General features: G+C 49.9%; 48 protein-coding genes and 2 tRNA genes (2 of these 50 cut by a window edge). 28 read left to right on the plus strand and 22 right to left on the minus strand.

Annotated elements, in window-relative coordinates; all coding sequences use genetic code 11:
- Both ACTHRY_RS04430 and cysD read right to left on the minus strand, forming a co-directional pair.
- A protein-coding gene (locus ACTHRY_RS04430) for an RBBP9/YdeN family alpha/beta hydrolase (protein ID WP_114926113.1) crosses the window boundary here: on the minus strand, positions 1–108 show its 5' portion. It extends 456 nt beyond the left edge of the window; the window shows 108 of its 564 coding nt (coding positions 1–108); its start codon is at positions 106–108; its stop codon lies beyond the left edge, outside the window.
- A 230-nt stretch (positions 109–338) separates the two neighbouring features.
- Positions 339–1,337 carry a sulfate adenylyltransferase subunit CysD gene (cysD, locus tag ACTHRY_RS04435; RefSeq protein ID WP_432760716.1) on the minus strand — a complete coding sequence of 333 codons (999 nt, stop codon included), beginning with the start codon at positions 1,335–1,337 and terminating at the stop codon, positions 339–341.
- 131 nt (positions 1,338–1,468) lie between these two features.
- Here cysD and trhA point away from each other — a divergent pair, with 131 nt between their 5' ends.
- Positions 1,469–2,095: a PAQR family membrane homeostasis protein TrhA gene (gene trhA / locus ACTHRY_RS04440; protein ID WP_440374076.1), complete on the plus strand. Its 627-nt coding sequence runs from the start codon at positions 1,469–1,471 to the stop codon at positions 2,093–2,095.
- Positions 2,096–2,154: 59 nt separating this feature from the next.
- Here trhA and ACTHRY_RS04445 read toward each other — a convergent pair whose 3' ends face one another.
- Positions 2,155–3,585: an alanine/glycine:cation symporter family protein gene (locus tag ACTHRY_RS04445; protein ID WP_049322742.1), complete on the minus strand. Its 1,431-nt coding sequence runs from the start codon at positions 3,583–3,585 to the stop codon at positions 2,155–2,157.
- A gap of 361 nt (positions 3,586–3,946) precedes the next feature.
- Here ACTHRY_RS04445 and ACTHRY_RS04450 point away from each other — a divergent pair, with 361 nt between their 5' ends.
- A complete protein-coding gene (locus tag ACTHRY_RS04450) occupies positions 3,947–4,675 on the plus strand; it encodes a YebC/PmpR family DNA-binding transcriptional regulator (RefSeq protein ID WP_003745951.1) in 729 nt (242 codons plus the stop codon).
- A gap of 59 nt (positions 4,676–4,734) precedes the next feature.
- Here ACTHRY_RS04450 and ACTHRY_RS04455 read toward each other — a convergent pair whose 3' ends face one another.
- From ACTHRY_RS04455 to tgt, 4 genes are all read right to left on the minus strand, one after another.
- Positions 4,735–5,226 carry a disulfide bond formation protein B gene (locus ACTHRY_RS04455; RefSeq protein WP_049322743.1) on the minus strand — a complete coding sequence of 164 codons (492 nt, stop codon included), beginning with the start codon at positions 5,224–5,226 and terminating at the stop codon, positions 4,735–4,737.
- 202 nt (positions 5,227–5,428) lie between these two features.
- Entirely contained in the window at positions 5,429–5,827 is a 399-nt protein-coding gene (locus ACTHRY_RS04460; RefSeq protein ID WP_003745956.1) for a c-type cytochrome, read from the minus strand.
- A 120-nt stretch (positions 5,828–5,947) separates the two neighbouring features.
- Entirely contained in the window at positions 5,948–6,958 is a 1,011-nt protein-coding gene (gene hemH / locus ACTHRY_RS04465; protein WP_049322744.1) for a ferrochelatase, read from the minus strand.
- 85 nt (positions 6,959–7,043) lie between these two features.
- Entirely contained in the window at positions 7,044–8,159 is a 1,116-nt protein-coding gene (gene tgt, locus ACTHRY_RS04470) for a tRNA guanosine(34) transglycosylase Tgt (RefSeq protein WP_049322745.1), read from the minus strand.
- 237 nt (positions 8,160–8,396) lie between these two features.
- Between tgt and ACTHRY_RS04475 the strand changes: the two genes are divergently transcribed.
- From ACTHRY_RS04475 to accD, 11 genes are all read left to right on the plus strand, one after another.
- Positions 8,397–8,473 (plus strand) — tRNA-Val (locus tag ACTHRY_RS04475).
- 52 nt (positions 8,474–8,525) lie between these two features.
- Entirely contained in the window at positions 8,526–10,439 is a 1,914-nt protein-coding gene (gene thrS / locus ACTHRY_RS04480; protein ID WP_049322757.1) for a threonine--tRNA ligase, read from the plus strand.
- Between the two features lie 17 nt (positions 10,440–10,456).
- On the plus strand, positions 10,457–10,978 hold the full coding sequence (gene infC / locus ACTHRY_RS04485) for a translation initiation factor IF-3 (RefSeq protein ID WP_079453755.1): 522 nt from the start codon (positions 10,457–10,459) through the stop codon (positions 10,976–10,978).
- Positions 10,979–11,134: 156 nt separating this feature from the next.
- Positions 11,135–11,332: a 50S ribosomal protein L35 gene (gene rpmI, locus ACTHRY_RS04490; RefSeq protein WP_003675505.1), complete on the plus strand. Its 198-nt coding sequence runs from the start codon at positions 11,135–11,137 to the stop codon at positions 11,330–11,332.
- A gap of 12 nt (positions 11,333–11,344) precedes the next feature.
- The gene (gene rplT, locus ACTHRY_RS04495; RefSeq protein ID WP_003675502.1) at positions 11,345–11,704 is read left to right on the plus strand and encodes a 50S ribosomal protein L20; all 360 of its coding nucleotides are present in this window, start codon (positions 11,345–11,347) and stop codon (positions 11,702–11,704) included.
- A 248-nt stretch (positions 11,705–11,952) separates the two neighbouring features.
- Complete coding sequence (gene pheS, locus ACTHRY_RS04500) at positions 11,953–12,942, plus strand: phenylalanine--tRNA ligase subunit alpha (RefSeq protein WP_188212369.1); 990 nt, start codon at positions 11,953–11,955, stop codon at positions 12,940–12,942.
- Between the two features lie 104 nt (positions 12,943–13,046).
- On the plus strand, positions 13,047–15,410 hold the full coding sequence (gene pheT / locus ACTHRY_RS04505) for a phenylalanine--tRNA ligase subunit beta (protein WP_440374077.1): 2,364 nt from the start codon (positions 13,047–13,049) through the stop codon (positions 15,408–15,410).
- A 114-nt stretch (positions 15,411–15,524) separates the two neighbouring features.
- Complete coding sequence (locus tag ACTHRY_RS04510) at positions 15,525–15,827, plus strand: integration host factor subunit alpha (RefSeq protein ID WP_003680933.1); 303 nt, start codon at positions 15,525–15,527, stop codon at positions 15,825–15,827.
- Positions 15,811–16,158: a hypothetical protein gene (locus ACTHRY_RS04515; protein WP_049322748.1), complete on the plus strand. Its 348-nt coding sequence runs from the start codon at positions 15,811–15,813 to the stop codon at positions 16,156–16,158. Before ACTHRY_RS04510 ends, ACTHRY_RS04515 begins: the two co-directional genes overlap by 17 nt.
- Positions 16,159–16,463: 305 nt before the next feature.
- Positions 16,464–17,249: a tryptophan synthase subunit alpha gene (gene trpA / locus ACTHRY_RS04520; RefSeq protein WP_049322749.1), complete on the plus strand. Its 786-nt coding sequence runs from the start codon at positions 16,464–16,466 to the stop codon at positions 17,247–17,249.
- Between the two features lie 74 nt (positions 17,250–17,323).
- The gene (gene accD / locus ACTHRY_RS04525) at positions 17,324–18,190 is read left to right on the plus strand and encodes an acetyl-CoA carboxylase, carboxyltransferase subunit beta (RefSeq protein WP_049322750.1); all 867 of its coding nucleotides are present in this window, start codon (positions 17,324–17,326) and stop codon (positions 18,188–18,190) included.
- 59 nt (positions 18,191–18,249) lie between these two features.
- Here accD and ACTHRY_RS04530 read toward each other — a convergent pair whose 3' ends face one another.
- The 6 genes from ACTHRY_RS04530 to ACTHRY_RS04555 form a co-directional block, all read right to left on the minus strand.
- Entirely contained in the window at positions 18,250–18,696 is a 447-nt protein-coding gene (locus tag ACTHRY_RS04530) for a GatB/YqeY domain-containing protein (RefSeq protein ID WP_036490300.1), read from the minus strand.
- Between the two features lie 102 nt (positions 18,697–18,798).
- Positions 18,799–19,011 carry a 30S ribosomal protein S21 gene (gene rpsU, locus ACTHRY_RS04535; RefSeq protein WP_003680926.1) on the minus strand — a complete coding sequence of 71 codons (213 nt, stop codon included), beginning with the start codon at positions 19,009–19,011 and terminating at the stop codon, positions 18,799–18,801.
- A gap of 278 nt (positions 19,012–19,289) precedes the next feature.
- The gene (locus ACTHRY_RS04540; protein WP_049322751.1) at positions 19,290–21,137 is read right to left on the minus strand and encodes a lytic transglycosylase domain-containing protein; all 1,848 of its coding nucleotides are present in this window, start codon (positions 21,135–21,137) and stop codon (positions 19,290–19,292) included.
- Between the two features lie 178 nt (positions 21,138–21,315).
- Positions 21,316–21,783, minus strand: a complete 468-nt coding sequence (locus tag ACTHRY_RS04545) for an FxsA family protein (protein WP_036490296.1) — start codon at positions 21,781–21,783, stop codon at positions 21,316–21,318.
- Positions 21,784–21,951: 168 nt separating this feature from the next.
- Complete coding sequence (locus ACTHRY_RS04550; RefSeq protein ID WP_440374090.1) at positions 21,952–23,469, minus strand: polyamine aminopropyltransferase; 1,518 nt, start codon at positions 23,467–23,469, stop codon at positions 21,952–21,954.
- A 124-nt stretch (positions 23,470–23,593) separates the two neighbouring features.
- Positions 23,594–24,664, minus strand: coding sequence for a porin (locus ACTHRY_RS04555; RefSeq protein ID WP_049323490.1), 1,071 nt, complete (start codon positions 24,662–24,664; stop codon positions 23,594–23,596).
- A gap of 325 nt (positions 24,665–24,989) precedes the next feature.
- Between ACTHRY_RS04555 and ACTHRY_RS04560 the strand changes: the two genes are divergently transcribed.
- From ACTHRY_RS04560 to ACTHRY_RS04580, 5 genes are all read left to right on the plus strand, one after another.
- Positions 24,990–26,609 (plus strand): ABC transporter substrate-binding protein, encoded by a 1,620-nt coding sequence (locus ACTHRY_RS04560; RefSeq protein WP_049323491.1) that lies wholly within the window; start codon positions 24,990–24,992, stop codon positions 26,607–26,609.
- Positions 26,610–26,684: 75 nt separating this feature from the next.
- Complete coding sequence (locus tag ACTHRY_RS04565; protein WP_049323493.1) at positions 26,685–28,481, plus strand: aminopeptidase P family protein; 1,797 nt, start codon at positions 26,685–26,687, stop codon at positions 28,479–28,481.
- Positions 28,482–28,714: 233 nt separating this feature from the next.
- Positions 28,715–29,635 carry an oligopeptide ABC transporter permease OppB gene (gene oppB / locus ACTHRY_RS04570; RefSeq protein ID WP_036472303.1) on the plus strand — a complete coding sequence of 307 codons (921 nt, stop codon included), beginning with the start codon at positions 28,715–28,717 and terminating at the stop codon, positions 29,633–29,635.
- Positions 29,636–29,707: 72 nt separating this feature from the next.
- Complete coding sequence (gene oppC, locus ACTHRY_RS04575) at positions 29,708–30,616, plus strand: oligopeptide ABC transporter permease OppC (RefSeq protein ID WP_003683112.1); 909 nt, start codon at positions 29,708–29,710, stop codon at positions 30,614–30,616.
- 24 nt (positions 30,617–30,640) lie between these two features.
- A complete protein-coding gene (locus ACTHRY_RS04580; protein ID WP_049323495.1) occupies positions 30,641–32,245 on the plus strand; it encodes an ABC transporter ATP-binding protein in 1,605 nt (534 codons plus the stop codon).
- A gap of 85 nt (positions 32,246–32,330) precedes the next feature.
- Here the strand turns inward: ACTHRY_RS04580 and ACTHRY_RS04585 are convergent, their stop codons facing one another.
- The 3 genes from ACTHRY_RS04585 to yaaA all read right to left on the minus strand — a co-directional run bounded on the left by ACTHRY_RS04585 (position 32,331) and on the right by yaaA (position 35,209).
- A complete protein-coding gene (locus tag ACTHRY_RS04585; RefSeq protein WP_049323497.1) occupies positions 32,331–33,608 on the minus strand; it encodes an aminotransferase class V-fold PLP-dependent enzyme in 1,278 nt (425 codons plus the stop codon).
- 651 nt (positions 33,609–34,259) lie between these two features.
- Positions 34,260–34,350, minus strand: a tRNA-Ser gene (locus ACTHRY_RS04590).
- Between the two features lie 79 nt (positions 34,351–34,429).
- Positions 34,430–35,209, minus strand: coding sequence for a peroxide stress protein YaaA (gene yaaA, locus ACTHRY_RS04595; RefSeq protein WP_440374078.1), 780 nt, complete (start codon positions 35,207–35,209; stop codon positions 34,430–34,432).
- A gap of 170 nt (positions 35,210–35,379) precedes the next feature.
- Between yaaA and ACTHRY_RS04600 the strand changes: the two genes are divergently transcribed.
- Both ACTHRY_RS04600 and ACTHRY_RS04605 read left to right on the plus strand, forming a co-directional pair.
- Complete coding sequence (locus tag ACTHRY_RS04600) at positions 35,380–35,769, plus strand: RidA family protein (protein ID WP_049323501.1); 390 nt, start codon at positions 35,380–35,382, stop codon at positions 35,767–35,769.
- 65 nt (positions 35,770–35,834) lie between these two features.
- Positions 35,835–36,665 carry a symmetrical bis(5'-nucleosyl)-tetraphosphatase gene (locus ACTHRY_RS04605; protein WP_049323502.1) on the plus strand — a complete coding sequence of 277 codons (831 nt, stop codon included), beginning with the start codon at positions 35,835–35,837 and terminating at the stop codon, positions 36,663–36,665.
- A 54-nt stretch (positions 36,666–36,719) separates the two neighbouring features.
- Here ACTHRY_RS04605 and ACTHRY_RS04610 read toward each other — a convergent pair whose 3' ends face one another.
- Together ACTHRY_RS04610 and ACTHRY_RS04615 are read right to left on the minus strand one after the other, a co-directional pair.
- Positions 36,720–38,093 carry an FAD-binding oxidoreductase gene (locus tag ACTHRY_RS04610; protein WP_049323504.1) on the minus strand — a complete coding sequence of 458 codons (1,374 nt, stop codon included), beginning with the start codon at positions 38,091–38,093 and terminating at the stop codon, positions 36,720–36,722.
- A gap of 95 nt (positions 38,094–38,188) precedes the next feature.
- A complete protein-coding gene (locus tag ACTHRY_RS04615; RefSeq protein WP_003746007.1) occupies positions 38,189–38,455 on the minus strand; it encodes a hypothetical protein in 267 nt (88 codons plus the stop codon).
- A gap of 508 nt (positions 38,456–38,963) precedes the next feature.
- Here ACTHRY_RS04615 and ACTHRY_RS04620 point away from each other — a divergent pair.
- From ACTHRY_RS04620 to ACTHRY_RS04635, 4 genes are all read left to right on the plus strand, one after another.
- A complete protein-coding gene (locus ACTHRY_RS04620) occupies positions 38,964–39,446 on the plus strand; it encodes an FKBP-type peptidyl-prolyl cis-trans isomerase (RefSeq protein ID WP_003683125.1) in 483 nt (160 codons plus the stop codon).
- A gap of 217 nt (positions 39,447–39,663) precedes the next feature.
- The gene (glgB, locus tag ACTHRY_RS04625; RefSeq protein WP_049359580.1) at positions 39,664–43,950 is read left to right on the plus strand and encodes a 1,4-alpha-glucan branching protein GlgB; all 4,287 of its coding nucleotides are present in this window, start codon (positions 39,664–39,666) and stop codon (positions 43,948–43,950) included.
- A 145-nt stretch (positions 43,951–44,095) separates the two neighbouring features.
- Positions 44,096–46,081, plus strand: a complete 1,986-nt coding sequence (glgX, locus tag ACTHRY_RS04630; RefSeq protein ID WP_049323509.1) for a glycogen debranching protein GlgX — start codon at positions 44,096–44,098, stop codon at positions 46,079–46,081.
- Between the two features lie 313 nt (positions 46,082–46,394).
- A complete protein-coding gene (locus ACTHRY_RS04635; protein ID WP_049323511.1) occupies positions 46,395–48,875 on the plus strand; it encodes a glycogen/starch/alpha-glucan phosphorylase in 2,481 nt (826 codons plus the stop codon).
- A gap of 152 nt (positions 48,876–49,027) precedes the next feature.
- On the opposite strand, the gene ribBA is transcribed toward ACTHRY_RS04635, so the two are convergent.
- Complete coding sequence (ribBA, locus tag ACTHRY_RS04640; protein ID WP_049323513.1) at positions 49,028–50,368, minus strand: bifunctional 3,4-dihydroxy-2-butanone-4-phosphate synthase/GTP cyclohydrolase II; 1,341 nt, start codon at positions 50,366–50,368, stop codon at positions 49,028–49,030.
- Positions 50,369–50,558: 190 nt separating this feature from the next.
- Here ribBA and ACTHRY_RS04645 point away from each other — a divergent pair, with 190 nt between their 5' ends.
- Positions 50,559–51,170 (plus strand): DUF4230 domain-containing protein, encoded by a 612-nt coding sequence (locus tag ACTHRY_RS04645; protein ID WP_079453784.1) that lies wholly within the window; start codon positions 50,559–50,561, stop codon positions 51,168–51,170.
- Positions 51,171–51,235: 65 nt separating this feature from the next.
- Here the strand turns inward: ACTHRY_RS04645 and ACTHRY_RS04650 are convergent, their stop codons facing one another.
- Together ACTHRY_RS04650 and tsaE are read right to left on the minus strand one after the other, a co-directional pair.
- Positions 51,236–52,483 carry an N-acetylmuramoyl-L-alanine amidase gene (locus tag ACTHRY_RS04650; RefSeq protein ID WP_049323515.1) on the minus strand — a complete coding sequence of 416 codons (1,248 nt, stop codon included), beginning with the start codon at positions 52,481–52,483 and terminating at the stop codon, positions 51,236–51,238.
- Positions 52,471–52,941: a tRNA (adenosine(37)-N6)-threonylcarbamoyltransferase complex ATPase subunit type 1 TsaE gene (gene tsaE, locus ACTHRY_RS04655; protein WP_049323517.1), complete on the minus strand. Its 471-nt coding sequence runs from the start codon at positions 52,939–52,941 to the stop codon at positions 52,471–52,473. The genes ACTHRY_RS04650 and tsaE overlap by 13 nt, the downstream gene beginning before the upstream one ends.
- A 171-nt stretch (positions 52,942–53,112) precedes the next feature.
- Here tsaE and pheA point away from each other — a divergent pair, with 171 nt between their 5' ends.
- From pheA to prfH, 3 genes are all read left to right on the plus strand, one after another.
- Positions 53,113–54,201 carry a prephenate dehydratase gene (pheA, locus tag ACTHRY_RS04660; protein WP_049323519.1) on the plus strand — a complete coding sequence of 363 codons (1,089 nt, stop codon included), beginning with the start codon at positions 53,113–53,115 and terminating at the stop codon, positions 54,199–54,201.
- Positions 54,202–54,598: 397 nt separating this feature from the next.
- On the plus strand, positions 54,599–55,732 hold the full coding sequence (locus tag ACTHRY_RS04665; protein ID WP_049323520.1) for an RNA ligase RtcB family protein: 1,134 nt from the start codon (positions 54,599–54,601) through the stop codon (positions 55,730–55,732).
- Positions 55,733–55,734: 2 nt separating this feature from the next.
- Positions 55,735–56,373, plus strand: a complete 639-nt coding sequence (gene prfH, locus ACTHRY_RS04670) for a peptide chain release factor H (RefSeq protein WP_440374079.1) — start codon at positions 55,735–55,737, stop codon at positions 56,371–56,373.
- Between the two features lie 84 nt (positions 56,374–56,457).
- On the opposite strand, the gene ACTHRY_RS04675 is transcribed toward prfH, so the two are convergent.
- Positions 56,458–57,671 carry the 3' portion of an HlyD family type I secretion periplasmic adaptor subunit gene (locus ACTHRY_RS04675; RefSeq protein WP_049323522.1) on the minus strand. The gene runs 16 nt beyond the window's last position, so 1,214 of the gene's 1,230 nt are visible here — the last part of the coding sequence; the start codon falls outside the window, past its right edge; its stop codon occupies positions 56,458–56,460.

Below are 57,671 nucleotides of genomic sequence, written 5' to 3' on the forward strand. Positions count from 1 at the left end.
GGAGATTGCTTGTGCGCCGATACTTTTGATTTGGGCGCAAAGCCAGTCAAACCAGTTGCCGTGCGGATTGCCTTCAAAGCCATGTACGATATAAACGCGTCGATTCATGTTTCTCCTCCTTCAGACGGCCTGAGACTTTTGTCTAAATCTCTGCCTGTAAGCGTTTATTATACCATGTTTGTTTATGTTTTATTGTTTGCCGCTTGGTAAGGATGGTTGATTAAGCTTTTGTTGTTAAATGATATTTGCAAGAATAGTAAAGCAAACAACACGGCAGCAGCGGATGGCGTTGCCGTGTTGTTCGGGTTTGAAATATATGGGCCGTCTGAAAAATCGGCTTAGAAATAGCCTTGTTTTTTGCGCTCTTCCATTGCCGCTTCCGATACGCGGTCGTCCATGCGTGTGGCGCTGCGTTCGGAAAGGGTCGCGGCGGCGGTTTCAGCAATGATGTCTTCCGGCGTGGCGGCGGTGCTGGCAACAGGGCAGGTGCATGAAATATCGCCGACGGTGCGGAAACGGACATCGCGGATTTGGGCAACTTCGCCTTCGCGTTTGGGGGTCAACGGGGTAACGGGAACGAGCAGGCCGTTTCGTTCGACAACTTCGCGTTTGTGGGCGTAATAAATCGGCGGCAGGGCGAGTTTTTCGCGTGCAATGTATTGCCAGATGTCCAATTCCGTCCAGTTGGAAATCGGGAAAACGCGCATGTTTTCGCCTTGGAACAGGCGCGTATTGTAGAGCGACCATAATTCGGGACGTTGGTTTTTGGGATCCCATTGGCCGAACTCGTCGCGGAAAGAGAAGATGCGTTCTTTGGCGCGCGCTTTTTCTTCATCACGGCGCGCGCCGCCCATCAACGCATCAAAGCCTTGTTCTTCGATGGTTTCAACCAGCGTAACGGCTTGGGCGGCGTTGCGAGAATCAGTTTCTCGGCGCAAGACGACGCTGCCTTTGCGGATGGACTCTTCTACGCTGCCGACCACAAGTTGTATGCCGGTACGCGCAACCGTGTCGTCGCGGAACTGAATCACTTCGGGGTAGTTGTGGCCGGTATCGACGTGCAGGAGTTTGAACGGCAGCTTCAGCGGGCGGCCTTCGATTTGGAAGGCTTTGACGGCAAGCGCCAGCAATACGACGGAGTCTTTGCCGCCGGAAAACAGCAAGGCCGGATTTTGGGCATTGGCAATGACTTCGCGGATGATGTAGATGGATTCGGCCTCGAGCCAGTCGAGGTGGTGGTTTTGGATAGACATTTTTTCTCTCTTTGCAACCTTGGCGACAGTCGATACTTTAGTGAGGCCGTCTGAAAAAAGGAAAGAATGGTTTGTTTGTTGCAAAGATGTTTTTGTTATATTGCCCGAGTGTGTTTTCAGACGGCCTTTGCACTTTAACTTATTTTTAACCCGATTTCTCTGACGAAGCGCCTGTCTTGGCGTACACTTTGGTCTTTTATAAATGAGAATGGTTTATGTATCACGGCGAGAGATTTAATGCGTACAGCCATTTGGCCGGTTTCTTATTGGCAGTGGCGGCGTTGGTGCTGATGCTGGTGAAAGCGGTGGAATCGGCGGACGGCTATCGGATTGCCGGTGCACTGACTTACGGAGTCTGCCTGTTGCTTCTGTATTTGGGTTCAACCTTATACCACAGCATTCCGCAGCCGAAAGCCAAGGCGATTTTGCAAAAGGTCGATCATTGTATGATTTATCTTTTGATTGCTGGCAGCTATACGCCGTTTACGCTGATTACCCTTCAGGGCGGTTGGGGCTGGTCGCTTTTCGGCGTGTCGTGGGGGCTGGCTTTGCTGGGCATTGTTCAGGAGCTGACGATTGGGCGCAAAAGCGAGAAGCGGCTACTGTCGATGGTGATTTATGTGTTGATGGGCTGGTTGATTGTAGTGGCGGTATGGCCGCTGATAAAATCGCTTTCGGCGGGCGGATTATTTTGGCTGGTGTTGGGCGGCGTGTTGTATAGCGCGGGGATTTATTGGTTTATCAACGATACGAAAATCCGCCACGGCCACGGTATTTGGCACTTGTTTGTCTTGGCAGGCAGTTTGACGCAATTTATCAGCATTTATTTTTATGTGTTGTAGATTCAGACGGCCTGAAATAAAAAAACCTCTCAGTTTGACTGAGAGGTTTTTGTTTGTCGTCAACCTGGGTTTTTGTCGTGGAATTCGTGGAATTCATAGTTGTAGGTCAACTCTTTGCCGGCTTTGGTTTGTGCCAGATAATCATCGTAAACCGCACGGATTTCCTTACGTAGCAGGAAGAGGGCGATTAAGTTCGGCAAGACCATAAAGCCGTTGAACATATCGGACATACTCCAAACCAAATCCACTTTGCCCAATGTACCCAATACGATGGCCACCAAAACCAGCACGCGGTAGATGCCCAAGTGTTTGCCGCGGAACAGGAAGCGGATATTGGATTCGCCGAAGTAGTACCAGCCGATGATGGTGGTAAAGGCGAAGAAGGTCAGACAGACGGCGAGCAGTTGCGAACCGAAACCAGGGAAGGCTTTATTAAACGCCAGTTGGGTAACCGCCGCGCCAGTTTCGCCAGACAAGTTAGCGTCGGTCAGCAGGATAATCAGCGCGGTTGCCGTGCAGACCATCAGCGTATCGATAAAGATACCGATAAACGCGGCCATACCTTGTTGCACAGGGTGTTTGACGTTGGCGGTCGCATGAGCGTGCGGAGTCGAACCCATACCGGCCTCATTGGAAAACAGGCCGCGTGCCACGCCGAAGCGGACAGCTTCGCGCATACCGATACCGGCCGCACCGCCCAATACTGCTTCAGGATTGAAGGCAGCAACAAAGATACTGTGGAACATCGGGATGATGTGGTCGGAGAATTTGAACAAAATAATTACGGCACACAAGATGTAAATCACCGCCATAAACGGCACGACAAATTGCGCGATACCGGCAATGCGGTTGATGCCGCCGATGATGATCAGGCCGGCGAATACCGCCAAAGCAATGCCGACAGCCATCGGAGGAATATCGAAAGCCAAATTCATGGCCGAAGCGATGGAGTTGGATTGGGTCGCGTTACCGATGAAGCCCAGCGCGATAATCAAGGCAATGGAGAAAAAGCCGGACAGGAAACGTGCCGCGCCCCGGCCGATTTTCGGGGTCAGGCCGTGCGTGATGTAAAACGCAGGGCCGCCGATGTATTTGCCGTGGCTGACCACGCGGTATTTTTGCGCCAAAACGGCTTCTGCAAAAATGGTGGACATGCCCAAAATGGCAGACAGCCACATCCAAAAAATGGCACCCGGGCCGCCGGCGGTAATCGCAGTGGCGACACCGGCAACGTTACCGGTACCGATTTGCGCGGAAATCGCCACAGCAAGCGCTTGAAATTGAGACAGGGATTTGCCTTCGTGGTCTTTGTCTTTTTTGCTGAACAAGCCGCCGAAAACAGATTTGAAACCCGTCCCCAATTTGGTCACTTGCGGCGCGCCCAAGTACAGGGTAAAAAACAGGCCGATACCGATTAAGGCATAAATCAGCAGGTAGTCCCAAAGAACCAGATTGACTGCACCCACCAGAGCAGACAATATTTCTTCCATAATATAACCTTTAAGAAAAACAAATAAAAAGAAAATGATACGGGCAACTACTCCCGTTCATTTTCGCGGTTGGCAACAAGGGCGAGCAGGCCGTTTTGCCGTTTAATACCGGTTAAGTTGTTAACAATCCTGACCGATTTTGTCATCATACCGTAAACCTTCGTGAATTAAAACGGAAAACTGACAAAGGTTTGCCGCAAATATGCATCTTTAAAAAAGATTCTTTGTTTTTCAGACGGCCTGTTTTTGCAAATATTCGGGCCGTCTGAATATTTTGGGTAAAGGCAACTTATGATAAAATGCACGCCTTACAAATAAAGCACATCCCGCCTCAGCGCGTGAAAAAACGAAAGGAATCAATATGGCAGGTCATAGTAAGTGGGCAAATATCCAACACAAAAAAGCCCGACAAGATGCCAAACGCGGCAAAATCTTCACCCGTCTGATTAAAGAAATTACCGTTGCTGCCCGCATGGGCGGCGGCGATCCCGGCGCAAACCCGCGCCTGCGCCTGGCTTTGGAAAAAGCCGCCGAAAACAATATGCCTAAAGACAACGTGCAACGTGCCATCGATAAAGGTACGGGCAATCTGGAAGGCGTGGAATACATCGAGTTGCGTTACGAAGGCTACGGCATCGGCGGCGCGGCTTTGATGGTGGACTGTCTGACCGACAACAAAACCCGTACCGTTGCCGATGTGCGTCACGCGTTCACTAAAAACGGCGGTAACTTGGGTACCGACGGCTGCGTAGCGTTCAACTTCGTTCATCAAGGCTATTTGGTGTTTGAACCGGGCGTTGACGAGGATGCGCTGATGGAAGCAGCTTTGGAAGCCGGTGCGGAAGACGTGATCACCAACGACGACGGTTCCATCGAAGTGATTACCGCGCCGAACGACTGGGCAGGCGTGAAAGCGGCTTTGGAAGCTGCAGGCTACAAATCTGTTGACGGCGACGTTACCATGCGTGCTCAAAACGAAACCGAGTTGAGCGGTGAAGATGCGGTTAAAATGCAAAAACTGATTGATGCATTGGAAGATTTGGACGACGTACAAGACGTTTACACTTCTGCCGTGTTGAATCTGGACTAATGGTTTAAAGAACAAAAGGCCGTCTGAAATTTCAGACGGCCTTTTTATATTGAAACCAATCAGATTTTTCTGGTTTTCAACCAAGCCCAAAGCAGCAGCAATACGACGAAGCTGAAATATAAAACACTCCACACCGGCAGGGCGACGCCGAATAGATAGTCCGGCTCGGCGCAGTTGCCAAAGCCGCGGACGATGGGTTCAAACCAATCGAACAAAGGCCAGTCGCGCAGACGGAAGGTCCAAGGTGCGCCGCAAGAAGGGGCGGTGCCGGGCGGCAGGCTTTGCAACCAAATTTGATAGGCGGCGACACCGGCGCCGTAGACGGCCGGAGCAGCAATCAACAATGCCGAGAGCGAACGGGCAAATTTGGAAGATTGAGAACTGAACGCCGTAACAATGGCCAACAGCCCGACACCCAATACGCACAAGCGTTGCAGGATGCACAATACGCATGGGTTCATGCCCAAAACGTATTGGGAAATAAAGGAGCCGCAGGCGGCAAATATGGAGAGGACGACTAAAAATAAAACAGTCTTGCGGAAAAAGTTCATAAGATAAAACCTTTCAGACGGCCTGGACGCAAAACAGCCGATAAATAATGTTTACTTTAACACAAAACGCATATGCTTTTTTTGGTTTGACGGTTTTTTGCGTATGTTTGTTGATGTTGCGTAACCATATACATAGAAACAAAATGTGTCGTACAGAAAAGGCCGTCTGAAATGTTCAGACGGCCTTTAGGGGAGAGACGTTTTATTTTTTCCCGTGAGATTTTTTGACATCTGCTTCAGTAATCGTACCGCCGCCATTATTAAAGGCGTTCATGATGTAAGTGGCGACGGCGGCAACATCGGCATCATTGATGGCGGTAGAAGGCATGAAGCCGTTGTAAGGTTTGCCGTTCACTTTAATCGGGCCGTTGATGCCCTTGGTCATGCTTTGCAACAGGACTTGCGGTTTTTTGTTGATATAGTCGGACTGGAACAGTGGCGGGAACATGGCGCCACGGCCTTCGCCCTTTTTGCCGTGGCAGGCGGCGCAGTTGGTTTCGTAAATCTTTTGTCCTTTGCTCATCAGCGTGGCATCAGCGGCAAAAGCGGTTGGGAGGCTGAGTGCGGTCAGGAGGAGCAGGATAGGGCGGAGTGCAGTCATGATGTGTTCCTTTTTGAGTAGTGTTTTTGATGGCTACACGCTTGGTTTGCGTTTGAATAACTTGATGATAACGCTAAAGGCCGTCTGAAAGTGGATTTTTCAGACGGCCTTTGGTTTAGGTCAAATCCAGCCTTGCAGATTGGCCCGGCTTAATTGGGCAAGTGCGGTAATCCAGTCGGCGGAATCGTTGAGGCAGGGGATGTAACGGTATTCTTTGCCGCCGGCGGCGTGGAATTGTTCGCGTCCCATAATGGCGATTTCTTCCATGGTTTCGAGGCAGTCGGCCATGAAACCGGGGCAGAAGACGTCGAGTTTGGTCGTGCCTTGTTTCGGAAGTTCATCAAACAGGGCTTGTGTGCTGGGCTTGACCCATTGGGATTTGCCAAACTGGCTTTGGAAAGAAACGATGTATTCTTGTTCGGACAAGCCCAATGCCTGCGCGAGCAGTTTGGCGGTATGGTGGCACTCGTCAGGATAGGGGTCGCCGTCGTCATGATGCTTTTGCGGAATGCCGTGGAAACTCAACATCAGTTTTTCGCCGCGTCCGTTTTGGGCCCAATAGGCTTCAATATGCTGCTTCATGGCTTGAATATAAGCGGCATCGTCGTAATAACGGGAGACGGTGCGGATGCTCATTTGGTTGCGTTGCAGCAATAATTCTTGAAACACTTTGTCCAAAGCCGCGCCGGTGGAAGAGCCGGCATATTGAGGATAAAGCGGGATGACCAGCAATTTGCCCACGCCTTGGGCTTTGAGTTCCGCCAAAACGTCGGCAACGCTCGGGTTGCCGTAAGTCATGGCATGACGGACGATGACATCGGGCAAATGTTTGGCCAGGGCTTCTGCTTGGCGGTGTGTGTAAACCTCAAGCGGCGAACCTTCTTTAAACCAAACTTTCTCATAGGCATGCGCGCTTTTTTTGGGGCGAAAGGTCAATACCAAGCCGCGCAATATCGGTTGCCATAAGAGCTTGGGTAATTCGACAACGCGTTGATCAGACAGAAATTCTTTCAAGTAAGGCTTGACTGCGGCAGCAGTGGGTGCGTCGGGCGTGCCGAGGTTGAGCAGCAGGACGGCGGTACGGTTTTGTGCGGTATAGGCTAGGGCCGGTTCGGTATGGAAACGGGACATGATTGTGCTTTATTAATGAAGAATATTGAGGCCGTCTGAAAAGCAGTTTGACTCAAAACCTGGTTTCAGACGGCCTTTAAAAGGATTAATCCACACCACGGGCGCGGTTTTCATGGAATTGCGCCTGCCAATCGGCAAATTTGCCTTGTTCGATGGCTTCGCGCATTTCTGCCATGATGACTTGGTAGAAGTGTAGATTGTGGATGGTGTTGAGCTGTGCGCCCAAGATTTCGCCGACTCGGTGCAGGTGGTGCAGGTAGGAGCGGCTGAAATTCTGACAGGCGTAGCAGGTGCAGCTTTCATCAATCGGACGCTTGTCGAGTTTGTGTTTGGCGTTTTTGATTTTCAAATCGCCAAAACGGGTAAACAGCCAGCCGTTACGCGCATTGCGGGTGGGCATGACGCAGTCGAACATATCCACGCCGTGTGCCACGCCGTACACCAAGTCTTCAGGCGTGCCGACGCCCATCAAATAATGTGGCTTGTGTTCCGGCAGGATAGGGCCGACGGAGCGCAACATGCGGTACATTTCGGGCTTGGGTTCGCCAACGGACAAGCCGCCGATGGCCAAGCCGGGGAAGTCGAGCTCTTCCAAACCTTTCAGCGATTCTTCGCGCAAATCTTCATACATTGCGCCTTGTACAATGCCAAACAGGGCATTTGGGTTTTTCAGGTCTTCAAAAGCCTTTTTGCTTCGCTCCGCCCAGCGCAGGCTCATTTGCAGCGATTTTTGCGCTTGGCTGTGTGTTGCTTCGCCAGGAGTGCACTCGTCCAACTGCATCACGATGTCGGAATTCAATACGGTTTGGATTTTCATCGACACTTCGGGCGAGAGGAATAGTTTGTCGCCGTTGATCGGGCTTTGGAATGTACAGCCTTCTTCGGTCAGCTTGCGCATGTCGGACAACGAGAATACTTGGAAGCCGCCCGAGTCGGTCAAAATCGGCTTGTCCCAACCGATAAATTCGTGCAGGCCGCCGAATTGTTCGATGACTTCCAAGCCTGGGCGTAGCCACAGATGGTAAGTGTTGCCTAAGATGATTTGTGCTTTGATGTCATGCAGGTTTTGCGGGTTCATCGCTTTGACCGAACCGTAAGTGCCGACCGGCATAAATACAGGCGTTTCGATTTTGCCGTGGTTCAGTTCCAAAGTGCCGCGTCGGGCATGACCATCTTTTTTGTGTAAGGTAAATTTGAGCATAGTAATAATAGATTGGACGTTCGCGTGTGTGCGAAATGAAAGGGCAGATTATAAAGGATTTTTCGTTGGTTGACGGCTGGATTTTATCTTTGTCAAAACAATGCTTCAGACGGCCTGAATAATAGAAGAAATAAAAAATGAGGCATAAATCAAACAAAAATATCCAGGCCGTCTGAAAAGTATTTACAGATGCTTGCAAAAGGGAACACGCTTCGTTACAATAAGCGACTTAGATGAAGGCACATAGCTCAGTTGGTTAGAGCACCACCTTGACATGGTGGGGGTCGTTGGTTCGAGTCCAATTGTGCCTACCAAATTTCCATAACGGCTTTATGCCGTTATTTTTTAATGTTTTGGAGCTTTCTGATGTTGAACATTACCTTGCCGGACGGTTCGGTCCGCCAATATGAATCACCCGTTACCGTGGCGCAAATTGCAGCGTCTATCGGTGCAGGTTTGGCAAAGGCAACGGTAGCGGGCAAGGTTAACGGTAAATTGGTGGATGCTTGCGATCCGATTACCGAAGATGCCCACGTTCAAATCATTACGCCTAAAGACAAAGAAGGTGTGGAAATTATCCGCCACTCCTGTGCGCACTTGGTCGGTCATGCGGTCAAGCAGCTCTACCCTGATGCCAAAATGGTTATCGGCCCGGTCATTGAAGACGGGTTCTATTACGATATTGCAACTGAAAAACCATTTACGCCTGATGATGTAGCCGCCATCGAAGCGCGCATGAAAGAATTGATTGCACAAGACTATGACGTCGTTAAAGTGATGACGCCCCGTGCAGAAACCATCAAAATTTTCCAAGATCGCGGCGAAGAGTACAAATTGCGTCTGATTGAAGACATGCCTGAAGTGGAAGCAATGGGTATGTATCATCATCAAGAATACGTCGATATGTGCCGCGGTCCTCATGTTCCCAATACCCGTTTCTTGAAAAACTTCAAGCTGACCAAACTGGCAGGCGCATACTGGCGCGGCGACAGCAACAATGAAATGCTGCAACGTATTTACGGTACAGCCTGGGCAAGTAAAGACGAATTAAAAGCATATATCCAACGCATCGAGGAAGCGGAAAAACGCGACCACCGTAAGCTGGGTAAACAATTGGATTTGTTCCACCTGCAAGATGAGGCGCCGGGCATGGTGTTCTGGCATCCTAAAGGCTGGGCTTTGTGGCAAGTGATTGAGCAGCACATGCGCAAAGAGCTGAATGCTGCCGGTTATAAAGAGGTGAAAACGCCTCAGATTATGGATAAAACCTTCTGGGAAAAATCCGGCCACTGGGAAAACTATAAAGACAATATGTTCGTGACCAGTTCCGAAAAACGCGAATACGCGGTTAAACCGATGAACTGTCCGGGTCATGTACAAATTTTTAATAACGGCTTGCGCTCATATCGCGATTTGCCAATGCGTTTGGCTGAGTTCGGTTCTTGCCACCGCAATGAACCAAGCGGTGCGTTGCACGGTCTGATGCGTGTTCGCGGTTTTGTGCAAGATGATGCGCATATCTTCTGTGCCGAAGATCAAATCGTTGATGAGGCACGCGCATTCAATGAATTGCTGGTTCGCATTTACAAACAATTCGGCTTCCATGATGTTGCTGTGAAGTTATCCCTCCGCCCTGAGCAACGTGCAGGTTCTGACGAAGTTTGGGATAAGGCCGAACAAGGCCTGCGTGATGCATTGACCGCTTGCGGCGTAGAGTGGGAAGAATTGCCTGGCGAAGGCGCATTCTATGGTCCTAAGATTGAGTACCATGTCAAAGATGCTTTGGGTCGTTCTTGGCAGTGTGGTACCTTGCAGTTGGACTTCGTATTGCCGGAGCGTTTGAATGCAGAATATGTAACCGAAAATAACGACCGTGCGCGTCCTGTAATGTTGCACCGTGCTATTTTGGGTTCTCTGGAGCGCTTCATCGGTATTCTGATTGAAAACCATGCAGGTTCATTCCCATTGTGGCTTGCGCCGGTTCAAATGGTGATTATGAATATCACTGAAAACCAAGCAGATTATTGTCGCGAAGTAGCTGCCAAATTGCAGGCGGCAGGCTTCCGTGTCGAATTGGATTTGCGTAACGAAAAAATCGGTTACAAAATCCGCGACAACAGCCAATACCGTTTCCCTTACCAAATCGTTGTCGGCGATAAAGAGAAACAAGAAAACAAAGTTGCGGTACGCCGCAAAGCAGAAGACTTGGGTTCTTTGAATGTAGATGATTTCATTGCACAATTACAGCAAGAAATCACTGATGCCCTCGTCAATCATTAATTTTTATAGGAGTATTCATCATCGCTCAAGAACGCGAAGCACGAATCAATGGTGAAATTACCGCCAAAGAAGTGCGATTAATCAGTGAGTCAGGCGATCAGCTTGGTGTCGTTTCAGTTCGTGAAGCTCTGGCTATGGCCGAAGAGCAAGATGTCGATTTGGTAGAAATTTCTCCGACTGCCAAACCGCCTGTATGCAAACTGATGGATTACGGTAAATACAAATACCAACAAGCCAAGAAGCGCGACGAAGCCAAGAAAAACCAAAAGCAGGTACAAATCAAGGAAATTAAATTCCGTCCGGGTACAGATGAAGGCGACTATCAAATCAAGATGCGCAACATCAACCGCTTCCTTGCCGATGGTGACAAAGTCAAAGTAACATTGCGTTTCCGCGGTCGTGAAATGGCCCACCAACAATTGGGTGCCCAACTGCTTGAGCGCGTAAAAGAAGATTTGGCAGAAGTAGCGCAAATCGAGTCCTTCCCTAAAATGGAAGGCCGCCAAATGGTGATGATGATTGCGCCTAAGAAAAAATAAAGCTATAATCCAAGGCTTATTTCGATTGCCGCTCGAGATAAGGTTTAATTATAAGGTTTAATTAGCGGCAAAAATCGTGGTATTTTGGGTTTCAAGTGTTTGAAATTTATTTCAAAACCCCCTTATACCTTATCTAATAACGAATGGAGTTTTCCAATGCCTAAAATGAAAACCAAGTCTAGCGCGAAAAAACGCTTTAAAGTACTGGGTAACGGTGGTGTAAAACGCGGTCATGCGTTCAAAAGTCACATCCTGACCAAAAAAACCACTAAAACTAAACGTCAATTGCGCGGCACCGCTATGGTGGATTCACGCGATTTGGCTTCTGTTGCTAAAATGTTGCCCTACGCTTAAGGAGTTTAGAATATGCCACGCGTAAAACGCGGTGTTACCGCTCGTGCTCGTCACCAAAAAGTCTTCGCGTTAGCCAAAGGCTATCGCGGTCGTCGTAAAAACGTTTACCGTGTTGCCAAACAAGCGGTAATGAAAGCCGGTCAATACGCATACCGTGACCGTCGCCAACGCAAACGTCAATTCCGTCAACTGTGGATCGTTCGTATCAACGCAGGTGCCCGTGAAAATGGTCTGTCTTACAGCAAATTCATGAACGGCCTGAAACGCGCTGCTATCGAAATCGACCGCAAAGTATTGGCTGATTTGGCTGTATTCGACAAAGCTGCATTTGCACAATTGGTTGAAAAAGCTAAAGCTGCTTTGGCTGCTTAATTCGATAAGATTATTTAAAAAGGAAGCTTATGCTTCCTTTTTTCTTTTTTGGAAGAAACTCTATGTAGTTGATTTTCTTTCTTTAAACTCTATTTTTTTATACTGATTTGCGATAAAATAGGCCCCTCTTATCAAACGGATTGGCCGCACTAATACAAAAGGCCGTCTGAACAGGTTTGCAATCAAACCCAACAGACGGCTTTGTTGTTTCAGACGGCCTGCCATCAACAAACAGACGATAAACTACTATGGAAAATGTAAACCGTATCGTTGCAGAAGGTATTGCCGCTATTGAAGCCGCGCAAGACTTCAATGCCTTAGAACAAATTAAAGCACGCTATCTTGGTAAAACCGGCGAATTGACCGGACTTTTGAAAACTTTGGGTCAAATGTCTCCTGAAGAGCGTAAAACCATAGGCGCGCACATCAACGAATGCAAAAATCAGTTTCAGACGGCCTTTAATGCCAAACGCGATGCTCTGAATGAAGCCAAGCTGCAAGCCCAATTGGCTGCAGAAGCCTTGGATATTACTTTGCCGGGCCGTGCGCAAGAATCTGGCGGTTTGCATCCGGTTACTTTGACTTTGCAACGTGTGGTTGAGCTGTTTCATGGTATGGGTTTTGAAGTGGCGGACGGCCCTGAAATCGAAGACGATTTCCATAATTTCCAAGCCTTGAATATTCCTGCAAATCACCCAGCGCGCGCGATGCAAGATACCTTCTACGTTGAAAACGGCGACGTTTTGCGTACACACACTTCGCCTATTCAAATCCGCTATATGCTCGACAAAAAAGAGCCGCCTATCCGAATTATTGCTCCCGGCCGCGTTTACCGTGTGGACAGTGATGCCACTCACTCGCCTATGTTCCATCAAGCCGAAGGTTTGTGGGTAGAAGAGGGTGTCACTTTTGCCGACTTAAAAGCAGTGTTCACTGACTTTATCCGTCGCTTCTTTGAACGCGATGACCTGCAAGTGCGTTTCCGTCCGTCTTTCTTCCCGTTTACCGAGCCTTCTGCCGAAATCGACATCATGGGCGAAAACGGCAAATGGTTGGAAGTAGGCGGTTGCGGTATGGTACATCCTAACGTATTGAAAAACGTCAATATCGACCCTGAAAAATATACCGGTTTCGCTTTCGGTATCGGTCTCGACCGCTTTGCCATGTTGCGCTACAACGTCAATGACCTGCGCTTGTTCTTCGATAACGATTTGAACTTCTTGAAGCAGTTTAAATAAATTTCAGATGGTCTTTTGATAGGCCGTCTGAAAAAGTGAATAGATATTACTGATTTCGTCTGATAAAAATTTGTTTCAGACGGCCTGATAGTAGAGAAAATAATATGCAATTTCCTTATTCATGGCTGAAAACCCAAGCCAATCCTGATCTTTCTGCCGATAAACTGGAACATCTTTTGACCATGGCCGGTTTGGAAGTGGAAGAAATCGATACTGCCGCCCCTGCTTTCAGTGGCGTGGTTGTTGCCGAAGTAAAATCCGTTGAGAAACATCCTGATGCAGACCGTTTGAACGTTACCCAAGTTGATGTCGGTACGGGCGAGTTGGTTCAGATTGTTTGTGGTGCGCCGAATGTCAAGCCGGGCATTAAAGTGCCGTGTTCGTTGCCGGGTGCCGTTTTGCCGGGCAATTTCAAAATTAAGCCGACTAAAATGCGCGGCGTACCATCAAACGGTATGCTGTGTTCGACCAATGAATTGGGTTTGCCTGATGATGGTGTAGACGGTCTGCATATTCTGCCCGAAGATGCGCCCGTCGGTACCAATATCCGCGAATACTTGGATTTGGACGATACGCTGTTTACGCTGAAAATTACGCCTAACCGCGCTGATTGCTTGAGTGTTAAAGGTATTGCGCGTGAAGTTTCTGCGTTGACGCAATGTGCGTTTACGCCTGTCGAAATTCAGACGGCCTCTATCGGCAGTAAGAAAAAACAGGCTGTCCGTATTGACGCACCGGAAGACTGCGGCCGTTTTATCAGCCGCGTTATTGAAAATGTCAATGCGAAAGCGGCTACTCCCGATTGGATGAAACAACGTTTGGAACGCAGCGGTATCCGCAGCATTTCCGCATTAGTGGACATTGGTAACTATGTCATGCTGGAAATTGGTCAGCCGATGCATGTTTTCGATGCCGATAAGCTGTCGGGCAGTTTGATTGTCCGCCGTGCTCAAAATGGTGAGACTTTGGTGTGCCTGAATGAGAAGACGGTTACTTTGGCTGACAATACACTGGTGGTCGCTGATGAAAAAGGTGTGTTGAGCTTGGCCGGTCTGATGGGCGGCGAAGCAAGTGCGGTTTCTGATGAGACGCAAAATATTGTATTGGAAGCTGCTTGGTTTGCTCCTGAGATTATTGCCGGTAAATCCCGTCAATACGGTTTTGGTTCGGATTCTTCTTTCCGCTTTGAACGCGGTGTGGATTACCGCTTGCAAGCTGATGCCATTGAGCGTGCTACCGAATTGGTGTTGCAGATTTGCGGTGGCGCGGCCGGTGAAATGGTTGAGGCACAAGGCAAATTGCCTGAGGCAAAACAGGTCGAATTGCGTTTGGGCCGTCTGAAAACGGTATTGGGCGTTGAAATTTCTGCCGAGCAAGTCGAAATTATCTTGCAACACTTGGGTTTGCAGCCTGAGAAAACCGTAGAAGGCTTCCGTGTCACTTCTCCTAGCTTCCGTTTCGATATTGAAATTGAAGCCGATTTGATTGAAGAAATCGGCCGTGTTTACGGTTATGAAAATATTCCTGACGACTATACTTCAGGCCGTCTGAAAATGTTGGCATTGCCTGAAACCAAACGCCCGCGTTTTGCGGTTTATAATGAAATGGCGGCACGCGGTTACCGCGAAGTGGTCAGCTATGCGTTTGTGGATGAGCAATGGGAGCAAGACTTTGCTGCCAATACCCATCCTATCCGCCTGCAAAATCCGTTGGCGGCGCAGTATGCCGTCATGCGTTCTACGCTTATTGGCGGTTTGGTGGAAGTTTTGCAAAACAATTTGAACCGTAAGCAAAACCGTGTACGCGTATTTGAAATTGCTCGCGTGTTCAGCAAAGATTCGGCTGATCAATTTGTTCAAAACGAAAGTATCGGCGGTTTGTGGTATGGCTCCGTGTTGCCTGAGCAATGGGGCGAGAAAACACGCAACGTAGATTTTTACGATATGAAAGCCGATGTTGAGAGCCTCTTGAAAAACAAAGAAGTATCCTTTGTTAAGACCGAACATCCTGCATTGCATCCTGGTCGTGCCGCCAATATCGTTTCAGACGGCCAAATAGTTGGTTTTGTTGGCGAGTTGCATCCGAAATGGCTGCAAAAATATGATTTGCCACAAGCGCCGCTGGTATTTGAAATTGATATGGATGCGGTATTGGGTCGTGAGAAAACCCGTTATCAGCCCGTATCCAAATTCCAACCTGCACGCCGAGATTTGGCATTTGTAATGCCTGAAGCTGTGACGCATGATGATTTGTTAAATGCCCTAAAAGCGGCGGCGAACAAGCTGGTTCAAGAAATCAGCGTGTTTGACGTTTACCGCGGTACGGGCGTGCCTGAAGGCATGAAGAGCGTTGCCGTCAAAATCATTTTGCAAGATATGGAAAACACGCTGACAGATGAAGTCATCGAGCCTTTGGTTGCGAAAATGATTAAAGCGGCAGCCGAAAAAGACGCACAGCTTCGCGCTTAAAATAAGATAAAAGTTGTCGCCAAAAATTGCCAATAATATTTAATTTTTTGGTGAGGACTTGATTTTTAAAAGAATTTTGGTAATAATTGCACCAGTTTGAATGAAGGTAAACACATGACACTAACTAAAGCAGAATTGGCTGATATTTTGGTCGACAAAGTCAGCAACGTCACCAAGAATGATGCCAAAGAAATCGTCGAGCTCTTTTTTGAAGAAATCCGCAGCACTTTGGCGCGTGGTGAAGAAATTAAAATTTCCGGTTTCGGTAATTTTCAATTGCGCGACAAACCTCAACGCCCTGGCCGTAACCCTAAAACAGGCGAAGAAGTGCCGATTACCGCACGCCGTGTGGTAACTTTCCATGCCAGCCAAAAACTCAAAGGCATGGTGGAGCATTACTATGACAAACAACAATAATCCGGTTATTCCTGCCAAGCGTTATTTTACGTTGGATGAAATGTGCCAATTGTTGCAAATCAGCCCGGCTCAGTTTGCTCAATGGCAACATGAAAATAATGTTGTGATTGGATACGGTGGCGATCGATATACGCGCTCAGATGTAGTTAAGTTGTTGAAACTGAAAGATACGTTTGAACCGTATATCGATACATTCAGCCGTGGCGCTTTGGATGCAAACGGTAATCCTGCCGCTAATGCGGAAGAAGTCCGTCATGGTCTGGTGCAGATTTTGTCTGATTTGGAGCGTCATCTAGGTTCTGAACAACAAAACCACCATGTCAAGCCGTAATCGATAAGGAAATTGTGATCAAAAGTGCGAAGGCATACAAAGATTTGCATGATTGATTATTGTAAAGGCTGTTTGAATTGTTTTCAGACGGCCTTTATTGTTTTATATTGCTTTCAAAATATCAGAATCTTGATTGCAAATGATTCTATGAAATAGCCGTAAATGTTATACTTAGCCTCTTGTTTGCCGATTGGGAAAAGTGGCCATTTGTTTTTGCGGCAGACTAAGTTTTTTACAATAAATGTAACGGCAGAATAGATTAGGCTGTCGGACAACATTCAAATCGATGAAATGGATAGCAGAAAATGAGCAGAATCCAACAAACTTTCTCAGCACTCAATGGCGCAAAAGCACTTATTCCTTATATTACGGTGGGTGATCCCAACCTTGAGACGACCCTGGCATTGATGCACAGCCTGGTGGCTAACGGTGCCGATATTTTGGAATTGGGTGTGCCGTTTTCTGACCCGATGGCGGATGGTCCGACCATTCAGCGTGCGGCCGAAAGGGCGTTGGCAAATCATGTTTCTTTGCACGACGTGTTGGAAACAGTACGTTTGTTCCGTCAAACCAATGATAAAACGCCGATTGTGTTAATGGGCTATTTGAACCCAGTACATAAAATGGGTTATCAAGCGTTTGCACAAGCGGCTGCCGACGCGGGCGTAGATGGCGTGTTGACTGTGGATTCCCCGGTAGAAACCATTACCCCGCTACATGACTCGTTGAAAGCACAAGGTATTGATTGTATTTTCCTTATTGCGCCGACAACAACTGAAGAGCGTATTCAAACGATTGCCAAAGTAGCTGGTGGTTTTGTGTATTATGTATCGCTCAAAGGTGTAACCGGTGCGGCAAGTTTGGATACTGAAGAAGTTTCGCGTAAAATAGAGCTTTTGCGCAAATATATTAATATTCCGATCGGTGTCGGCTTCGGCATTAATAATGCGGAGAGTGCGCGTAAAATTGGCGCGGTAGCGGATGCCGTTATTGTCGGCAGCCGTATCGTCAAAGAGATTGAAAGCCACGCAGGTAGCGAGGCTGAAGCGGTAGGCGTGTTGGTTAAAGAGTTGAAAGACGCGATTCGCTAAATTTTTTATTCCATTGTTTCAGACGGCCTTACATTCAATAGGCCGTCTGAATTCTGAATTCCAAGGAGTCATTCATGAGCTGGCTAGATAAAATTCTTCCTCCGAAAATTAAAAACCGAAGCAGTTCGTCCAGCGTCCCTGAAGGCCTGTGGCACAAATGTCCGTCTTGTTCGGCAACGGTTTATTCAACCGAGTTGAAGCAAAACAGCGAAGTCTGCCCGAAATGTAATCATCACAATCCGCTTTCTGCGCGCGAACGTTTGAATCTGCTTTTGGATGAAGAAGGCCGTGAAGAGATTGCAGCCAATATTAAACCGACCGACCCGCTGAAATTCAAAGACAGTAAAAAATATCCCGACCGCCTCGCGGCTGCGCGTAAAGCAACCGGCGAAGACGATGCATTGGTTGTTATGAGAGGCACCATGAACGGCCTGCCTGTCGTTGTGGCTGCATTTGAATTCCGTTTTATCGGCGGCTCTATGGGCTCGGTTGTGGGCGAGCGTTTCGTTCAGGGGGTACGCCGTGCCGTTGCAGATAATTGTTCGTTTATTTGCGTGGCAGCTTCCGGTGGTGCGCGTATGCAGGAAGGGGTCAACTCTTTGATGCAGATGACGAAGACCAGCGCGGCTTTGCATTTGCTGACTGAAAAACGTCTGCCGTTTATTTCCGTATTGACCGACCCGACCATGGGCGGCGTGTCTGCCAGCTTTGCTTTCTTGGGTGATGTGGTTTTGGCAGAACCTAATGCGCTGATTGGTTTTGCCGGTCCGCGCGTTATCGAGCAGACTGTACGCGAAACCTTGCCGGAAGGTTTCCAACGTGCAGAATTTTTGTTGGAGAAGGGCGCAATCGACCAAATCGTCGATCGCCGTTCCATGAAAAAACGTATCAGCGATTTGATTACCTTGTTGCGTCATGAGGACAAAGTAACCGCTGCTTGATGGGCATAATAAAAAAGGCCGTCTGAAAATCATTTTTCAGACGGCCTTTTGTTTGACGATTAGGCAGTCAATGCGGCTTTCAAAACCTTGTTAACTTCACCCATGTCGGCTTTGCCGGCCAGACGGGTTTTCAATACACCCATGACTTTGCCCATATCGGCCATGCCTGATGCACCGGTTTCTGCAACAGCTGCTTCCACGGCAGTTTTGATTTCTTCTGCGGACATCATTTGCGGCAGGTAGCGGTTGAGGATTTCGATTTCCGCGTTTTCTTTGTCAGCCAAATCTTGGCGGCCGGCTTCAGTATAGATTTTGGCGCTGTCTTTGCGCTGTTTCACCATTTTGGTCAGAATGGAGATGACTTTGGCGTCATCGGCCTCGGTGCGCTCGTCTACTTCAAATTGTTTGATGGCGGCATTAATCAGGCGGATGGTGCTTAAAGATACTTGGTCTTTGGCACGCATGGCGGTTTTCATGTCTTCGGTTAATTGTGTTTTTAGGCTCATAATGTTCTCACTTTATATCAATAAAAAGATGCCGTCTGAAAAACAAAACACACCGCAAAGCTGCCCTTGCGGTGTGTCGTTTATCACAGGGCAGGCCTGTAATTAGTACATTTTAGGAGGCAGTTGTTGGCTGCGCAGACGTTTTTGCAGACGTTTTGCTGCAGCAGCTTTTTTGCGTTTGCGTTCGGTAGTTGGTTTTTCGTACGCTTCACGGGCGCGCAGTTCGGTCAACAGACCGGTTTTTTCTACGGCACGTTTGAAACGACGCATGGCAACTTCAAATGGTTCATTCTCTTTAACACGAATAGCTGGCATTTTATTTCCTTTAAATTTTGTTCAATCAAACCGTTTTTAAGAAATAGGGGACGGTTTGTCATAATGGGGTAGTTGTTGTATCGCTGGTTTGCCGAGGGCAGGGCGGGATACGCGCCGTGATGTAAACATCACCTCCTAACAAGTCGGCTTTTGCCGTGCAAGTGACCTTTTCGGTCCGAAATAATCGGGCGATTATCTTATAAACCCGATAGTCTGTCAAGATTGCAGGCCGTCTGAACGTTTGATTCTGTCTCACTTTTCAGACGGCGTATCGGGTATTAATAACGGCCGGGAACTGTACCCATACGTTGTTTCAACGAAGTTTGCGGTTCGTTGAACAATGACGCGTAATAAGTCGCATTGGTCATGACTTTTTTCACGTAATCGCGGGTTTCGGTGAATGGGATGGTCTCGGCGTAAATCGCGCCTTCCAAAGGCGAAGAAGCCTGCCAGTTGCGGGCGCGGCCTGGGCCGGCATTGTAGCCTGCGGTGGCCATTACTTCGTTATTTTGCAGGCGGCGTTTGGCATCTGCCATGTACCAAGTACCCATGCGGATGTTGCCGTCCATGGTGTAGAGTTCGCTGCTGCTCATGCCGATTTTGCCGGCGATTTCGCGGGCGGTCGCAGGCATGACCTGCATCAGGCCTTGTGCGCCGACGCTGGATTGTGCGCCCATGACAAAGCGGCTTTCTTGGCGAATCAAACCGTAAACCCAAGCGGGATCGATGCCTGCTTGCGAGGCGTAGCGGACGGTCAGGTCTTTAAACGGAGAGATATAGCGCAGTTTGTAGTTGAGCTTGTGGTCGGTACGGTCTGCGCTGTTGATTGCCATGTCATAGAACTGGTTGTCAAAAGCGACTTGTGCGGCAGTCAGCAGGTTGTCTTCGTTGAAGTCGCGGGTGGCAAAACGCCATTCTGCCTGTGCCTGACGGCGCATTTTGGAGTCGCCGTTGCTTTGGCTGTTTTTAAACAAAACCAATGCGCGTTTGATGGCGCCGTCTTCGCTCATGCGACGGACATCTTTGGCATCGGCATCGGCAACGTTGTTGCGCGTATTGATGCGGCGGCCCAGCTCTTCACCTGCCAATACAGCGTAGAAATTGCGGCCGGAAGCGGCGGCTTTTTCATACATTTCTTTGGCTTGGCCGCTTTTGCCTTGTGCCGCAAAGCTGCGGCCCAGCCAATATTGCCATGTCGGGTCTTTTTGCAGTTTTTCAGGCATATGTTGAATCACGCTTGCCAATTCGTCCCAACGTTGCAGGCGCAAAGCGGCGCGTGCGTACCATTCCAATTGCTCGTCGGTCAGTTGCTTGCGGTCGGAAACGCGGCCGTAGTAGCTCAAAGCAGTCGGCATGTTTTGGCTTTGTGCATGGTAGTGGCCTAATACGCCCCATGCGAAGCTGCGTTGTTCGCGGCTGAGGCCGGATTCCATGTCGGACAGGGTAGCGGCGGCAGAAGCGGATTTGCGTGCATCTTTGCCGATTACGCTCAACAGGCTGTATTCGGTCGCACCTTGCGCACCACCTTCAAACGGGCTGCCCAATGCGGCGGCGAGGTTGCGTGCATCCGTGGTTTGGCTGTTGCTCAACAAGCCGCGCACGCGACGCCATGCGTCGTTGGTGTTCAGACGGCCTGAAGCTGCCGCGCTTTCAACCAAGCGGGTACAACCTGCAGGCAGTTTACCGGTCACGCGAACCAGCTCGGCGGCTTTGCTGTAATTTCCGCTGCTCAAATCGGCATAACATTGCACTTCTTGTGCGACGCCGGCGGCATTCAATTTGCTGAATTCTTGACGGAACAAATCCCACTGGCCGCGCGCGCCCAAGGTTTTCAGCCATTCGTTGCGGACGTTTTCAGCCATTGCGCTGTCGCTGGCTTGGGATAAAAATTGTTGTACCCAAGCATCGTCACCGCGTTTGGCGGCATCGATGGCGCTTTGGTATTGGCTGTAATCGGACAGGACTTTGGATTCGCTGTCGGCGCGGCGTGAAGGAATAGAAGTGGATTTAGGCTGAACGACGCTTTCGGTTTTCGAAGCAGTCGGTGTGTTTTGGGTGGCGCACGCCGATAAAACAGCGGCGGTAATCAAGCTGAGGGAGAGAGGGAAAAGACGTTGAACGTTCATTGGATACCGTGTCGTTTTTAGAATCAAAATAGCTGCTTATTTTAAATGATTTATGCGGAATAACCGAATTACAAACCGATATTTACATTTTCAAAGCCCGGAAATGACTAAGGCCGTCTGAAATATGAAACACTTTTGAGGTATTCCTAATTCAGACGGCCTGTTATGAAGGAAGTCGTCAATCGGGTTTGTGCTCGATATAGTCTTGCGGTTTATCGGCTTTGCCGGTGCGCGTAACCGTGTATTCGCCTTCGATAATGTCTTCATCATCTTTGGCTGGGCCGTAAGTCTGACGGCTTTGGAAAGACTGTGCAGAAGAAACGGGCGTATTGCCTTTAAACGGAATCAGTAAGAGCAGGGCGACGGCGGTTGAAATAAAACCGGGGCTGAGCAGGAAAACCGCGGCGGCGGTATAGCGAATCGGCCACAGCATTTGATAGAGGGAAATGTTTTGGCCGCTGCGGACGGCTGCACCTGCGAGCAAAAGGCCGGAAATGCCGGTATGGCGCAGCATAAAGATACCGCTGATAAAGCTGACGGCCATCACAAACAGCGTCCAGCCGCCGCCTATCCAGTCGGCAACCCAGACGATGGACATGATTTCCAAAAAGATTAAAACCAAAAAACCGATTCCAAAATACTGCATAAGTGTTTGTTCCTTCATTCAACGGATAGTGTCGATTGTGTTTTATCTAGATAAAGATAAACCTTATTTTTTCAAGCAAATGCTGTGTGAAAAAGGGTAAACGGGCGATGAGGCCGTCTAAACGGAGATAAAAACGAAGACAGATGTTTCAGACGGCCTTTAGATATTCTATCGCATCACATTGTTCCAATCGCTTTCAAAATAACTGACGAGAATTTGGTTGTTCAAATAATTTGCTTCAACCTTGCGCCTTGCCATATCGGGCGGAAAACGGAACATTTCGGCGGCGGTTTGGGCGTTCAGATAACGCGTGGGGACGTCGAATTTTTGCGGGACGGGGAATTGCTTATCAAATCCTGCCAGCACAAATCCCCATTCGCCAAAGGAGGGGACGTAGACATGATAGGGCGCGGTGTTCAACTTGGCCGCTTCGAGGGTGGCAACGACCGACCAGTAGGCATTGGGTGCGAAATAAGGCGAAGTCGATTGCACAACAATCTTGCCCTGCGGCTCAAGATGGCGGGCAACGAGGCGGTACATGGGGACGGAGTAGAGTTTGCCCAGCGAGAAATTGGAGGGATCAGGCAGGTCGATGATGATGACGTCGAATTTTTCAGACGACCTTTCCAGCCATTTGGCGGCATCGTCATTGACGACGTGCATTTTGGGATGGGACAGCGAACCTTGATTGAGCGCGCTTAAGGTGGCGGAGGTTTTAAAAGTAGCAGTCATGTCGGGGTCGAGATCGACCAAAGTAACATTTCTGACCTGCGGATATTTCAAGACTTCGCGTGCCGCCAAGCCGTCGCCGCCGCCGAGAATCAGGACGCGTTCGGCATTGGGAACCATCTGCATGGCGGGCAGAACGAGTGCTTCGTGGTAACGGGCTTCGTCACGTGAGGAGAATTGCAGGTTGCCGTTGATGTAGAGGCGGGTGTCGTCTTTCCAGCGGGTCACGACGAGCCGCTGGTAGGGCGAGTGGCTTTGATAAACGACGGGATCGCCAAAATAGCTTTGTTCGGCTTTGAAGGAAATGCGGTCGGCGTAGGCGAAGATGATGGCGAGGATGGACAAGACAATCAGCGCACGCAGGCGGATGGCGCGGTAGCGGGGCAGTTCGGCTTTAAACACGCGCGCGGTCAGATAGGCGACGGCGGCGTTGAAAATGCCGAACAAGAGGGCGGAACGCGCCATGCCGAGTTTGGGGGCGAGCAGGAGCGGAAATAATAACGAGACGGCAAGTGCGCCCAAGTAGTCGAAGGTCAATACTTTGGAAACGAGTTCTTTAAATTCCGCCCCTTTTTGGTTTAACACGCGCATAACCAACGGGATTTCCATGCCGACAACCGCACCGACAATCAGCACAAAAGCGTAGAGCAGGGTGCGGAAAGGGGCAGCGGATAAACCGAAGGCCACAAATAATGCGAGCGCGGAAATGCCGCCGATGACGCCGACCAGAAGTTCGATTTCGATAAAGCGGTGCAATACGTCTTTATCTTTGATGTATTGGGTCAGGTGCGCGCCTATGCCCATCGAGAAAAGATAAAGTCCGATGACGGAGGAAAACTGCAAAATACTGTCACCCAAAAGATAGCTTGCAAGCGCGGCGATGATGAGCTCGTAAGCGAGGCCGCAGCTGGCGACGATGAAAACAGAGATAATGAGGGTGCGGTGGGCATTCATGATGACGTTTTTGTGGCTTGAGTGTGGGCAATGTAATGATTTTTAAGGTGGGCTGCAAGTTTATTTATAGGATGTAGAAAAGGCCGTCTGAACGAATTGTTTCAGACGGCCTTTAATCTGTCAGGCATTAATAGCGGTGTTTGAATACCATGCCCACTGCGTAAGAAGATTTTTTCGGCAAATCTTCGTCGTATTTCGGATTGACACTTTCTTTCAACCAGCCGGCGCCGAGTGTGGCGGTCGTCCGTTTGGAGAAGCTGTAATCGGTGCTGACGGCGACGTGTTTGTAGTTTTCGCCGATGGAGCTTTTACCGTAGGCAAAGCCGATTTGAGGTTTGAAATTACCGATTTTATATGAACCCGACACCATAAATTCTTTGGTGTTGTTGATTTCTTTGTCGTAAGAACCGGCTACGTTGCCTGCCGCATCTTTCCATACGCCCCAGCAGCTGAAGCCGTCGCAAGTGTTTTTGGCGTATTGGAACGCGGCATCAACGGAGATTTTGTCTTTGCTGTATCCGGCCATGAAAGCGTGGGCTTGGAAGTCTTTGGTTTCGGTTGGGGAGTCGTTGGGTGCGTATTCGGCAGCGTAGTGCGCGTTAAAGCCGTTGTTGGGGTGGTAGTAGTCCACGCCCCAGCCGAAGACCCAGTCGCCGTCACGTTTTTTGTCCGGATTCCAGTCGTTGTTGTTGCGCGCGGCATTGGAACCTGGGGAGACGTTGAATTTGAATTGGAAACCGTTTTTCCAAGGCGATTCATAAGCCATGGAAACGCGGCGTTGGCCGAAACGGGAAATTTTGCCGAATTCCAAAATCGGGCTGTTGGTGTCGAAAGGGTTCAGATAGATGCTGTTCATAGGGGTACTGATGTAACCCATTTTGACGGTGCCGAGGTTTTTGTAACTGTTGAGCGCAACGTATGAGTCGGCAGTACCCCAGCCGCCCCAGCGGTCGGAATCGAAGTAAATAAAGGAGCCAAGTTGCCATTTCAACCATAAGTCGTTGTTGAGCGGTACTTCATCGGAGAGATAAAGACTGGAACTTTTATCGGAAATGGTTGTAGAGGTTACACCGGTTTTATTGTTGTGTTCGACCTCGGTCATGATGTAGATGGTACCGCTCATTTTAGGTTCGGCGTGGGCGAAGCTTATGGAAGAGCCGATGAGGGTAGTGGCAACAAAACAAGATAACTTGTTCATTTTGTTCTCCTTTTATGTCTTTTTCTTAATTGGGGACGGGAAATTCGGATAATCTTATTTGACAAATTATAAAAAATCAATACATTTGTAACTTATCGTAGGATAAATTGAAAAATAGTTTTCAGTTACGTATTTTTGTGTTAATTTGCCGACAATCTTGGACGACTGCTTTTATTTCGATGGTATAGGTAGTTTTAAACACTATTTTTATATCTGAAAATAGAGGATTCAACTGGGTTTAAAAACCTCAAATATTTGTAGTTAAGTGTAGTTTGAATAATCAGGCCGTCTGAAAAAGAAGAATACCCAAAAGAAGGAATGAAATATGGCCGGAAAAACCTATCCGCTGTTGGCTGCATCATTGGCTGCCGTATTTGCGTTGTCGGCGTGCAGCCGCGATGTCAAACCCGCCCCTGAGTTTAAGCGTACGGATTATGAGCGCGTGGTGGTCAGCAACGGCGTTGAGCCGGGCACGCTGGACCCACAGATGAGCGGCGATATGGCGGCCGGTGCGATTATCCGCCAGCTGATGGATGGTTTGGTCGGTACGGATGCCGAAGGCAAAACCATTCCTGCTTTGGCGGAAAGATGGGAAAGCAAAGGCGAGCGTGTCTGGACTTTCCATCTGCGTGATGCCAAATGGAGCAATGGCGATCCGATTACCGCCGAGGATTTTGTGTACAGCTTCCGCCGTCTTGCCGATCCGGCCACGGGTGCACCTTTCGGCAGCTATTTGGTCGATGCCCAAGTGGAAAATGCGGAAGATATATTAAACGGCAAAGCCAAGCCTGAGACATTGGGTGTTAAGGCGTTGGACGCAAAAACCCTGCAATTTACGCTGATTGCGCCCGTACCTTATTTCCCCGATATGCTGATTCAGCAATTCACGTTTCCGGTGCACCGCGCCACTGTCGAAAAATACGGCAACAAGTGGACGCAACCCGGTCATTATGTTTCCAGTGGCGCTTATCTGTTAAAGGATTGGAAAGTCAACAGCCACATCAATATGGAACGCAATCCTAATTATTACGATAAAGACAAAGTGGCTATTCCGAAGGCGGTTTTCCTGTCAGGCAGCGGCGAGTACAACCGTTATCGCGCCAATGAAATTGATGTAACTTACGGCATTCCCAGCGATCAGGTTAAAGTGGCGGATATTGAGTTTCCGGGACAAGTGAAACGTACGACTTCTTTGTGCAGCTGGTATTTGGAGCCGAACCACGAAGCGGCGCCGTTTAATGATCCGCGCGTCCGCAAGGCGCTCAATATGCTGACGCGCCGCGACATCGTCGTCAAAGTGGGCGGCCGTGGCGATACGCCTGCGTTCCAGTTAACACCGCCGCAAATGCAGGGCGTGATTCCTGTTTATCCGGAGTGGAAAGAGTGGACGCCTGAAAAACGCATCGAAACCGCACGCAAACTGTTGAACGAAGCAGGCTACAACGATGACCATCCGCTTGAGTTCGATATTTTGTACAGCACCAGCGAAGCATCTAAAAAACAAATCACTGCCGTGCAGTCGGTGTGGAAGGCCGCCATTCCGTTTATCCGTCCGACTTTGTCCAATGAGGAATGGAAAACGTATTTGGATACGCGCGCGCAAGGTAATTTCAAGGTTTCGTTCAGCGGCTGGTGTTCCGATTTCAACGATCCGGCAGGTATGCTCAATATCTTGAAATCCAACAACTCAAACAATGCATTCCGCTACAAAAGCGCGGCGTTTGACGCATTTATGAACAATACGCTGAAAGATGGCGTCAGCAAGGAAGCGCGCAGCCAGCTCTATGCCGATGCGGAGAAGCAGCTTCAAGAAGACGCTGCGCTGATTCCGCTGTATCATCAGGTTGAAGTGCGTATGGTCAAACCTGATATTATCGGCTATTCCGACAAAGACCCTTTGCGGAACTACACGGTCAAGAGCTGGTCGTTCGCACCGAAAAAATAGATTGATGATAGACAGCACAAATTTTCAGACGGCCTTGATGACAGGGGCCGTCTGAAACAATAGGAGACATAACACATGAAATCTGTACAACAACGTTTGTCCGCTTTACGCGAAGCCATGAAAAAACATGGTGTGGACGCGTTTGTCATTCCTTCCGCCGATCCGCACCTTTCCGAATACCTGCCCGAGCATTGGCAGGCACGCCGCGATTTTTCCGGCTTTACCGGTTCGGCCGGCACTTTGGTGGTGACCGCCGATAAAGCAGGCGTGTGGACGGACAGCCGCTATTGGGAACAGGCCGGCCAACAGCTTGCGCCAAACGGCATCGAGCTGCAAAAAATGGGCGTTGATGCGCCTTATACCGAGTGGTTGGCACAAAATCTGCCCGAGGGTGCAGTGGTCGGTGCGCCTGCCGATATGTTCGCACTCAGCGGCGAGCGCGGTTTGAAACAGGCACTTGCCGCCAAAAACATCCGCCTCGAATATCCTGAAACCTTGTTGGACGAAGTGTGGGACGATCGTCCTGCATTGCCGACTCCGGAAATCTACGTTCACCATCCCGACTATGTTTCCGAAACTGCGGCCGAAAAACTGGCCCGCATCCGTGCGGCCATGAAAGAGCAGGACGCAGATGCACATTTGGTTTCTTCTTTAGACGACATCGCTTGGATTACCAATCTGCGTGGCGATGATGTGCCGTTCAACCCCGTGTTCTTGTCCCATTTGTTTATCAGCCAAGACAAAGCCGTATTGTTTACCGATGCAGGCCGTCTGAAAGCCGAATCTGCCGAAGCTTTAAAAGCGGCAGGTTTTGAAGTATTGCCTTATGCGCAAGCGGCAGACTATTTGGCAGGCGTTAAGGGCGCATTGCTGATTGATCCGAACAAAACTGCTGTCGGTACTTTGCGCCGCCTGCCTGAAGACGTTCGTTTGATTGAAGCCATCCACCCAAGCACATTCTTCAAATCAGTCAAATCCGATGCCGACATCGCCCATATCCGCAATACCATGGCGGAAGACGGCGCGGCATTGTGCGGCTTCTTTGCCGAGTTTGAACAAATCTTGGCAGACGGCGGCGAATTGAGCGAGCTGGACATCGACGGCATGCTCTACAAACACCGTAGCCAACGTCCCGGCTTTATTTCGCCAAGTTTCGACACCATCGCCGGCTACAATGCCAATGCCGCCTTGCCTCATTACAGCGCAACACCGGAAAACAACAGCAAAATCAAAGGCGACGGTATGCTGCTGATTGACTCCGGCGGCCAATACTGGGGTGGTACGACCGACATCACGCGCGTGGTGCCTGTCGGCAATCCGAGTGCGGCCATGAAGCGCGATTACACTTTGGTGCTGAAAGCGCATATTTCTCTGGCGGAAACCATTTTCCCTGAAAACATCAAAGGCCCGATGATTGATGCTATCTGCCGCAAATCGCTCTGGCAGGCGCAATGCGATTACGGTCACGGTACAGGCCATGGCGTTGGCTATTTCCTCAATGTGCATGAAGGTCCGCAAAGCATTGCCGTTGCCGCCGTGCCGCAACCGCATCACGCGATGAAGTCAGGCATGCTGACTTCCAACGAGCCGGGTCTTTACCGTCCGGGCAAATGGGGCATCCGTATTGAAAGCCTGGTCATCAACCGTCCGGTTGAAAACCCAGAGGAAACCGAGTTCGGCAAATTCCTGTATTTCGAAACCGTTACCCTCTGCCCAATCGATACGCGCCTGATCGATACCAAACTGATGACCGGCAGCGAAATCGAATGGCTGAATCAATATCACGCCGAAGTGCGCCGCCGTCTTGAGCCTTTGACAGAAGGCGCGGCTAAAGCATGGCTGATTGAACGCACCGAACCTTTGGCGCGTTAACGTGAAAGGCCGTCTGAAACGGCGGATACAAAGTTTCAGACGGCCTTATAACAACAATTATCTAAAAACTAAAAAAACCTTACCCGACTCCGAATAAAAACAATAACCCGGTCGGAATAGAGAGAGAAACCGGCGCGGCGACGTTACAGATGCCTGCTGCCATTCATTCGATTTCCGCTTCAGGTCAGCTTTGTTTTCACGAGTCCGGTATGTTCAGACAGGACAGCCTGATTATGTTGAAATTCATCATCAAACGGATATGTGCTTCCATCCCGACCATGCTGGTGTTGATTACCGTATCGTTTTTTCTGATGCGGCTCGCACCGGGCAGCCCGTTCACGGGCGAACGCAATTTGCCGCCTGCGGTCATGGCCAACATCGAAGCGAAATATCACCTCAATGATCCGATGTACCTCCAATATTTCCACTACCTCAAGCAGTTGGCGCAGGGGGATTTGGGGCCGTCGTTCAAATATAAAGATTTCAGCGTTAATGAGTTGCTTGCCCAATCCCTGCCGGTATCGGCAGAACTTGGCTTCTATGCCTTTTTAATCGCCGCCATCTTCGGCATGTTTATCGGCATTATCGCCGCCTTAAAACAAAACAGCTGGCTGGATTATTCGCTGATGAGCGGCGCGATGACCGGTATCGTCGTTCCCAGTTTTGTGATGGCGCCGGTATTGGTGCTGGTGTTTGCCGTCAGACTGCAATGGCTGCCTGCGGGCGGCTGGAACGATGGTGCACTGATGAACTTGATTTTGCCCGTTGTTACTTTGTCCATTGGTTATGTGTCCAGTATCGCGCGGATTACGCGCGGCGCGATGATTGAAGTGTTGAACAGTCCCTTTATCCGCACGGCACGCGCCAAAGGCCTGCCCATGAGCCGCATCATTCTGCGCCATGCGCTGCGTCCCGCCATGCTGCCGATTGTTTCTTTCTTAGGTCCGGCATTTGTCGGCATCATTACCGGCTCCATTGTGATTGAAAACGTGTTCGGTATTCCCGGCGTCGGACAATTGTTTGTCAACGGCGCGCTCAACCGCGACTACGGCATGATTTTGGGTTTGACGATTTTGGTCGGCATTATGACCATTTTGTTCAACGCCATCCTCGATATTCTGTATGCCATTATTGACCCGAAAATCCGTTATTAATCCCATTTGCGCAAAGGCCGTCTGAAACGTTCAGACGGCCTGAAGAAAGAATAAAAAGCGAGAGAGAACATTATGTTATTCAAAAAGAAGCAGACTCAGGCCCTCGCAGAGGCAGCAGAATACGCCCAAGTACACGGCAAAAGCCTGTGGAGCGACGCATGGCGGCGGTTTAAACAAAACAAAGCGGCGGTGTACAGCATTATCATCCTGTTGCTGATCAGCATTTTTGTGATTGTGGCGCCATGGATTGTCCGCTACACCTACGACTTCACCGACTGGGACAATATGCAGATTCCGCCGTCCTTTTCTACCCATCACTATCTGGGTACAGATTTGCTCGGCCGCGATTTGCTGTCGCGCGCGGCAACCGGCGGACGTATTTCCTTGCTGGTCGGTGTGGCCGGCGCATTGGTGGCCGTTGTCATCGGTACGCTTTACGGCGCGATTGCCGGCTTTATCGGCGGTAAGCTCGATTCGCTGATGATGCGCTTTTTGGAAATTTTGAACGCGTTTCCATTTATGTTTTTCGTGATTCTGCTGACTACATTCTTCGGTCGCAACCTGCTTTTGATTTTTGCCGCCGTGGGTTTGGTGTCTTGGTTGGACGTGGCGCGTATCGTGCGCGGTCAAACCTTGAGCTTGAAGCATAAAGAGTTTGTCGAAGCGGCGCGTGTGAGCGGCGTGGCAAAACGTAAAATCGTAACGCGCCACATTATTCCGAATGTTTTGGGCGTGGTGATGGTGTATGCCTCATTGTTGGTACCGGGCATGATTATGTTTGAATCCTTCTTGAGCTTCTTGGGCTTGGGTGTGCAAGAGCCTATGACCAGTTGGGGTTCGATGCTGCAAGAAGGCGCGATTTCGATGGAAGCCGCACCATGGCAGCTGCTCGTACCGAGTTTCTTCCTGGTAACCACTTTGTTCTGTTTCAACTTTATCGGCGACGGCCTGCGCGATGCGCTTGATCCGAAAGACCGCTAAACCACAACCAAAAGGATAATCAAAATGACAAAACAGTTACTGGTTGTAGAAAATCTGGACATCAATTTCGAACTGCATGAGAAAACCGTGCACGCCGTGCGTAATGTCAGCTTTAAAGTGGCAGAGGGCGAAACATTGGCTTTGGTTGGCGAATCCGGTTCGGGCAAGTCGGTAACGTCCATGTCCATCATGCGTCTGCTGCCTGAAAAATTTGCCCGATACAGCAAAGATTCGCGTATTACGTTTGACGGCATTTCCATTTTGGACGCCGATGAGAAAACCTTACGCGATTTGCGCGGCAACCGCATCAGCGTGATTTTCCAAGAGCCGATGACTTCCCTCAATCCGTTTATGCGTATCGGTACGCAGCTGATTGAAGCGGCGCGGGTACACAATAAAAAGCTCGGCAAAAAAGAGGCAGGACAAAAAGCATTGGCATTGTTGCAACGGGTTGGCATCAAAGAAGCCAAACGCCGCATGAAGCAGTATCCGCACGAGTTTTCCGGCGGTCAGCTGCAACGCATCATGATTGCTATGGCGCTCATCAATGAACCCGACCTGCTGATTGCCGACGAGCCGACCACCGCTTTGGATGTAACCATTCAAGCCGAGATTCTCGATTTGCTCCACGACTTGCAACAGCAAATGGGCATGGCGATTATCTTCATTACCCACGATTTGGGTTTGGCGGAACACTATTCCAAAACCGTCTGCGTCATGCGCAACGGCGAAATTGTCGAGCGCGGCAAAATCAAAGAAGTATTTGCCCATCCGAAACACGAATATACTGCCGAACTCATCAATGCCATTCCCAAAGGCATGAAAGAGCCGGAAGAAAACAATGCCGGTGTGTTAATCGAAGCCGATAATGTCCATGTTTCTTTCGTATTGAAGCAAAACTTTTTCGGCAAACCGCTCAAAACTTTTGACGCCGTCAAAGGCATCAGCCTCAAAATTAAAAAAGGTGAAACATTGGGCGTCGTCGGCGAGTCCGGTTCCGGCAAATCCACGCTGGGCAAAGCCGTCATGCAGATGCTGCCTTATACCGGCAATATTTCCTTTGAAGGCAAAGACCTGAAAAACTATACCGCCGAAGAAGCACGCCGTCTGAAATCGCAACGGCAAATTGTGTTCCAAGATCCGTTCGGTTCGCTTTCCCCGCGTCTGACCGTTGGTGAAATTATCGGCGAAGGTTTGACGGTTCATCATCCTGAAATGACCAAAAAAGAACGCATCCTACGCGTTTTGGAAGTCATGAAGGAAGTGTCCCTGCCGCTTGACGCGCTCAACCGTTATCCGCACGAATTCTCCGGCGGCCAGCGTCAACGTATCGCTATTGCACGCGCCGTTATCCTGCGCCCGAAATTCATCCTTTTGGACGAGCCAACCTCTGCGCTTGACCGCTCCGTACAATCCAAAGTGGTCGAACTTTTGCGCGATTTGCAGAAGAAATACGGCCTGACTTATATGTTCATCAGTCATGATTTGTCTGTCGTGCGCGCTGTCAGCGATAATGTGATTGTGATGAAGCAGGGCGAAATGGTTGAGTACGGCAGCGCGGATCAGATTTTCCACCATCCGCAAAACGATTACACCAAACGTTTGATTAACGCCGCATTTGATTTGTAGAAAAGGAAAAAGGCCGTCTGAAAAGAAGTTTTCAGACGGCCTTTTTAAGCGGAGACTTTTTCCATCTAATTAGCGCTGCTATTGCTTATGCCTGTGCGGCATCCAATGCCTGCGCCAAGTCGACAAGCAAATCGTCGATATGCTCGATACCCACGCTCAGACGTACCATGTCGGGACTGACGCCCGCTGCGGCGAGTTCTGCATCGTCAAGCTGACGGTGGGTCGTTGTAGCAGGATGGGTAGCCAGCGATTTGGCATCGCCGATATTCACCAAGCGCAGGAAGAGTTGCAGGGCATCAATGAACTTCGCTCCGGCTTTACGACCGCCTTTAATACCAAAACTCAGCAAACCTGAGGCTTTTCCGCCGTAGTCGCGGTCAATCAAGGCTTTATACGGACTGTCGGGCAGGGCGGGATAGTTCACCCATTCGACCTGCGGATGTTTATTTAAGAATTCGGCTACTTTTAGGGCATTTTCGCAATGACGCTCCATACGCAGGGCGAGGGTTTCCAAACCTTGAAGCAGTAAAAATGCGCTGTGCGGAGACAGGGCGGCACCGGTATTACGCAATGGAACGACGCGGGCGCGGGCGATATAGGCCGCCGCACCAAAATGTTCGCAGTAGTTTACACCGTGGTAAGACGGATCAGGCTGATTGAAGTTTTTTTCAAAACGCGGATTGCCTGCCCATTGGAATTTACCGCCGTCGATAATGGCACCGCCAATCGTTGTGCCGTGGCCGCCGATGTATTTGGTCAGGGATTGGATAACGATGTCGGCGCCGTGTTCGATGGGTCGGAACAGCGTGGGCGTAGCGACGGTATTATCTACCATTAAAGGCAGCCCTTGAGCGTGCGCGGCTTGGGCAAATGCTGGAATATCGACGACATTGATGGCGGGATTACCGATAGATTCGCAATACACCAGCTTGGTGCGGCTGTCGGTATTGGCGGCGATTTCTTCGGGCTTGGCCGGATCGATAAAGCGTACTTCTATGCCTTGGCGCGGCAGGCTGTGGGCAAAGAAATTGTATGTGCCTCCGTAGAGGGTTTTGGTTGCAATGATGTTGTCGCCTGCTTCAACCAAAGTTTGAACGGCATAGGTAATTGCCGCCATACCGCTGGCGACAGCCAATGCGGCGATACCTCCTTCCAAACGGGCAACGCGTTCTTCCAAAACGGCAGTGGTCGGATTCATGATACGGGTGTAGATATTGCCCGCTACATCAAGGTTGAACAAGTCTGCGCCGTGTTGCGTGTTGTCGAAAGTGTAGGAAGTGGTTTGGTAAATGGGGACAGCAGCGGATTTGGTAGTCGGTTCGGATTGATAGCCTGCATGCAGTGCAATGGTTTCCCGTTTCATTTAAATATCCTTGTAGCAATTAAATAATGATAAATAGAGGCCAGCAGATTCAGATTTGAAGGGCAAACTTTCCATAACGGAAAAGTTTGGATGCAGCAACATACGGTCTCTCCTATAAGAAAGATTACCATGAGCGACACGCAACTGACCCAAGAAGAACGATACCACATTCAAGACCTGTCCTGCCACCACACCATCATCGAATGACACTCCATCTAAACACTGCTTACCGCAATCTTCTCCAAGATAACAGCAACGGCGGTACGCTGTGGCAACAGCTCAGAATATGCAGCAAATCCTACTGTAAACGATACGGTAGTACATAGACTTGAGGCAAAATGCACGATCGCGTCGGCATAGAAAACGCCCCTCTATTGTCGAGCAAAAATTCTGTATTGGTGATGGGTAGGCCGATACCATTGACGGCAAAGATCAGAAAAGCGGATACCTTTGCAAAAATCCCCCAAATTCCTAAATGTCTGGGTAGGACTTTAGGGATTTGGGGGAATTTTAAAGGTATTAGGCCGTCTGAAACTGCGTTATAGAAAGTTTCAGACGGCCTTTACGGTATTCTTTGGATTTGAAAATAAAAAAAGACTTGAATCATCAAGTCTCGCATTTCATTTTCACTAGATAAAAAAATATCAAGAATGGCGGAAGCGGTGAGATTCGAACTCACGGAGGGCTATCAACCCTCGACGGTTTTCAAGACCGTTGCATTAAACCGCTCTGCCACGCTTCCATTCTTGAAGCCGTAATATTAATGGAACTTACGGCCCTTGCCAAGAGGTATTTTAGAAAAAATATCTAGTATTCTGTTTTTATTTAGATTGTTTTTCACGCATGAATACCCATTCGGCTTCGTTTGAAGCTGCTTCATTGAATGAATAGCCTTCGTAGTCAAAATTTTTCAGCATTTCAGGATCGGTAATGCCGTGTTCTGCCGCGTAGCGCACCATCAAACCGCGCGCACGTTTGGCGTAGAAGCTGATGATTTTGTATTTGCCGTTTTTCTCGTCTTTGAAAATCGGCGTAATCAGGCGTGCGTTGAGTTTTTTGGTGTTGACGGATTTGAAATATTCTTGTGAGGCGAGGTTGATTAAAACGTCGCTGTCGGCCTGCTTCAGCGTTTGGTTGAGCAGGTCGGTAATTTTATCGCCCCAAAATTCGTAGAGATTTTTGCCGCGCGAGTTGGCAAAGGCCGTACCCATTTCCAAGCGGTAGGGCTGCATCAAGTCGAGCGGGCGCAGTACGCCGTATAAGCCGGAGAGCAGGCGGACGTGTTGTTGCAGGTAGTCGATTTGTTCCGGTTTGAGCGTATCGGCGGCGATGCCTTCATAGACGTCGCCGTTGAACATAAATACGGCCTGTTTAGCGTTTTCAGGGGTAAACGGCGTGTGCCATACGGCATTGCGTTCAGCATTGAGCAGGGCGATTTTGTCGGAAACATGCATCAGCCTGGCGATTTGTTGAGGGGCAAGCTGGCGCAACTCCTGCATCAGGATTTCTGCTTCGGACAGAAGGTCGGGCTGGGTAAAGCTGCTGACGGGTGAGGGGGCTTTTTCGTTGAGGTTTTTGGCTGGGGATAAGACAAAAAACATAATAATTTCGGCTTTGAAATGAATAATGTGTGGGATTGTAGGTTTAAAATCGGGGAAGAACAAGACGGGATAAACGCATTAATTGAATGCTTTTATTGAAACGTATTTCTGTTGAAAGTAAAATTCGAAGCTTCCACCTGATTCTGACATTTCTACTTGAGGAGAATATCATGTCTAAAACCATTATCCATACCGACAAAGCCCCTGCCGCGATTGGTGCATACAGCCAAGCAGTCCGCGCAGGTGATACGGTTTATATGAGCGGTCAGATTCCTTTGGATCCGGCTACGATGACTGTGGTCGGCGATGGCGACTTCCGCGCCGAAGCAGTGCAAGTATTTAAAAACCTGCAAGCCGTAGCCGAAGCGGCCGGCGGTTCGCTGCAAGATATCGTCAAACTCAATGCTTATTTGACTGATTTGGCCAACTTTGCCGCATTCAATGAAGTGATGGCTGAATTTATCGAACAACCTTTCCCTGCACGTGCGGCAGTTGGCGTGGCCAGCCTGCCTAAAGGCGTTCAGGTTGAAGCAGAGGCAGTATTGGTTTTAAATGCATAATTGATGTTTTCAGACGGCCTGGGCTTGAGGTCGTCTGAAAATAATAACAACGGAAAACAATAATAATGGCACATTACGCAATCGGAGACATTCAAGGCTGTTTTGACGAGCTGACTTTGTTGCTTGCCAAAATCGGCTTTAATCATGGTACGGATACCCTTTGGCTGGTCGGCGATATTGTCAATCGCGGCCCGAAGTCCTTGGAAACCCTGAAATTTGCCAAAGAGCATGACAGCAGTGTGCAAATGGTTTTGGGTAATCATGATTTACATCTTTTGGCAGTCGGTTGCGGTGAAGGAACGCTCAAGCGCAGTGATACGGTTGAGCCGATTTTGACCCATCCCGATAGTCATGCCATGCTTGACTGGCTGCGTCATCAACCGCTTTTGGTGCGCGGCGATAGACATGTGATGGTGCATGCCGGTATTTTGCCGCAATGGTCGGTTGATAAGGCTGAAAGTCTTGCCCGTGAAGCTGAGGATGAGTTGCAAGGTAAAAAATACAGGAAATTTTTTGGCAAAATGTACGGCAACAAGCCGACCGAGTGGACGGACGATTTGACAGGCTACGAGCGCCTGCGGATGATTGTTAATGTCTTTACGCGTATGCGTGCGCTGACGTACAAAGGCGAATTGGATTACGAATATAAATCCACTTTGAAGAAGATGCCGCTTTACCTGCGCCCTTGGTTTAAAGCGCCTGATAGGCAGAATTTGGATTATATTACCGTGTTCGGGCATTGGTCGTCGTTGGGCTACGTTAACACAGACCAAGTGATTGCTTTGGATACCGGCGCGTTGTGGGGCGGAGAGCTGACAGCGGTCAATTTGGATACCAATGAAGTGATACAGGTACCGTCATTAGGCGGATTGGACTGGAAAACAGCATTAAAATAGTTTGGATAAGATAAAAGGCCGTCTGAAATGTTTCAGACGGCCTTTTTGTCTGTGTTAATCCAAAGAAGGCAGGAGTTTGCCCGGATTCATGATGCCGTAAGGGTCAAACTGATTTTTGATGGCATGCATCAGAGCAAGTTCGGCCTGTGTGCGCACTCGGGGCAGCCAATGTTTTTTGATGATGCCTACGCCATGTTCGGCAGCAATCGTACCGTGGCAGGCAAGGATGTTTTCATAAACAATGATATTGACGGCATCTTCGTATTGGTAGGCATCGTTGCTTAATACATTGGGCAGGAATGTATTGTAATGCAGGCTGCCGTCGCCTAAATGTCCGAAGCAGACAATTTGTATGCCGGGGAAACGGGTTTCCAAGGCAGGCGCGCATTGGCGGACAAAAGCGGCCACTTGGGCGATAGGGACGGCGATGTCGTGTTTGATGCTGGTGCCGAGTTTGCGTTGGGAAGCGGAAATATTTTCACGCAAGGTCCACAAATCGGAGCGTTCCTGCTCGGATTGCGCCAAGATGCTGTTTTCCCATCCGTTTTGATAGAGAAATTCGGCAAGCTTTTCATCCAAACCTGCGTCGGGAACGGAGTCTGCAAGTTCAATCAAAATATGCCATTCCGCATCGGCAGGCTTTTTGAGTTGGCTGAATTCCGAAGATAAATCGAGGGCAAAGCGGCTGATCAGCTCGAAACTGGTCAAGCGTTCGGCAAAATGGCCTTGCACAGCGGTCAAAAGCGAGACGGCGGATTCAATATCATCTAGGCCTACCCATGCAGTCGCTTTGGTTTTGGGCTGGGCAAAGAGTTTGAGTGTGGCGGCGGTAATGATGCCTAATGTTCCTTCGCTGCCGATAAAAAGATGGCGCAAGTCGTAGCCGGTCGTGTTTTTGTGCAGGGGCTGAAGATGGGAAACCAGTTCGCCGTTGGGTAAAACGACTTCCAGACCCAATACCAAATCACGCATGCTGCCGTAACGCAAGACATTCAAACCGCCGGCATTGCAGGCGATATTGCCGCCGATTTGGCAAGAGCCTTCGCTGGCAAGGCTGAGCGGAAACAGTCGTCCGGCTTCGGCTGCCGCTTTTTGGGCATTTTGCAAAATTACGCCGGCCTCAACCGTCATGCTGTTGTCGGCAAGGTTGATATCGCGGATGCGGTTGAGCTTGGAGAGGTTGAGCAGTACACCTTCGTTGGTTACCGTCGCGCCGCATAATCCGGTATTGCCGCCTTGCGGGGTGACGCGGATGCGGTTTTCAAAACAGAAACGCATGATTTTCTGCACGCTTTCGACAGAGTTCGGCTGTAAGACAATATCTGGCGAAGAAACAAAACGGCGGCGTTGGTCGTTTAACAAGGCCGGAGTGGCTTCGATGATTTCAGAGGCGGAAAGAAACTCAGCAAAACGGTCGTGAAGGTGCATGGCAGTCAGGCGGAAAAGTTGGGAAGGGGAGTGAGAGGAATGTAAAAAAGCAGGATACGCAATGGTATCCTGCTTTTTTTATATTCAAAAGAATATTATTTAGCAGCTTCAGAAGCGGCAGAAGCAGCGGCATCAGTAGCAGAAGCAGCAGCTTCAGTAGCAGAAGCAGCGGCTTCAGTAGCAGAAGCAGCAGCTTCGGTAGCGGCAGAAGCTGCGGCATCAGCAGTAGAAGCAGCAGCTTCAGTAGCAGAAGCAGCGGCTTCAGAAGCAGCAGAAGCGGCAGTTTCAGCAGCTTTATCAGCACCGCCACAAGCGGCCAAAGCTAAAGACAACAAAGCAGCAGCGAACAGAGATTTTTTCATTTTTAAGAACCTTTTTTAAATCGATTTAAACTAAAAATAGCCGTCAGACGGCCTATACAGTAGAAATTCATTGCTGAATTTTTCAATATTATGCCCCACGGGATAGGTCAATGCAACGTTGCGTAAACGTTTGCCGGCTAAAATCAATACGAAAATAGTGAAAATAATGTAAATCATATTGGCGCGTGAAAAATCATCTAAAAATATTCATTATTGATGAAGATTTTAAAAATATATTGTATTCAATGGGTTGTGTATTTTTATTCGTTATTGGTTTTAAGGGTTTGGAATGTTTTTGCTTTGGGGAAGTTTTTTGTAATTTAATCACTTTGTGTTGTGAAAAAGCAACTTCTGCGTATTGAAATCATTTGATTTTGCTTTTTTATATAGGCTTTTATCTTTTTGTGGTATTTGCACGAGGTATTTATTAAAGCAAGCCGATTGTTTGGTTGCGGCTGTGATAGAATAACCGTAGCGTAACTTTTAAATATTGATTAAGGACGGCATGATGTCTATTGTTAAAAATTCCGTAGTTTCCCTGCATTATGAAATGTACGATGCCAACAACCAGCTGTTGGACAAAACCGAAGAGCCGATTGCTTACCTGCATGGCGGTTATGACGGTATTTTCCCTTTGGTGGAAGAAGCGTTGCACGGCAAAAATGTAGGCGATACCGTCGAAGTGGCTTTGTCGCCCGATGATGCTTTCGGCGAACAAGATCCTGAGTTGGTGCGTATTGAAGATGTCAGCGTGTTCCCTGTTGAAGTCGAAGTTGGCATGATGTTTGAAGCCGATGATCCGGAAACCGGCGATGTATTGATTTATCGTGTAACCGATGTTGCCGACGGCAAAGCCGTGGTGGACGGCAACCATCCTTTGGCCGGTATGAAAGTATTGTTCAAAGCGACTGTTGAGGGCGTGCGCGATGCGACCGAGGAAGAAATTGCCCACGGTCACGTACACGGTCCGCACGGTCATCACCATCACTAATCAGGCTTAACGCATGATAAAGGCCGTCTGAAAGGGAATGAAATCCTCCTTTTCAGACGGCCTTTAAGTTTTTACAAGACAGATAAATAGGAAATTTTGGCTCAGGTCAAATCAAGCGGGGAAATATGGGGTTTGTTTGAGACTACAATGAATTACATATCACGGTGCGGCAGAATCTGTATTAAGATTCAGATATTGGTAAAACAGGCAGAATGCAATGAGTGAAACATTGGAGCAGCAGGCGGTACAGGCCGGTATTGATTTAGGTTATCACGACATCAACGGCACTTATCATGTGACCAAAACGGAAGTTTTGGAATCGATTGTCGCTGTTTTGGATAAAAGCAAACCGGATTCAGACGACCTTTATTTGAATACGATGGTTGCGCATGAAAATGGCGAAGAATCTTTACAGATGCCGTCTGAATTTCATGGCGCGGAAGCGGTCTTATTGATTGATGAAGCAAATAAATGTCAGACCTTGACTGTGTATCCGGGCGACAACGATACGCTTTGGATTAAGCTGCCCCAACTGGCTTGCGGTTATTACACCTTGTCGGCCGAGACCGGCGGCAAAAGTTGCTTTGTGCGCCTGATTGTTGCGCCTGAATCGGTTTATCAGCCTAAACTGCTTGCCAATGGTGGACGGATGAATGGTTTGACCATGCATTTGTACAGCCTGCGTTCTGAGCGTAACTGGGGCATAGGCGACTTTACCGATTTGTTGAACCTGATGAAATATGCGGCGGAGAAAAAGCTGGATTTTGTCGGTATCAACCCTTTGCATGCTTTGTTTACCAGCAAGCCCGCCTTTGCCAGCCCGTATAGCCCTTCTTCGCGCGAATGGCTCAATCCGATTTATTTGGATGTTGAGAAAGTCGGTGCGTTTACTTATAACGAACAACTGAAAAACTGGCTGGCGCAACCGAAAATCCGTCAGCGCATCGCTGCTTTGCGTATCACGGAAACGGTGACTTATACAGCGGTTTGGGCGTGCAAGCGTGATGCGCTGCACATGGCGTTTAACGCGTTTGAACAAGATACCTGCGAAGCCGCGGAAAATGAACGCGCTGCATTTGAAGCATTTGTTACGAACAAAGGCAAGGCTTTGCAGGGCTTCGGTTTGTTTGAGGCTTTGGACCAGTATTACAGCCGTCCCGGACAAGTGGGTTGGCAGTCATGGCCGTCTGAATTTCATCAACCTGATAGCGAAGCAGTAGAAAAATTTGCGCGTAGTCATGAGCGTGAAATCCGTTTTTATATGTGGCTGCAATGGCTTTGTGCGGAGCAGTTGCGCGAAATCAACCAAGCCGCTGCCGAATACGGTGTCAAACTCGGTATTTACGGCGATTTGGCAGTCGGCGTGGCGCGCGGCAGCGCGGATACTTGGTTAAACCGCCAAGATTATTGTATGGACTTGTCAGTCGGCGCGCCGCCCGATCCTTTGGGGCCGACGGGGCAGAATTGGGATTTGCCGCCGCTTAATCCGTTGATGTTGAAGCATACGGGCTATGAAAAATTTGCCCATCTGTTGCGCGAAAACATGCGTCTGTATGGCGTATTGCGGATCGACCATGTGATGGCATTGTGTCGTTTGTGGTGGGTGTTAAACGGTAAAACAGCGGATTTCGGCGCGTATGTGCATTACGATGCCGAAGTGATGTTTGCTATTTTGGCGTTGGAAAGCCGGCGCAACCGCTGCGTCATTATCGGCGAGGATTTGGGGACGGTACCTGACGAAGCCCGCCATCTGCTCAACCGCTATCAGGTGTTCTCTTACAAAGTAATGTATTTCAGCAAGGGCTGGAACGGTTTCCAATTGCCGGAAGAATACCCCGAGCAGGCGATTACGGTCATCAGCACCCACGATGTTGCGCCGCTGGCAGGCTATTGGACAGGCAAAGATTTGGATACGATGTTTAAGCTCGGTACTCTGCCTGATGCAGCCGCTTTTCAGACGGCCTTGGATGAGCGCGAACACGATAAAGCCGATTTGCTGGATAAATTGAAAGAAACCGGCTGTCTGGGTGCAGACGTACAAATGCCGGCAAAAGCCGATGAAACCTTGCTGGCGGCTTTGCACAAATACGGCGCATTGAGCCGCAGCAAGCTTTACGCCGTACAGCTGGAAAACCTGCTGGGCGTCATTGACAATCTGAATGTCCCGGGTGTAACCGAAGGCTATCCGAACTGGGCGCAAAAAATGCCGGTTTCTTTGGAAGATTTCCTACAACACCGCCTCATGGGCGGCCAACTTGCCATTATTGACGAGGTACGCATGAAAACAAACAGCCAAATCAAGACTTATCATGAACTTGACCAAATCGAGCGCGATACGGTCGAAAGCCTGTTTCTTGCCACCCATAGCGATGTGTTCGCTTATCTGGGACGACACCGCCTTGCAGAGGGCGATGAAGTAGTACGCGTTTTGATTCCCGGCGCAGTAAGCGTGGATATCGTGAACCGCCGCAGCGGCGAACTCATCGTGCCGTCTGAAAAAATTGATGAACGCGGTTTCTTTGTGGCCGTCTTGCCCGATGATGCGCCCGATTACGCTTTGAGTATCCGTTATACCGAAGATTCCGAGCCTGTGATTGAAGAAGACCCTTATCATTTCAGCTCTGCGTTGCAAGACATGGATTCCTGGCTGTTGGCCGAAGGCAAACACCTGCGTCCTTATGAGACTTTAGGCGCGCATTTTGCCGAGTTGGACGGCGTGAAGGGCGTACGTTTTGCCGTCTGGGCGCCCAATGCGCAACGCGTTTCCGTTATCGGCGAGTTCAACAACTGGGACGGCCGCCGCCATGTGATGCGTTTCCACCGCGACAACGGCATTTGGGATATCTTCATCCCTGCAGTCAAACTCAATGCCCTATACAAATTTGAAATCCGTGATGCCAACGGTAATGTACGTGAAAAAGCCGACCCGTATGCTTTCGGTGCAGAACTGCGCCCGACCACGGCATCTATCGTGCGCGGTTTGCCTGACGAAGTGGAAGAACCGGCCTTCCGCGCCCGCGCCAATGCCGTTGATGCGCCGATCAGTATTTATGAAGTACATTTGGGTTCGTGGAAGCGCAATCCGGAAAACAATTACTGGCTGACTTACGAAGAGCTGGCCAAAGAGCTGGTGGCATACGTCAAAGACATGGGCTTTACCCATATCGAGTTTCTGCCTGTTTCCGAATATCCGTTTGACGGCTCATGGGGCTATCAGGCAACCGGTTTGTATGCGCCGACCAGCCGTTTCGGTTCGCCGGAAGAATTGCGCGCATTGATTAAAGCCGCGCACGACGAGGGCATCAGCGTTATCCTCGACTGGGTGGTCGGCCACTTCCCGACCGATGATCACGGCCTGGCCAAGTTTGACGGCACCGCGCTGTACGAACACGCCGATCCGCGCGAAGGCTACCACCAAGACTGGAACACCCTGATTTACAACTTCGGCAGAAATGAAGTGAAAAACTTCCTGCAAGGCAATGCCCTGTATTGGATAGAACGTTTCGGCTTCGACGGTATCCGCGTTGACGCGGTTGCTTCGATGATTTACCGCAACTACTCGCGTAAAGACGGCGAGTGGATTCCGAACCAATACGGCGGCCATGAAAACCTTGAAGCCATCGCTTTCCTGCGCGATACCAACACCATGTTGAAAGAAGAAGTTCCGGCTGCGACCGAAATTGCCGAAGAATCTACTTCATTTGCCAATGTGACCCGCCAAGAAGGTTTGAACTTCAGCTTCAAATGGAATATGGGCTGGATGAATGATACTTTGCGTTACATGATGGAAGACCCTATCAACCGCAAATATCACCACAACAAAATGACTTTCGGCATGATGTACCAGTACAGCGAAAACTTCGTCCTGCCGCTTTCACACGATGAAGTCGTACACGGCAAACGCTCGCTGCTCGGACGTATGCCCGGCGACTGCTGGCAACAATTTGCCAACCTGCGCGCCTACTACGGCTTTATGTACGGCTTCCCCGGCAAAAAACTTTTGTTCATGGGCAGCGAGTTTGCGCAAGGCCGCGAGTGGAACTACAACGAAGGACTGGATTGGTTCCTGTTGGAGCAAGAGGGCGGCTGGCACAAAGGCGTACAAGACTTTGTGCGCGAATTGAACCATGTCTATAAAGACACCGCGCCGCTTTACCAATTAGACCAATGGCCGGAAGGCTTCGAATGGCTGGTTGCCGATGATGGCAACAATTCCGTTTTCGTCTTCGAACGCCGCGACCGCGAAGGCAACCGCGTTATCGTCATCAGCAACTTCACGCCAGTAGTACGCGAAGGCTACCGCTTCGGCGTGAATTCTGCCGGCGAATACCGCGAAATCCTCAATTCAGACGACCTGCATTACAAAGGCAGCGGCGTTTCTGCCGGCGCAACGGTGGAGACAGAAGAAGTTTGGTCGCATGGCAAACCAAATTCCCTGTCTGTGACCGTGCCGCCGTTGGCAACCGTTTACCTGTATCAGGCGGCAGTCAAAGAAGAAGCGTAAATCAACTTTGAGGGTGGGCATCATGCTTGCCTAAACAGCTGAAAATTAAAAGATAGTGATATCAATATGACTCAAGGCCGTCTGAAAGATTTTCAGACGGCCTTATATTGGACACGAAACCAAATACATACCAAGGAATCATTCTATGACTGCCAAATCATGGCATATCGAGGAAGGCAAGCCTTATCCCATGGGCGCGACCCTGACAAGCAAGGGCGCGAATTTTACTTTGTTTTCCATCAATGCCGAAAAGGTCGAATTGTGTCTGTTTGATAAAGATAAAGAAACCCGTTTGGAGATGCCTTCGCGGCGCGGTTCGGTATTTTACGGATTTGTGCCGGACGTTAAGGCAGGGCAGCGATACGGTTTCCGCGTGTATGGACGTGAAAACGCAGAATACGGCTCATGTTTCAATCCCAACAAATTGCTGATTGACCCGTATTCCAAAAAAATTGACGGCAAACCAAGCTACCGTAACGCCGAAGAAATGGCATGGTTCAGGCCGGAAGATGAACGCGACAATGCCGCCGTTGCGCCGAAAAGCGTCGCGGTCGGACGCAGCCGATTTAATTGGGCCAAAGATTGCCATCCGGAAATACCGTGGGGCAAAACCGTTATTTATGAAGCCCATGTCAAAGGGTTGACCAAGCAATTCCCCGATTTGAAGTACGCAGGCACTTATAAAGCCTTGTGCGATAAACGGGTTTTGGCCTATTTGCAAGAATTGGGGGTAACGACGGTCGAGCTGCTGCCGATTCATTATCATTTGGATGAATACCATCTTCAGCAGATGGGCTTGAGCAATTATTGGGGCTACAACACTTATTCCCATTTTGCCGTCGAGCCGTCTTATGCCGATAATCCCGAACGTGCGGCGGCGGAGTTTAAACAAGCGGTCAAAGCCCTGCATCAGGCAGGTTTGGAAGTGATTTTGGATGTCGTGTACAACCACACGGCAGAGCAGGACGACAAAGGCCCGATGCTGTGTCAGCGCGGTATCGACAACACCTTATGGTATTGGCACACCCCTTACGGCAATTATGAAAACTGGTCGGGTTGCGGCAATACGCTCAATATTGTCCGGCGCGACGTTACCCGTTGGGCGGCAGACAGCCTGCGCTATTGGGCGGAAGAGTTTCATGTCGACGGCTTCCGTTTCGATTTGGGAACCGTATTGGGACGCGAACCCGATTTCCAATCGTACGGCCGTTTTTTCCAAGTCCTGTATCAAGACCCGGTTTTGGCCGGTTTGAAGCTGATTGTCGAAGCATGGGACATCGGCGAGGGCGGTTATCACTTGGGCAATTTCCCGCAACCTTTTGCCGAATGGAACGGCCGTTTCCGCGATGATATGCGCGCGTTTTGGTCATGGGAAAGCGGCAATTTGGGCGCATTTGCCGAACGCTTGGCCGGGTCGTCCGATATTTTCAACCACAGCGGCCGCCACCCGTCCGCCAGCATCAACTTCATTACCGCACACGACGGCTTCACTTTGCGCGATTTGGTCAGCTACAACGAAAAACACAACGAAGCCAACGGCGAAAACAACCGCGACGGGCATAATGAAAACATCAGCTACAACCACGGCGTAGAAGGCGAAACCGATGATGAAGAGGTTTTGCAAAATCGTGAATACACCTCCAAAGCGTTGCTTGCCTCCTTATTTTTATCCAACGGTACGCCCATGCTTTTGGCGGGCGATGAGTTCGGCAACAGTCAGCAAGGCAACAACAACAGCTACTGCCAAGATAATCCGATTACATGGTTGAATTGGCAAAATGAGCCTCATGAGTTGCAAAATTACACTCAAGCGCTGATACGCGTCCGCAGCCAAATCAAGCTGCTGACAGATGATTGCTGGTGGGAAAAAGAGCGTGTGCAATGGTTCAATGCGGACGGTAGCCAGATGACCGAATATTGTTGGCACAACAGAGGCAGCAAGGCGATTCAGGTTGTTTTGGACGATGAATGGCTGCTGTTGGTCAATGCCAAACGTAGTCGTCAGTTATTTAACCTGCCTCAAGGCAACTGGGAAATTTCTTGCGTACCATCTGAGAAATTTAATTACGAAGAGGCTGGAAAATGTGTTGTCGAACACATGGGGATTTGGGTTTTACATAAAACGAATTAAAGAAAAACCAAGCTGTTATTGTATTAACTCTTTGATATTTCGTCTGTATCCGTTGAGCCGAAGCTTGCATGGCATAAATGGAAATGCCGATGAGATGATGAGTAGTTTAATTTGTAATTAAATGTTTTATAAGGAAAAAATAATACGGAGTTGAATCTTTCAGTTATAATCCGTATCAAACCTGAAACAAACCTACCTATAAATTTTTCAGACGGCATTTATACTCCTTCAGGCCGTCTGAAAACTGAATGACGTTGTTTCTATAAACCATCAGGCGCGTTGTCCAAGTGCCTCAAATTAAAGAAAGGCTTCCATGGCTAAGCAAAAACTCCCCATCTCCGGCTACGATTACGTTATGCCCAAACCGGATGCAGAAACCATCCGCAAGTCCATTGTTTACAAGTTGATTTTCATCTTGGGCGTCGATCCTAAAGAAGCAACTTCACACCAATGGCTCAACGCCGCCATGTTGGCCGCACGCGACCTGATTGCCGAGGATTTCCTCAAAACACGCCGCGCTCACATCGACAACAGCAAACGCATGGTTTATTACCTGTCTATGGAATTCCTGCTCGGCCGTGCGTTTGTCAATGCGCTGATTAACGAAGGCGTTTATGCCGAGTTTGAAGAAGCCTTCAAGCAACTGGGCAAAGAATTTGCCGATGTCTGCGAACAAGAAGAAGATCCGGGTTTGGGTAACGGCGGTTTGGGCCGTCTGGCCGCCTGCTTCCTTGACTCTTTGGCAACCCTGCGCATTCCTGCCATGGGCTACGGCATCCGTTACCAATACGGTATGTTCAAACAAGAAATCGTGGACGGCCAACAAGTCGAAAAACCCGATTTGTGGCTCGACCAAGATTTGGCATGGCAGTTTGCCCGTCCGAACAAACAATATTCCGTCCGTTTCGGCGGCCAAGTATTGAACTTGGGCAACAAAAAAGAATGGCAGCCGAGCGAAGAAATTTCCGCTTGGGCATACGATGAAATTATTCCGGGCTATGGCGGCGAATGTGCCAACCCATTACGCTTGTGGACTGCGCACGCAGGCAACCTGTTCGACCTTGCCGACTTCAACCGAGGCGACTATGCCTCTGCTGTTCGCGCACAAAACAGCGACGAAAACATCTCACGCGTCCTCTATCCGAACGACTCTACCGATTCCGGCCGCGAATTGCGCCTGAAGCAAGAATACTTCTTGGTTTCTGCTTCCGTTCAAGATATTGTTGCACGCCACAAATGCCGTTTCCCAAGCATCCGCACGTTGGCGGACGAAGTCGCCATCCACTTGAACGATACTCATCCGGTGCTTGCCATTCCAGAATTGATGCGCATCCTGATTGACGAAGAGGGCATCGAATGGACTGAAGCATGGAATATGTGCTGTAAGATTTTCTCTTACACCAACCACACATTGATGAGCGAAGCCTTGGAAACCTGGCAGGTTGACCTGATGGGCCGTCTGCTGCCGCGCCATTTGGACATCATCTTTGAAATCAACGCCTACTTCCTCAATGCCTTACGTGCCATCGGCAACTTCGACGACGACTTTGTCCGCCGCGTATCCATCATTGACGAAACCCACGGCCGTCGCGTCCGCATGGCATGGCTTGCCGTGATCGGTTCGCACAAAGTCAACGGCGTGGCCAAAATCCACTCCGATTTGATGACCACATCCATCTTCGCCGACTTTGCCAAAGTATTCCCGGAACGCTTTACCAACGTAACCAACGGCGTAACACCGCGCCGCTGGATCAACATCGCCAACCCGGGCCTGACCAAATTCTTGGACAAACATCTGGGAAACGAAGACTGGCGCCTGCATTTGGACAATCTGACCAAGCTCAACGACAAAGTGGACGATGCCTCCGTACAGGCAGAGTTCGGCGCAGTGAAAAAAGCCGCCAAAGAGCGCCTTGCCAAATACATCGAAACCGAGCTGGGCATCAAGGTCAATACCGATGCACTTTTCGACATCCAAATCAAACGTATCCACGAGTACAAACGTCAAGCGTTGAACGTGATGCACATCGTCGACCGCTACAACAAAATCCTGGAAAACCCGGATTTCGATTGGCAGCCACGCGTGTTCATCTTTGCCGGTAAAGCCGCTTCAGCTTATTACATGGCGAAGAAAATCATCCGACTGATTAACGACGTTGCCAAAGTCATCAACAACGACACCCGTATCCGCGACCTGATTAAAGTTGTGTTCATCCCGAACTACAGCGTCAGCCTTGCCCAAATCATCATCCCTGCCGCCGATTTGCACGAACAAATCTCACTGGCAGGTACTGAGGCATCCGGCACCAGCAACATGAAATTCGCCCTCAACGGCGCGCTCTGCATGGGTACGCTGGACGGCGCGAACGTCGAAATTTTGGAAAAAGTCGGCGCGGACAACTGCTTTATCTTCGGTAACACCGTAGAACAAGTCGAAGAACTCCGCCGCAACGGTTACGACCCATTGAGCTATATCGAGCGAGACAGCGACCTGCGCCGCGTCGTCAACCAAATCAGCCAAGGCACTTTCTCTCCGGAAGAGCCAAACCGCTACAACGACGTGTTGCAACCATACGGCGACTTCTATCAACTGATGGCCGATTTCCGCAGCTATATCGACACGCAATACAAAGCGGACGAACACTACCGCAACGTATCCGCATGGCGCAAATCAGCCTTGATCAACATCGCCAACATGGGCTTCTTCTCATCCGACCGCTCTATCGCCGACTACTGCCGCGATATTTGGTACATCAAACCATTGAGCGAAAAAGAACTGCCCGGCAAAAATTAAGCGTTAAGCAGATAGCGAAAGCCGATACATCGGAAAGGTGTATCGGCTTTTTTATATTCGCTGTTTTGAATTGGATAACAAACTTAAAAGGCCGTCTGAAACCTTTCAGACGGCCTTTTGTTTCATTTGCTTTGAGTATCAATCAAGCAAGATTATTTTTCAGCTTCTTCAAAGCCGACAACTTCGAGGCCGAAGCCGGTGAGGCCGGTGAAGGATGACGGCTGGCCGAGGACGCGCAGTTTTTTGACGTTGAGGCCGGCGAGGATTTGTGCGCCTATGCCGTAGCTTTTGCTGTCCCATTTGTAGGCTTGGTTGGCACCTTTGGGCAGGGTGCGGTCGAGCAGGGTGGCGCCGTCTTCGGTGCGGTGCAGGAGGATGACGACGCCGCTTTCGGCTTGTTGGATGCGCTCAAGGGCTTTGGGCAGCGACCATGAGTGGCGCGGGTTGGTTTGGATAAAGTCCATGACGCTGAAGGGTTCGTGGACGCGGACGAGGGTTTCTTCTTCGGCGGAAGGTGTGCCTTTGACAAGGGCGAGGTGGGTTTCGCCGGAGAGTTTGTCGACGTAAACGTGTTGTTGGAACTCGCCCCACGGGGTTTGTACGGGCGCGTTGCCCATGTCTTCAAGCAGGCTTTCGGTGCGGCTGCGGTATTCGATGAGGTCGGCAATGGTGCCGATTTTAAGGTTGTGTTCTTCGGCGAATTTCATCAATTCTGGCATACGCGCCATGGTGCCGTCGTCGTTGATGATTTCGCAGATGACGGCGGCGGGAATCAGGCCGTTCATTTGTGCCAGATCGACACCGGCTTCGGTGTGTCCGGCGCGAACGAGTACGCCGCCTTTTTGGGCGCGCAGTGGGAAGATGTGGCCGGGTTGGACGATGTCTTCGGGTTTGGCGGATGGGGAAACGGCGGTTTGAATGGTCAGGGCGCGGTCGGCGGCGGAAATGCCGGTGGTGATGCCGTGGGCGGCTTCGATGGAGACGGTAAAGTTGGTGCCGTATTGTGCGCCGTTTTTCTGGGTCATCATGGGCAGGCCGAGTTTTTCGACCATTTCGCCGTCCATCGGCAGGCAGACCAGGCCGCGTGCGTTTTTGATCATGAAGTTGATGGCTTCGGGGGTAACGAATTGGGCGGCCATCAGCAAGTCGCCTTCGTTTTCGCGGTCTTCGGCATCGGTAATGATGACCATTTTGCCGGCTTTGATGTCTGCTAGGATTTCGGGGATGGTGGAGATGTGGGACATGGTATTTCTTTCTTGGCTGATGGTGGGGGTGTGGCGGTCTTGATGGTCTTGATCCAGCCACATGTCGGGCATATTGGCTGCCTGCTCGATTTTTCGGGCTTTTTTCTCGCCGAAAGATTTGTTTTTCAGCAGGGCGGACAGCTCGCCTTGGTTGATGGCGATGGCTTGGGCAAACTTGGTTTGCTGGCCGTTGTGGTGTTGGGTTATCCATTGCCGCAGGTTGTGGCGACGCAGGTCGGTGGTATTCATGATGGGATGAAGTTGAATTGTGTGTAATGGATTGTAGTCTTGTCTTTACCAAAAGGCAAACTTTGTTTGCAGGGATTTTTTTATTACTTTTTGGTAATGAAATTTATTGTTTCAGACGGCCTGAATATGGCTTGAAATTGATGGTTTTGGGAGAATATGGGGAATGTTTTGATGATTATTTTAACGGGGGATGTTTGAAATGAAAATGTTTGGGCGCGGATTGGCCGTGCTGGTGTTGTGTGCGCTGACGGCTGCGGGTGGCTGGTTTTATGCCCTGCATGGTCAGAACGAAGAACATCAGGTTTTGTCCCGTGAGGGGGTTTTGATGCAGATTAAGCAGATGAACCGCTTGGAAAGTACGGCGTTTTATATCGATACGATTATCCGTACGGAGAAAAAAGGGGACTGGCGCAGGCTGTGGCAGGATTCGCAAAGCGGTATTTTTATTGTGCGCGGTAAGGTGTTGGCCGGTTTGGACTTGGACAAATTAGGCGCGGACAATGTCAATATTGTGGATGACAAAGTCTTAATCAGCCTGCCGGCGGTGGAAATTTTGAGCGTGGATTTGGAAAATATCGAAGTGTACGATATTCAGACCGGATCGTTTAATTTGCTGCCTATGGATAAGTCGGTATTTAAGACGGTGCAGGAAGAGGCGAGACGGCAGGTGTTGCAAAGCGCGTGTAAGGCTGAGATTTTGGAACATGCCAACCGTCAGGTGCAAATGCAGTTGGAAAACTTGTTTGCATTGACGCAGACGAAGGTATCCGTCTATCCGGCTGCGGTAGGGAAGTGCGGTTAAATAGATTGCTTGCAAAGATAAGGCCGTCTGAAAAATTTTCAGACGGCCTTTGTTTCATCAAGCCATTATCCGCGTCGTAAAACGGCAGTATTGATGTATTTTTGAATACCGATGGCAATGGCTTGGGCGCATTGTTGGCGGAATGATTCGCTGCTGAGCAGCCGCTCTTCGGTAGGGTTGGAGAGGAAGGCGGTTTCCACCAAAATGGACGGAACATCCGGCGCGCGGAGGACGGCGAAGTTGGCCTCGTCAACGCGGCCTTTGTGCAACTGGTTGAGCTTGCCTAATTCGGTCAAGACGGAATGGCCGAGCTTGCGGCTGTCGCGCAGGGTTGCGGTTTGGGTCATGTCTAAAATGGCGTTGTCGACATTGGGGTTGCCGCTGGTTTGTACGCCACCGATGGCATCGGCGTTGTTTTGGGTTTGGGCAAGGAATTTTGCCGCCGAGCTGGTCGCGCCTTTGGTATTGAGCATATACACGCCGGTACCGCGAGCGGACGGGCTGGTAAAGGCATCGGCGTGGATGGACACGAATACGTCGGCATTGCGTGCACGGCCTTTGGCAACGCGTACGCCCAATGGGATAAAGATGTCTTCGTTGCGCGTCATGAATACGTTGTAACCCAAGGCTTCGAGGCGTTTTTTGGTTTCGCGGGCGATGGAGAGTACGACGTTTTTCTCTTTGAGGCCGCTCGGGCCGATTGCGCCGGGGTCTTCGCCGCCATGCCCGGGGTCGATCATAATCACAGGACGGCGGTTGCCGCCGCTGCCGCGATTGCTTTTAGGGGCAGGGGTGTCGTATGCGATATTGGTATTCGGACGTTGTTTGGGGATATTGCCGTTGAGCAAGGCCATCATCGGGTCGTTGGCATCTGCGCCGTGCGGATAGAGGTCGATAACCAGACGGTTTTTGAAGTTGCCGACGGGTGCTAGTGCGAAGACTTGCGGATGGGTGCTTTGCTTGAGGTCGATGACGATACGCACGGTGCTGGGCGTATTTTGACCGGCGCGAATGCTGCGGATAAAAGGGTCGTTAGACAGCACTTTGCTGGAAATGCCTTGCAGGACGCTGTTGATTTCCGCACCTTGAATATCCACGACCAACCGGCTGGGGTTGTCCAACATAAAATGTTGGTATTTCATCGAGTGGTTGCTCTCAAGGGTAACGCGTGTGTAGGCGTTTGCCGGCCAAATGCGGACGGCAAGGAATTGCGCAGGAGAGGCCGGTTTGGCCAATGCGGCACCAACGGGCGTGAGGGTGAGAAATAGTCCTGTGCCTTGACGGAGAATGTGTCTTCTAGTTAATTTGACCATGATTCTAAACTTTTTCGGCCTTGGTTTGTGTGGGCGGAAAAGGTGCAGGTTCTGCCCTTATCGGTGTACGTCAATGTAATGGTAATGTCTGCCGGAGGCGTGAATTCCCCGCCTTGCTGCGGCCATTCGATGAGGCAGACGCTGTCGGGCGCAAACAATTCGTCCAAACCGGCATCTTCCCATTCCTCGGGCATGGTAAAGCGGTAGAGATCGAAATGGTGGAGGGTGAATGTATCCAGCGGATAAGATTCGACAATGGTGTAAGTCGGGCTTTTGACTGCGCCCGTATGCCCCAGTCCGCGCAAAATCCCGCGTGTCAGCGTGGTTTTGCCTGCACCCAGCCCGCCTTCAAGATAGATGGTCAGCGGAGTGGAGAGTTGCTTGCTCCATTCTTCACCCAGTTGCAGGGTTGCTTCTTCATCGGGCAGAAAACGGGTGTACAGTCCGTTTGAGTGCATGGAATAGGCCTTGTCGTTCAAAAGGCTTAATTATGATGGAATTGGCGGCGTTTGCAAACCTGATAGACGATAAAGTTAGATAAAGATAGTGTTGAGGCCGTCTGAAAACGGAATTCAGACGGCCTTTAATGTTAAAATGAAAATATCCCTCACAAAATTGCGAGACAGCTTATGCCTTTATCCATAGACGAACAATTGTTGCCGCACCGCAATGCCATCGACAGCATCGATGCGGAAATTCTCCGTTTGCTCAACGAGCGCGCCGGTCATGCGCATGCTATCGGCGAATTGAAAGGGACAGGCGCGGTGTACCGTCCTGAACGGGAAGTGGCCGTTTTGCGCCGGATTCAGGATTTGAACCGCGGCCCTTTGCCGGATGAATCGGTCACCCGGCTGTTTCGCGAGATTATGAGTGAATGTTTGGCGGTAGAGCGTCCGCTGACGATTGCCTATTTGGGCCCGAAGGGAACATTTACCCAGCAAGCTGCCATCAAACATTTCGGCCACGCCGCACACACCATGGCGTGTACCACCATCGACAACTGCTTCAAACAAGTTGAAACGCGTCAAGCCGATTATTTGGTGGCGCCGGTAGAAAATTCGACCGAAGGCTCAGTGGGGCGCACTTTGGACTTGTTGGCAGTAACTGCGTTGAAAGCCTGCGGCGAAGTGGTTGTCCGCATTCATCACAACCTGCTGCGTAAAGACAGCCACGAAATTGGCGGCATTACCAAAGTTTTCGCTCATGCCCAAGCCTTGGCGCAATGTAACGACTGGCTCGGCCGCAACCTGCCCAATGCGGAACGTATCGCAGTAGCCAGCAATGCAGAAGCAGCGCGTCTGGTTGCCGAATCTGACAGCCCGAATGTGGCCGCCATTGCCGGACGTATTGCCGCGGAAATTTATCAGTTGAGCTTTGCCGCCGAGTGTATCGAAGACGAACCGAACAACACCACGCGCTTCTTGGTGATGGGTCATCAAGAAACCGGCCGCAGCGGCAACGATAAAACCTCTTTGGTCGTCTCCGCACCCAACCGTGCCGGTGCCGTTACTTCTTTGCTGCAACCTTTCACCGAGTTGGGCATTTCCATGACCAAATTTGAAAGCCGTCCAAGCAAATCGGTTTTGTGGGAATACCTGTTCTTCATTGATATCGAAGGCCATCAAAGCGATGAAAATGTCCAAAAAGCCTTGCAGCTTTTGGGCGAACGCGCTTCCTTCGTGAAAGTTGTCGGCTCTTATCCAACCGTTGTTTTGTAAGGATTATTGGGTATCAAAGGCCGTCTGAAAAGTTTTCAGACGGCCTAAATTATGTTCTCAATAGTTGCCATTTATGCAACATTATTGGCAGATTGATGTCAGTAAGTTTGTATGATTGGAAATGAACCCTCTATAATCCGAACGTTTTTAATATTTTCATGCAAAGAAAGGAGCAAGCCATGACACGCAATACTTCAATCTGCTCAATTACATTCTTTGCAGCCCAAGCGTCGGTCTGACTTTCGGATAACGCTTTTCGCATTCCATGTCGCCCGCTTCGGGCTGCTTTCCTTACGATTATCGGCTAGAAACCAGGCCGTCTGAACATTTCGCAGACGGTAGATATTTATTGTCAGCCGTTGACGGTTTCTATCCGTTTTAAAGAAAGCATAAACACATGGGCAATTATCCCCATCATATTCAAATTATTGCCGATTCAAATACATGGATTGAAGGCAACGCTGTCGTACAGCTCGAAACCACCGCCCGATTACCGCATATGTTGCGCGTTGCCGGAATGCCGGATTTACACGCAGGGCGCGGTTATCCGGTTGGCGCGGCATTTTTCAGCGACCGTCATTTTTATCCTGCCCTGATTGGGAACGATATCGGTTGCGGCATGGCGTTTTGGCAGACCGATTTACGCGCAGCCAAACTCAAACCGGCCAAACTCGCCAAACAGCTCGGTAACATCGATACGCCACTAGACAAAGACGAACAGGTCGATTTATTAGGCGACGCTGTCGATATGCGCCAATTTTCAGACGGCCTTGCCGTGGGTACGATTGGCGGCGGCAACCATTTTGCCGAGTTGCAAACCGTTGACACCGTTTATCGCGCAGATCTGCTTCCGCCCGATTTTGATGAAAACCATCTGCAACTGTTGGTGCATAGCGGTTCGCGCGGATTGGGCCAGCAGATTTTGCAACGTCATATTGCTGCCTTTGGACATCAAGGTTTGGCGGAAGAGGGCGAAGCGGCGGCGGCCTATCTTGCCGAACACCAAATAGCCCTTGAATTTGCCAGCCTTAACCGCCGTTTGATTGCGGTCAGAATGCTCGACCGTTGGCGCGCAGAAGGAACATGCCTGCTTGATGTCCACCATAATTTTTTGGAGCAAACCGAGATTGACGGCACAATCGGTTGGCTGCACCGAAAAGGCGCAACGCCCACCGATAAAGGCTTGGTCATGATACCCGGCTCGCGCGGCGATTACAGCTATCTGGTCCGACCTGCCGAAGATTGCCAAATTTCGTTGAATACCTTGGCTCACGGCGCAGGTCGGAAGTGGCAGCGCGGCGAATGCAAAGGCAGGCTGTCGCACAAATACACTGCCGACAGCCTGCGCCAGACCGAATTCGGCAGCGTAGTCGTTTGTCAGGATAAGGCCTTGATTTTTGAAGAAGCGCCGCAGGCTTATAAAAGCATCGACAGCGTTATTGCTGCTATGAAAAATGTAGGTTTGATTGAATTGGTCGCACGGTTTAAGCCTGTTTTGACTTATAAAACCGGCGGCGAGTGTGGAGCGTAAAGATGAAACAGAATACACCATTGATTTATCTGCAAATTTCCACCGCGCAAGGGCCGGCAGAGTGCCGTATATTTGTCCGTTTCGTCTTGGGCAAGCTGCTTGCCGAAGCCCAAGCAAAAGGCATTGATGCCGAACTTGTTACCGAAACCGCCGATAAGCACGGCATTTTGTCGGCGACGCTCAAGTTGGAAGGGCAGAAAGCCGAAAGCCTAGCGCAAACTTGGCAGGGGACGCTCCAATGGATATGCCCCAGCCCTGTCCGCCCGAAACATCCACGCAAAAATTGGTATATAGGCGTTTTCTGCTTGCCCGATATGCCGCAGACGTATGAAATGCCGTCTGAAGACGGAATCGAGTTTCAAACCTGCCACTCAGGTGGCAAGGGTGGACAACATGTCAATAAAACCGAAAGTGCCGTCCGCGCTACCCATAAAGAAAGCGGCATTTCCGTGCGGGTCGAGAGCGAACGCAGCCAGCATGCCAATAAAAAATTGGCGGTAATGTTATTGGCGCAAAAGCTGGCGGAGCATCATGCCGGACAAGCAGGAAATTTTTCGCAGGATCAGCACGCGCAACTCTATCAAGTAGAGCGCGGCAATCCGAAAAGAACGTTTGTCGGAGCTACGTTTAAGGAGAAATAATTTATCTGCCGGATAAGGAGGTATTTAAAACATAAACTAAAGGCCGTCTGAAAACGTTCAGACGGCCTTTTATCGTTTTATCGATTAGCGTTCGCTCAACGCTTGTTTCATACGCGTAATCGGTTTGATCAGGTATTGGAAGATGGTTTTTTCGCCGGTTTTGATGTCCACCGTTGCAACCATGCCCGGAATAATCGGCATAGGTTTGCCGTTTTTGTCTTTCAGGGAGTTGTTTTCGGTTTGGACGAGAACACGGTAATAGACTTGGTTCGGGTCGAGTTTCAGGTCGTTGGCACGGTTTTGCATGGAATTGCTGACGGTATCGGCGCCGACGAGGGTAACTTTGCCTTCCAAACCGCCGTAGATGGAGTAGTCGTATGCGCTGACTTTAACCAATGCAGGTTGGCCTGCGCGGATAAAGGCGATGTCTTGCGGACGAATATAGGCTTCGACCAGCAGTTTGTCGTCAACGGGGACAATTTGCATGATGTCTTCGCCTGCGTTCACAACGCCGCCGATGGTGGTGACTTTTATGCCTTTGACAATACCGCGCATAGGTGCGCGGATTTGCGAGCGTTCAACCGGGTCGGCACGCATGGCAACGTTTTCTTTGGATTGCGCCAGCTCGGATTCGGCTTGCAAGAGTTCGTTGTTGGCATCGGCTTTGTAGCGGTTGCGGCGTTCGGAAATTTGGGTGGCCAAGTCGGCAGACTCACGGCGCATTCTTAAAAGTTCGACTTCGGAAACCACGCCTTCGGCAACCATAGGTGCGGTAATGGCGATTTCGCGGTCAAGCGCAGCCTTGCTTTGGGAGAGGCCGCTGACGGCGTCGGTCATGGCTTGACGGCGTGCTTTGTAGGCGGCAATTTCGCGACGGCGAAGCTCGGGACCCACGCTGTCAGGGAAGGAGAGCTTGGTGCCGTAGGCTTCGGCTTTAAGGCGTGCAACAGTAGCTTCGAGGTTTTCGACTTTGGCTTCGCTTTCTCGCAAAACGGCGGAGCTGCGCGTGTCGTCGAGTTTCATCAGAATCTGATCTTTCTCGACCATATCGCCTTCTTTAACCATGATTTCGGTTACGATGCCGGGGTCGAGGCTTTGAATTACTTGCTCACGGCTGCTGGGAATGATATTGCCGTTGCCGCGGGTCACTTCTTCGACAGGACTGTTGTATGCCCAGACGACGAAGACAACCAGGAAAAGGAAGAATAGGATGATGACCCAAAATTGGCCGCTGTGTTTTTCTTTTTGAAGGGCGGCATTGAGGTCGTTGATGAGGTGTAGGTCTTTGGATTTGACGT

It is taken from the genome of Neisseria sp. P0004.S004 (genome assembly GCF_051963335.1).
GTDB lineage: Bacteria > Pseudomonadota > Gammaproteobacteria > Burkholderiales > Neisseriaceae > Neisseria.

Coding starts and splice junctions, on each gene's coding strand:
- accD (WP_049322750.1), top strand. CDS start 17,324: ATGAGCTGGCTAGATAAAATTCTTCCTCCGAAAATTAAAAACCGAAGC.
- hemH (WP_049322744.1), bottom strand. CDS start 6,958: ATGTCCCGTTTCCATACCGAACCGGCCCTAGCCTATACCGCACAAAAC.
- ACTHRY_RS04460 (WP_003745956.1), bottom strand. CDS start 5,827: ATGACTGCACTCCGCCCTATCCTGCTCCTCCTGACCGCACTCAGCCTC.
- oppB (WP_036472303.1), top strand. CDS start 28,715: ATGTTGAAATTCATCATCAAACGGATATGTGCTTCCATCCCGACCATG.
- ACTHRY_RS04610 (WP_049323504.1), bottom strand. CDS start 38,093: ATGCACCTTCACGACCGTTTTGCTGAGTTTCTTTCCGCCTCTGAAATC.
- oppC (WP_003683112.1), top strand. CDS start 29,708: ATGTTATTCAAAAAGAAGCAGACTCAGGCCCTCGCAGAGGCAGCAGAA.
- ACTHRY_RS04455 (WP_049322743.1), bottom strand. CDS start 5,226: ATGAACTTTTTCCGCAAGACTGTTTTATTTTTAGTCGTCCTCTCCATA.
- rpmI (WP_003675505.1), top strand. CDS start 11,135: ATGCCTAAAATGAAAACCAAGTCTAGCGCGAAAAAACGCTTTAAAGTA.
- ACTHRY_RS04545 (WP_036490296.1), bottom strand. CDS start 21,783: ATGCAGTATTTTGGAATCGGTTTTTTGGTTTTAATCTTTTTGGAAATC.
- ACTHRY_RS04665 (WP_049323520.1), top strand. CDS start 54,599: ATGGGCAATTATCCCCATCATATTCAAATTATTGCCGATTCAAATACA.
- trpA (WP_049322749.1), top strand. CDS start 16,464: ATGAGCAGAATCCAACAAACTTTCTCAGCACTCAATGGCGCAAAAGCA.
- glgB (WP_049359580.1), top strand. CDS start 39,664: ATGAGTGAAACATTGGAGCAGCAGGCGGTACAGGCCGGTATTGATTTA.
- thrS (WP_049322757.1), top strand. CDS start 8,526: ATGTTGAACATTACCTTGCCGGACGGTTCGGTCCGCCAATATGAATCA.
- pheT (WP_440374077.1), top strand. CDS start 13,047: ATGCAATTTCCTTATTCATGGCTGAAAACCCAAGCCAATCCTGATCTT.
- rpsU (WP_003680926.1), bottom strand. CDS start 19,011: ATGCCAGCTATTCGTGTTAAAGAGAATGAACCATTTGAAGTTGCCATG.
- rplT (WP_003675502.1), top strand. CDS start 11,345: ATGCCACGCGTAAAACGCGGTGTTACCGCTCGTGCTCGTCACCAAAAA.
- ACTHRY_RS04510 (WP_003680933.1), top strand. CDS start 15,525: ATGACACTAACTAAAGCAGAATTGGCTGATATTTTGGTCGACAAAGTC.
- ACTHRY_RS04530 (WP_036490300.1), bottom strand. CDS start 18,696: ATGAGCCTAAAAACACAATTAACCGAAGACATGAAAACCGCCATGCGT.
- pheS (WP_188212369.1), top strand. CDS start 11,953: ATGGAAAATGTAAACCGTATCGTTGCAGAAGGTATTGCCGCTATTGAA.
- pheA (WP_049323519.1), top strand. CDS start 53,113: ATGCCTTTATCCATAGACGAACAATTGTTGCCGCACCGCAATGCCATC.
- trhA (WP_440374076.1), top strand. CDS start 1,469: ATGTATCACGGCGAGAGATTTAATGCGTACAGCCATTTGGCCGGTTTC.
- ribBA (WP_049323513.1), bottom strand. CDS start 50,368: ATGAATACCACCGACCTGCGTCGCCACAACCTGCGGCAATGGATAACC.
- ACTHRY_RS04445 (WP_049322742.1), bottom strand. CDS start 3,585: ATGGAAGAAATATTGTCTGCTCTGGTGGGTGCAGTCAATCTGGTTCTT.
- ACTHRY_RS04650 (WP_049323515.1), bottom strand. CDS start 52,483: ATGGTCAAATTAACTAGAAGACACATTCTCCGTCAAGGCACAGGACTA.
- glgX (WP_049323509.1), top strand. CDS start 44,096: ATGACTGCCAAATCATGGCATATCGAGGAAGGCAAGCCTTATCCCATG.
- ACTHRY_RS04540 (WP_049322751.1), bottom strand. CDS start 21,137: ATGAACGTTCAACGTCTTTTCCCTCTCTCCCTCAGCTTGATTACCGCC.
- ACTHRY_RS04615 (WP_003746007.1), bottom strand. CDS start 38,455: ATGAAAAAATCTCTGTTCGCTGCTGCTTTGTTGTCTTTAGCTTTGGCC.
- tsaE (WP_049323517.1), bottom strand. CDS start 52,941: ATGCACTCAAACGGACTGTACACCCGTTTTCTGCCCGATGAAGAAGCA.
- ACTHRY_RS04600 (WP_049323501.1), top strand. CDS start 35,380: ATGTCTAAAACCATTATCCATACCGACAAAGCCCCTGCCGCGATTGGT.
- ACTHRY_RS04515 (WP_049322748.1), top strand. CDS start 15,811: ATGACAAACAACAATAATCCGGTTATTCCTGCCAAGCGTTATTTTACG.
- ACTHRY_RS04555 (WP_049323490.1), bottom strand. CDS start 24,664: ATGAACAAGTTATCTTGTTTTGTTGCCACTACCCTCATCGGCTCTTCC.
- prfH (WP_440374079.1), top strand. CDS start 55,735: ATGAAACAGAATACACCATTGATTTATCTGCAAATTTCCACCGCGCAA.
- ACTHRY_RS04645 (WP_079453784.1), top strand. CDS start 50,559: ATGTTTGAAATGAAAATGTTTGGGCGCGGATTGGCCGTGCTGGTGTTG.
- ACTHRY_RS04635 (WP_049323511.1), top strand. CDS start 46,395: ATGGCTAAGCAAAAACTCCCCATCTCCGGCTACGATTACGTTATGCCC.
- ACTHRY_RS04565 (WP_049323493.1), top strand. CDS start 26,685: ATGAAATCTGTACAACAACGTTTGTCCGCTTTACGCGAAGCCATGAAA.
- yaaA (WP_440374078.1), bottom strand. CDS start 35,209: ATGTTTTTTGTCTTATCCCCAGCCAAAAACCTCAACGAAAAAGCCCCC.
- ACTHRY_RS04450 (WP_003745951.1), top strand. CDS start 3,947: ATGGCAGGTCATAGTAAGTGGGCAAATATCCAACACAAAAAAGCCCGA.
- ACTHRY_RS04605 (WP_049323502.1), top strand. CDS start 35,835: ATGGCACATTACGCAATCGGAGACATTCAAGGCTGTTTTGACGAGCTG.
- ACTHRY_RS04585 (WP_049323497.1), bottom strand. CDS start 33,608: ATGAAACGGGAAACCATTGCACTGCATGCAGGCTATCAATCCGAACCG.
- ACTHRY_RS04620 (WP_003683125.1), top strand. CDS start 38,964: ATGTCTATTGTTAAAAATTCCGTAGTTTCCCTGCATTATGAAATGTAC.
- tgt (WP_049322745.1), bottom strand. CDS start 8,159: ATGCTCAAATTTACCTTACACAAAAAAGATGGTCATGCCCGACGCGGC.
- ACTHRY_RS04580 (WP_049323495.1), top strand. CDS start 30,641: ATGACAAAACAGTTACTGGTTGTAGAAAATCTGGACATCAATTTCGAA.
- ACTHRY_RS04560 (WP_049323491.1), top strand. CDS start 24,990: ATGGCCGGAAAAACCTATCCGCTGTTGGCTGCATCATTGGCTGCCGTA.